We start from the raw sequence: 54,341 nt of genomic DNA on the forward strand, positions 1-54,341 counted from the left end.
CCTCGACCTCCCCTGGCGCCGTCTGCGGCGCGACGCCCGCCTTGGTGCGGCGCCGGACGTCCGGCAGCGTCAGAAAGGCGCCCAAGGTGAAGGTCGAGCCGTCCTCGGAACACAGGACGCTTCCAGCCGCACACCGCTCCTCCAGAAAGGTCACCCACGCCCCCGGCGAGGACAGCGGGGCACCCCGTTCCGTAACGGCGCTGCAGCGGAACTCGAACTGACCGACGAATCGTCGCCCGACCTCCAGCACCAAGCACACCTTGGGGTAGGGAAATGGGCGGCCCGCCGCCGCCAGACAGTTCATGGTGCTCTGCTGGATGCGCTCGGGGGAGTCGTCTTCGCGTGGCCGGACAGGCGTGCTCAGATAAACAGTGCGCATGATGGTCTCCTTCAGGACGGGTGATCGTCCCTTCCCGAGAAGGCAGGAGGGGACTTGGCGAGAAGCCAGTCGCCGTGGCCGACCAATTCCATCAGCCGGTCGACCAGGTCGAACGGCGGGGTGCCGTCACCACGCGCCAGGTCGAGCGGGTCGCCCAGCTTGTTGCGGACCAGGAGGCTCAGGCCGGTGCGGTGCCCGTGGTGCGTCGCGACGAGTTGGACGGCGTACGCGCCGGGGAAGCGCGCCCGGATCTCGTCGCTGAGTTGCTCGTAGGCTGCCTCGCATTGGTCCTTATCCATGTGGGGCGGTGGAAGCAGGCGAACGGGGTACTCCCGGGCCAGGGACTTTTTCTTCGCCCCCTCCGGCGGAGCCCGGGGGGCGCGGGGCAGTGGTGCTTCTTGGAAGGCCGCTGGGGCCGCTTGCGAGGCCGTCTCCAGAGTTGGGGGAGGTCCCGGCGCGGGAGTTGGGGGCAACTCCGGCGTGGGAGCTGGAGAGTTCGCAGGGGTTTCCGAGCGGCGCCAGAGGTCCGGGTTGAAACGCTGGGGTCCGGATGACATGGCGGACCAGCGCTCCCCATCAGGGGAGCGACGCCTGCCCCTCGCCCTGCCGTTCGATCAGTTCCCGGCCCCGATCCGCCTCGCGGGCCAGGGCGAGCCATTGGCCCTGGACCAGCCGCGCTTCATCCCACACCGGCCCTTTAAGGGTCACGACCGGCAGAACCACGACGCACTTCACCTCTGGACCGAAGGTGCACCACACCGCGTCGACCAGGCGGAGATCGTCCTCGGTCGTCAGGCGGGACAGGGGTGCTCCGCTGGCGTCCCGCTCCAGGCCGGTGACCGGGAGGAGGTGACAGGAGTTGGGGCCGGAGTGGCTTTGCAGCACCCGCCGGGCCTGCTCGGCCAGTTCCGGTGTGGCGCAGTGGGCGAGGAGATGGAGCCGGTGATGCTGGCGATGACGCTGTACTTCATACCTCCTCCTGGACCTGCGCCCCCAGCGCCCGCAGGCGCGACCCCTGGACGTGAGTCGCCGGGGTCGGCCTGCCCAGCAGGTGGGCGGGGCGAAATTGCAGGAGATCGTCCACCAGGCCGCAACAGGTGCAGCCCAACAGCTCCGGGTCCTGGCGGTGGGTCAGGTCCACGTGCGGTCTGCCGCAGTTCGGGCAGCAGATCGGGGAGTACACGGGGACTCCCGCCGGTGCGCTGGGGCTGATCATGACCTTCCTCCTTGACGAGCAGGGCGGGGGGGCAGGGGAGAGCCTGCCCCCACCGCTCCTTACCCCAGGGGCGGCTTTACGATTCGCAGGGTGCGGGTCTGGACCCCGGTGCTGTGCCCGGTGGTGCTGACCTTGAAGGCGTCCGGGTCGTTGGTGTTCACCTCTGCGTCCACGCCCTCCAGCCAGGCCCGAAAGTCCTGGGCCACCTGTTCCTGCCGGAAGAACGGTCCGTTCCCCATCACGGTCACCAGAACCCCGCCGGGGGCGAGCAGGCGGTAGGCATGCTGCACGTGGCTGATGTCGGCCAGCCCCTCGAAGGGCGGATTCATGACGACGCGGTCCCACTCGCCCCGCAGGGCCATGCTGTTGTCGCCGATCAGCCGGTACCCCTTGGCCTCGAGCATCTCGCGCAGCCGTCCATTCTGTTCGCAGACCTCCACATGCAGTTCCGGCTCCAGGGCCAGCAGCGCGTCCACCAGGTCGCCCTTCCCTGCCTGGGGCTCCAGGACGCGCAGGCCCGGACGAAGGTCGGCCAGCGTCGCCAGATGCGTGGCGAGCGGGGCGGGCGTGGGCCAGAACCCAGGCACGCGGTATCCGACCAGGTCCCGTTCCAGGGCCGCCACCCGGTCGCGCCGGGCACGGGCTGGATCGACCCGCGACTCCGCCAGGGCACGCAGGGCGGCCGCGGCCTCCACGACGAGAGCTGGGGTGGTCAAGCCACACGCGTGCGAGGCCTCCCAGGTCTTCGCATCAGACACGAACCGCTGGCAGTTCACCGTGATGTGCTCGAAGGGCTTCAGGGGTGCCAATTCCCGGAAGATGGTCAGGACCCCGTTCACCTGCTCGGGCAGGAGTTCGCGCAGCCAGCCGTAGCTCACCGGCAGCGCCTTGACGCTTTCCAGAACGAGGGAGTGGGGCCGGTGGCTCCGCAGCGCCCCCAACTCCTCGTCGGCGAGACAGACAGTGGCGAGCGAGTGGGCGTGATCAGGACCAAGGTGGACCAGCAGTTCGATCAACCTGGGGTCGGTGACCCGGGCAAGCACGGCCGGGAGCGTGCCGTCCTCCAGACCACTGGCCACCGCCCGGTAGGCACGTTGAAGGCGGCGCAGGCGGAAGGCGTCATCGGCCCGGCTGCCCGCGTCGAGGCTGCGCTTGCGGGTCATGTTCATACCCACGTAAGAGGGCGTTTCCTTCTGCTGCGCCCGGCGTTCCAGGCCGCCTGCGCGTTTGAGCAGCAGGGCAACGGCCTTGGGATTGGCGGCGCCGGGCGTGGTGGGGGAGAGCGGGGCGGTCTCGGGCAGGGTCTGGGTCATGGAAACCTCCACCCCTCCGGAGCGGCCCCGCCGGGCCGCGACCCCTGGGCTACCTGGAGGCCAGGACCTGCTTCAAGGCGCGGTAGACCTGACTGGGGCTGAGGCCGAAGCGCTCGGCCACATGCTCCACCTCGCCGCCTGCCCGGCGTCTGGCCGGGGGCAGGGCCGCCTGTACCTGGCGCACCAGGTCCTCGGTGATGCGCCCACGGTGGGGAGCGGCAGGTTGAGGAGCGGCCACCGCGTCCGTCCTGTCCGGGAGGCCTTGCTGGATGACGGCGGGGTCGACGGAGTACACGAAGGTCGCCCCCACGGCAACGCCGCGCAGTTCCCCTTCCAGGTGCATCGCCTTGCAGGTCTCCGCCACGTTTTCCGGCGGCTCGCCGAGGTCGCGGGCCACGCCGGAGGCCAGGGCCGGACGGCCTTGCAAGGAGGTCTGGATAATCGGCCGCAGACGGTCGAGCACCAGCCTCGGCTGCACCGGAGTCTGGGCACGCTCGTAGAGGCGGCGGCCACCTCCCGCGGGCCGGGCCAGTCCACGGCTGCACAGCTCGTCGATCAGCGGACGGGCGGCGGCACAGGTCATGCCCAGCGCGTCCGCGAGTTGCGTGGGTGTGGCCCGGGTGTGCTCGTCCAGGCAGGCCAGCAACCGCTCGACGCGCTCGCCCGAGAGGGTCAGCGGCACGAAGCCCTGCACGTGCGGTCGCAGGGCCTGGGGCGGGTGGGCTAGGGTGCGGGCAGGAAGAGTGTGTGGCATGGTGACCTCCACCCAGCCAGAGCGGCCTGGGCCGCGACTCCTGGAAGGAGAAATCGCTTCCCTACCAGGAAGGCCTGGGCGCTTTCAGCGTTCGAGGCGGGTGAGGGCGTCCTGTTCCGCGAGGGAGAGGTGCAGGCCCTCCCGGACCAGCAGGCGGACGGCTTCCTCGGCTGGGACCACGCGCCGCAGCACCTCCTCCGGCTGAGGCGCGGTTAGCCACGGCCGCCGGGCGTGCTGGCGCACGAAGTCGCTGCTGCCCGGGTGGGGCGTGCGCTCGACGACCACCAGCAGGCCGCTGCGGCAGGGGGTGATGGTGGCCTGGACCCGGCCCTGTTCGATCTGCATTCCCCGCCGCCGCGCCTGGCACGATACCTGAGGGGTCCAGCAGGCGAAGAGGGGCAGCACCAGGCCGCCCCCCGATCCTGATGCCGGTGCCTTTACCCGATGGCCGGAGCGCCGCGGTCGGTGAGCAGCGCGTTCAGGTCCGCCTGGTCGAGGGTGGGCACGCCCAGTTCGCGCGCCTTGTCCAGCTTGCCGCCGCCGTCCTCGCCCGCGATCAGGAAGCTGGTCTTCTTCGTGACGCTGCCGCTCACCCGGCCCCCGTGCAGTTGCAGGTGCGCCTTGATGGCGTCGCGCGGCACGCTGAGCGTCCCGGTGATCACGAAGGTCAACCCGGCCAATTGCTCACCCGCCTGCACGTCCTCGCCCGGGGTGGGCCGGACACCGGCCGCCTCCAGCCGCGCGATGAAGGCACGCATGTCCGGGTCGGCCAGCCCGGAGACGATGCTCCCGGCCGTCTGGCGCCCCACGTCGGGAATCCGCGCCAGATCCTCGACCGAGGCCGACTGGAGGGCGCTGAGGCTCCCGTATACCCGGGCCACGCGGGTGCTGGTCCCCTCGCCCACAAAGGGCAGGCCCAGCGCCCGGATGAAGCGCCAGAGTTCCCGGGTCTTGCTCGCCTCGATCTCGTCCACCAGCTTCTCGGCGTTCTTGCGGCCCACCCGGCGCACGCCACCCGTGGTGGTCTCGCCCATCTCCAAGGATTCGATCTGCTCGGCGGTCAGCGCGTACAGGTCCGCAGGGTCTTTCACCAGGCCCGCGTCCACGAGCTGCTCGACCAGCCGCTCGCCGAAGCCCTTGATGTCCAGCACGTCGCGGGAGGCGAAGTACCGCACCCGCAGCGTCGCCTTCGCCGGGCAGGCCGGGTTGGTGCAGAACGTCCCCGCCGCCCCCTCGTGCCGGACGGCCTCGTGGGCACAGACCGGGCAGTGGGTGGGGAAGACGAAGGGCAGGAGGCCCTGCGGGCGCTGGTCCAGCACCACGCTCAGCACCTCGGGGATGATGCCGCCCGACTTGTGGACCCGCACCGTGTCGCCCACCCGCAGGTCCAGTCCACGGATGAAGTCCTCGTTGTGCAGGGTCGCCCGGCTGACCGTGCTGCCCTCGAGCTGGACGGGCCGCAGCTCGGCCACGGGGGTGAGCTTCCCGGTGCGGCCCGTCTGGACGGTGATGGCCTCCACCACCGTCTCCGCCACGTCCGCCGGGAACTTGTAGGCGACGGCCCACTTCGGTGCGCGGCTGGTGTATCCCGCTTCGTCCTGAAGGTGCAGGTCGTCGAGCTTGATCACGCTGCCGTCCGCGTCGAAGGGGAGCGCTGCGCGCCCCGCGGTCATCTCGGCGTGGTAGGCCGCCGCCGCCTCGCTGCCCACGACCCGGCGCGAATACGGGCTGGTGGTGAAGCCCTGGACCTTCAGCCATTCCAGGATGTCCCACTGGGCCCGAACCGGGACGTGGTCGCGCTTCCCTAGGGCGTAGAAGATCACGCTGAGGTTCCGGCGGCGGGTCTCTTCGGGGTCCTTTTGCCGCAGGGCACCCGCCGCACCGTTGCGGGGGTTCTTGAGCAGCGGGCGACCCTCTTCCTCTGCCCGGGTGTTGTAGGCGAGGAAGGCCTCCTTGCTCATGTACACCTCGCCGCGCACCTCCAGTTCCCCCTTCAGCCCGGGCAGTTCGGTGGGGATGCCAGGGATGCCCAGGACGTTCGCGGTGACCTTTTCTCCTACCTCACCGTCGCCGCGGGTGGCGGCCCACTGAAGCACGCCGTCCACGTAGTAGAGGTTCACGCTCAGGCCGTCGATCTTGAGTTCGCAGGTGTACGCGAAGTGCTGCCCCCGGGGGGTAAGGTTCAGCGCGCGGGCCACCCGTTCGTCGAATCCGGCGAGCTCGGCGTCGGAAAAAGCGTTGTCGAGGCTGGTCATGGGCGTGGGATGGCGGACCTTCTCGAACAGCGTGCTGGGACGGCCCCCCACCGTCTGGGCCGGGGAGTCCGGGACCGCGAGGTCCGGGTGCTGCGCTTCGAGGTCACGCAACTCGCGCACCAGGGCGTCGTACTCGAAGTCGGGGATGGAGGGCGCGTCCTCTTCGTAGTAGGCGCGGTTGTGCCGGGCGACCTCGGCGGTGAGCTGGGCATGGCGCTGGGCGGGGGTCTGCGTCTGGGTCATGGCTCTCCTGAGGGCGCGGCCCTCATCCTATTCCGTCATGGACGAATTTTCGGCTGGTATTTGGGTATGTGGAGTGGCACCGAGAGGTGTGGACCTCGCTGAGTGGAGAGGGGAGAGCCCTCTCCACCGCTCTGGGGTCAGTCGGCCTGACCTTGCTGGAAGCGCAGCCTCGGGTTCTTGGAACGATGAGGCCGCGCGAGCAGGGTGGGGATGGCTTTCAGTCTGGCTGCCCTCGATGGTTAAGGCGGTGTGACCCCCCGGCCTGCGTCTTCACTCGACCGCTGATGAGTCCGTGCGATCCATCGCTCTGTCAGGCTTGGCCGCGAGAGGGAATCGTCGTGAGATGGCAACCTTCACCCCACCCCAGCGGCCCGCAGAGGGGCGCGACACCTGTACCCCTGGGGGTAGGGGAGAGGTCTTGGGTCCGACCGATGCCAGGAGCAGGGGAGGCAGCTCCGCCCCGCCGTGTCGGTCAACCTGGACGTCTCTGGCTTTCCTGACTCAGTTGGAGCAGCAGGGTGAGGTTCCTGGTGTGGTGGTACCGGTTCAGGGCAGCCAGGTAGCGTGCCCGGTTGGTGTAGATCGGCACCGGCTGGTCGAAGCGCCAGCAGAGCCAGGCCTGCACCAGCCGGGCGAGCCGCCCGTTCCCGTCCCAGTAGGGGTGAATTCGAATCAGTTCGGCGTGCAGCCACGTCGCGTGGTGGAGCACGGCCTGAGCGAGGTCTTCTCCCGCCTGCTGCCGCTCCTCCAGACTTGGGAGCCTCTCGCGGTGCTGCTCCAGAAGGGCGGCCATCTCGCGGGGGATCAGGCGCGGGGCCGTGCCGAGGAACGAGCCGAAGGTGATCTCCGCCTGGCGGTAGTGACCGGGCTGCATCCCTTCGATTCCGGCACACAGGGTGACATGCCAGGCGTGCAACGCCGCCTCACTCAACACAGATGGCGGTGAGGCAGCCACCTGCCGGGTCACGGAAAGGAGCGCCTGCTGGAGGCGCTCCTGTTCCTGCGGGGTGAAGGGCCGTCCGTCACTCCCGGTGTGACCCACGGCCTTCGTCCTCCCGCTCGGTAAGCCGGGCGAGTTGTTCGGGGGTGGTGTCCAGCCCCTCCAGTCGCAAGCTGCTGGCGACGTGGCGGTAGACCTCGGCCTGCCGCTCCTCCGTGAGGTGGAGGCGTGAAGTGGCGGGCAAGGGTTCGGGCAGCCGGGTCATGGTCTCTCCAGTGTACCTGCCAGCCGCTTTGTGGGGCAGCCGACTGGCCACTCACAGCGCGAGCCAGCAACTGGCAGCTCAGTGTGAACTCGCGCGCCCACTCCGGCGGCCTTCCGTAATGGTGTGAGTTCTTCCTGACGCGGGCCTTCCAAGCATGCGCCCAGGTTATGAGGTTCAAAAACTGTCCTCCTCGACATCAAGCAGGAACACGGTGGGATACCCCTCGGCCTGAGCGGCATCCTGAAGAGCATCAATCCAGTGGAGGATGCCGCTGAGCGCTTCCAACCGGATGGACAACATCTCTTTCTCCTCGGTTCTTCCGTACGTCACGGCTGCGTCGCATCGCCTCTCCAGGTCGTCGATCACGAGGACGAGTTGGAGCTTTTGCTGGCCCAGCAACGCCCAATCGGTACGGGTGAGCACTTCACCAACGTCAGTTCGTGTCATCGGTCTCCCTCTCCAGAAGCTGAATGCTCACACGGCGGACTGAGAAGGGGTGCCGGGCGACAGCACCGCACCCCCGGGTCCTCCAGAAAGCCGGGGGAACGGTGTTAGTCCGCTGCCTCCCGCTGCCCAAGCAGCTCGGCATACACGGGATTGACGATGTGCGAGCTGGCGTCCAGGAACACGCCCGTCACGTCCAGCCTGCACTCCAGGATCACCCGCCACAGGATGTTCAGCGCGTGCTGGGCGAGCAGGGCATTCAGGAAGAGGTCCTGGCGCTTCAGGCTCTCCAGGGCGCTGCACGAGGGCTGCTCGTCCTCTGCGAGGCGGGTGTTGGTCAACTCCGGGTACAGCTCGCTGGCGATGGGCAGCCGTCCGGTCCTCCGGGAGCGCCAGTTGCGCAGGTTGCTGGGCTCGCCCAGGACCACCTGCCCACCGAAACGTCCGTCCGGGAAGCGGGCGTTGCCGATGTCCAGCCAGAAGCGCGTGCGGGCGCAGGGACCGCTGGTGATCATGCGGCGGATTTCCGCGCGGCCCCGGCGCGAGTCCACGCACCCAATCACCAGGTCGAAATTGGGAATGCCCGGCCCCTCGGCGAAGGTTTTGGGCACCGCCCGCCAGTGCAGGCCGTGGGCGCGGTTGATGCGGCTGATCAGCACCTCGCACTTGTGCTGTCCCACGTCGCCCGGGTAGAAGCGCTGGCGCACGACGTTGTGCGCCTCCACGGTGTCGGGGTCGTAAGCGACGACCGTGAGCCCCTGCCCGCCCAGCGCCTGGACAGCGTGGTGCAGGTGGGTCAGGCCACTGAGGACGTGGCTGCCGGTGCCGCCGCAGCCGACTACGGCGACGGTCATGGGGCGTTTCAGCGGGCGCAGGTAGCGGCGGGTCATTGCAGGGCCTCCCCCAGGGTGCGGCCTGCGGGCACCAGCCAGGCCGGGTCGAAGGCGCCCGCGCGCTCGGCGGCGAGCCACAGTTCCGCGTGGCTGCCGCCGAAAGTGGTGATCTTGCGGGTGCCTGCGGCGTTGTGCGTGAAGTTGGACCCGAAAAAGGCGCGCTCCCACTCGCCTACGCGGCCAGCGTCCACCTGCTCGGGGTAGGGGGTGGTGCCCCGGCACACCCCGTGCCCCTGGAAGATGTTGAAGTAGGGCGCGCACATCAGCGGGGTGTCGGGACCCGGGCGGGCGTTCTCGGCGAGCGCGTACACGGTCAGGCTGCCTCGCCGGGCGATGAACAGCAGCGGAGGTTGCGGGAAGACCTGACCGCTGAGTTCGTTCACGGCCTTGTCGGTGTGGCTGAGGAAGAACATCGCCCGGTTCTGCGCCGGGGTCCACCAAGCGACCGCGAGGGCACTGACCGCCACGGCGTGCTGAGGGACGAACTGGAGCGCGGTGGCGCCCAGGCTGTCGAGCAGCTCCTTCACGTCGCCGGAGGTTAAGGGGTGCGCCTCCGCGACGTGGAACTCCTGTCCCTGACGGTAGGCGGGGTGAAACTCGGCGATGGTCTGGCCGGACTGCCCGTCGCGGTAGACCAGGATGGCGGCGTGGGGCTGGTAGTCGCGTCCGGCGTCGATCTGGATGTCCACGTGCATGGAAAACCTCCTTGACGATTGATCCCGGCGCCCCGGCAGGGGTGCGACGACTGCGGGTAGGAGGTGGCGTTCCCTCTCTGGCATCCGCACCGCCCGCTTCCTCGCGCACACGACTGCGCCCCCGTCTGCGTCTGTCACCGTGAGACCCTGCGTGGTCGACATGCGACGCACGCCAACGGGGGCCGGGTTGGTTGAGCGGGCGGGCACGCGGCCTGCCCAGACGTGGGGGAGAGGACGTCATACCTCAGGTCGTCGGGCGTTTCGAGCTGCCGAGTTCCAGCAGCTCGGCGCCGGTGAGGGGGGGAAACTGTTTGTCGCCGCGCGGGTTGTGCAGCTCGGGGTGGGCGAGGTAGTAGGCGTAGCAGGCATCCCAGCCCTGGGAAATCGGGGAGGCATACCGCTCGCGGTGGTCGCCGTTCAGGATGTAGAAGCCCTGCATCTCGCCCCACACGAGAGCCGTAGAGTCGCTGCCGTAAATGGAAGTGTCCACGGCGTTGTAGCTGATGTAGAAGTCGTCGCCCTCGGTGATTCGGTTGGGGATGGGCAGGATCATGTCGTTCTCCCTGGGGGTGAGAGCCCAATGGGGGCGAGGTGGGAGCGAGGGGTACCTCCGGCGCCGCGCGGCTTCCCACCGGAGGTGGTCTCGATTCCGCCCAGGCCCTCACCCGGTCACCGCCTCCTTGTGAATGTGAGCCCCTCCGCCACTGCCTGACCCCGTTAGGTGCTGGGCAGTTCCTCCCAGCCGCAGCCCAGGACGCGCCAGGCCTGGCCGTCCGGTGTGACCACCACGTCCCCCACGCACATGGAGTGCGCGCTCTGCGCCCGGGCACGCACCCGTGGGTCGCGCAACCAGCCGTCCTCAGTGAAGTGCTGGCAGATCACGAAGACCGCCTCGGGCTCCGGCACGTCGAGGGTGGCGACCAACCGGTACGCCTCGGGGAAGGGCGGGAACCCGGCCCTCCAGTGGGTGAGGGCCTGGAGCTGGAATTCCTTTGTACGCGGCTGCCAGACCTGCACCGGAAGCATCTCCGCGCGCACCTGGTCATTGAGCCGCTCAATCGGGGAGTCCCCGTCGGCGGGCGCCTCGATGGAGCCGGAGGCGAGGACCGCTCCTTCCTCCTCGGTGATGCGCCAGGCGACACGGCCGTCCGCCGACGGCTGGTGGTCCATCTGGAGGATGCGGCGTTCGAAGCCGTCCTGGTAGGTGGTAAGGTGCCGCCGGGCCGCGTCTTCTTCCCGAAGAATGGTCAGCATGCCCTCCTCCTGCCGCGTCAGCGGCGACGCCCGGCGGGAGTGGGGCCCGGCATCAGAGTTCCTGAAGCAGGTCGAGCAGCGCCTCGGTGTGGCGGAAGAGGGTCTGGGCGTGTCTGGCGTAGGTGTTGAAGACCCCCAGCCCTCCCTGGTCCACGTTCACCCGTAAGGCCGGGCCAAGGTCAACGGTTTCCAGAAACTCGTTGGCGAACTCCAGGCACAAGCCGTCGTCTCCGTCGTAAAAGGCGATCACGTGGGGGCAGGGCCGCTGCTGCTGTGTGTACCCGGCCGGGATGCGCCGGTCGAGGCGCACCAGTGCCACGAGCTGCTCGGCGATGCGGCGGTGCAGCGGCGTGGCGGCCTGGCGCTCCAGGGCAGGGAGGGAGAGCAACTTGCTTCCCAGGTCGAGGCGAAGCTGCCGCGCCACCGTCCAGGGATCGAGCATGTCGTGCATCTCGGCCCAGGCCTGCACGTCCCGGTCGGTCAGGTCCTGCTCCGGCACCTGCTGGTCTACCCCGCACTGGCGCCGGAAGCTCTCGAAGTCGCCCCACCCCCGGGTGTAGTGGTGCCAGGCGTCGTAGGGGGTCCAGACCGACAGGCCCTGCGAGCTGGCGGTGCTGAGGTAGGCCATGACCGTTTGCAGCCACAGCGGGTCGGTGACGTTCAGGAACTCGGCCGAGAGGCCACGGTACTCGATCACCGGCTGGTAGCTCACCTCCAGCGTGGCCGGGTGGTGTCCGAGGGGGTGACCCGCGACCTCCAGGCGGATCGTGGGAACGGCCGTTTCCGGAAACCGGGCGCGCAGGCCGCTTTTCAGGGCACGTCCGGCAAACACTGGCAGCGTCTCGCCCGGCTCGGGCCGCCCCGGCAGCAGCCGGTGGCGCGCGAGGTGCTCGAACACGCCCACGTGCTGGGGGACGGTGCCGCTGCGGAGGTGGGACCTCGCGCCGTGGATGTTCACGGCAGCAGTTCCGCGTCGTCCGGATGCGGAACGTGCAGCGCCGGGCCCACGTGCTTCAGCCCGGCGACTGCCTGGGCGAGCGTGCGGTGCTCGGGCGAGCGTTCGCCCTCCAGGATCTTGGCCCCCGCGTCCTTGGGGTCCTGGGGGGCGGTGCGCAGCCATTTGATCAGCTCCTGCTTGTTCATGGGGGCCTCCGTGTCAGTTGGGTGAGGACCGACTGCGCGGCGCGTTGGACGCGCGGCGCGACGGCCGCGTAGTCCAGCAGCCGCCGGGCGGCGGCCACGTCTTGCAGATGGACCACCCAGTGCGGCGCGAATTCGGTGTTCATGCCCCGGTCGCCCAGGTCGTCCAGGGCGTGTTCGACCTGGCAGGGCACGTGGCGCTGCCCGGGCCGCCCCGGCGCGGAGACGAACAGCGCGGCGGCGAACCCACTCACCGTGGCGCTCTCGAAGGGGCCGTCCTCCCCAGCTTTCCAGTCGTCCCACTCGGGCGTCGGCACCTGCCGCGAGACCTCGTGCAGGGCCGTCAGGGCGCGAACCACCCGTCGCAGGTGGGGATGCCCGGCGGCCAGCCGCGTGAGGCTTTCCAGACCCAGTGGGTCGTCGGTCAGGTAGGGTGCCAGGGCCTCGGCCATGACGGTCGGGGTCGTGACGCCCTCTTCGGCCAGGGCCGCCTCCAGGGTGGGCAGGTCTTCGGCCAGGGTGCCGTACTCCTCGGCCAGTTGCCACAGCCCCTTCTCGCGTCCCGAGGTGGTGGTCGCGTCGATCTCGGGGAAGGTGTACTCCAGCGCGAACTGCGGGGTGAAGACCGGGTAGACCCCCGCCGCCCCCTCGCACAGGTGGGACAGCACGCTGCCGAGCGTTCCCTCCGGCAGTCCCTCGTACAGCGCGGGCAGGTGGTCGATGTGAGGGATGTTCATGCCCTGGGTGTGGCGCACGAACCCCACGGTTAGGGCGCAGGTGCGCCGAGTCACCTCGTACACCCGGCACGCGCAGTCCAGCTCGCCCAGTGGCGCGAGCAGCGGGGTCAGGACCTCGCGGACCGCCCACACGCTGGGGTGGTCGCCGGACAGGGGAGGGGAGGCCAGGGGTACGCCTGCCCGGATCAGGTGATCGTATCCGGCGGGCGGCGGCGAGCCTGGCGGCTGGTACAGGTGGTACCGGGCTCCATGAAGCTGCATGGTCTTCCTCCAGCTCGCCGCCAGGCGGGCGACTCCCGGTCATGCGCCGCGCAGGTCGGCCAGGATCGCCCGCAGGTGCCGCGCCAGTTCCGGGCCGTGGCGCAGGTAGGTGGCAGCGGCGAGGCGGTGTTCGGGGCGGTGCAGGTCCCAGGCGTGCAGGGGCCGGGCGCCCGCCTCGTTCATCTGTGCCTGAAGGCTGTCGAAGGCGTGCTCGACCCAGCCCACGTCATCGCTGCCCGCTGGGGTCGTCGTGAGCAGGACTACCACGGGATCCTCGCCGTCCAGGCTGTAGGGCGCGCTCATGGAGTCCGGCCAGTCGTCCTGGCGCACGACCTGAATCCCTGCCGCGACAGCCCCCGCCTGCTGAAGCCGCCGCACCACGGCCAGCGCGCGCCCGGGCAACTCCGAGGCCTGCGCCGCGAGCTGCTTCAGGGTCGCGGGGACCGAGAGAAACGGGCCGAATTCGCGCAGGAGGGTGCGGGGAGTCGGGCGACCCTGGGCCTCCAGCGCCGTCTGGAGGGCGTCCGCGTCATCACCCTCAATGCCGTACCACTCCGCCAGGCCCTTGACGATCTCCTGCTGCTCACCCGGCACGGTGAAGTTGCCGTACATGCCCAGCAGGTGGTCCCCAGCGTCGAAGGGGGAGATCATCGGCATGACAGGCCTCGCCACCGTGTGCAGATGCGGCAGCAGACCGGCCACGAAGGTCTGGCCCCAGAGGTGCGCCGCCCCCGCCAGGGAAAGGGTCTCATGCTTCTCGTCGTCCAGGTTCACGTACGCGATCAGGTCTTGTTGATCGGCGTAGACCCCGAAATGACAAGGCAGCTTGAGGTGGCGCAGGGGAGCCAGCAAGGCCTCCTCGACGTAGGCCCGGGGCGTCTCGTCCGGCTCGGGGTCGCGCCCGGGCGTGAAGTCCGCTTCCAAGCAGAGCTGGGCGAACTCCACCAGCGGAGGGCCGTGGACCCCGCTACGCAGTCGGGCCGGGGCGGCGTGAATTCGCATCACTTCCCTCCGAGGGCATGAAGGGCTTTCAGCCAGGTTCGGACGCCCTCTTGCAGGGCTGGGACCCACGTGAGGTAAGCGTCAAGACGTTCCAAGTCGGGCTCGCCCTGAAGCACGAAGGTGCGCAGTGGGTACTCTTCGCCGCCGTGGTACTGGAGCTCCCCGTGCATCTCGCGGGTGAAGCTCAGCCGCTGCTGGTCGCGGGTCGGGAAGGGGTCCACCAGCAGGCTCTCGCGGTAGTACGGCCACAGCCCCTCGGGGGAGACACAGCACTCCGCGTTGGAATACTCGGGCAGGGCCTCTGCCTGCCGTTCGAGCACCTCCAAGTCCGCCACGAGCGCCCGCACCCTGGGGGGCAGGGTCAGCCCGGGCAGCACCGATTCCGGGCGCCACAGCTTGAAGCCGGGCACGCGGCGTTCCACCTGGCTGGGCAGGCGGACGCCCGCCCGCCGCGCGAGGTCCAGCGCCGCTTCCACGGGAAGGTGCGGCTCGGCGTCCCACATGCCGAGGTCGGTGATTAGGTCTGCGTAGTCCTCGTCACTCTCTGCCCCGTGGAGATGGTGTTCGGAGTAAAAGCCCAGTGCCTCGACGGGCGTGAACAGCGGCAGGACCTGACGGCTGGCGTGGGCCGCGCGGCTCAGCAGTTCGGGCAGCAGCAGGCGGTGAAGTTTCCCCAGCGCGCGTCGTGCGCCCCCCAGGTGCATCGCGGTGAAGGTCTGTACGGGGACGTAGTGGAACTGTACCCGCATCACCTCCTCGCCTAAGTCGTGGGAGGTATCGACCACCGCCTCCAGGTGGTGGGGCAGGGAGCGCAGCTCGCCGGGCAGGGCACTGAGCACATAGTCCAGCACGGTGCCCGGCGTGCCGGTGAAGTCACGTTCGGCCATCGCCAAGGCGAGCGGGCGCAGGTTCAGGCGGGTGACGGCGGGGGAGAGGGAGGCGAGCAGGGTCGCGGGCGCGGCGTGGAGCAACATGGTCACCTCGCGGTGCGTGAAGGGTGCCGCCCCCGGGGAGGAGGCGGTACCGGGTGGCAGGCCGGGTTCAGCCCTTCGTGCCGACCGCGCGGCGGAAGGTGTACTTGTGGACGTTCCCTTCCACCTCCGGGCCCTCGATGCTGGCGTTCGTCAGGGACGGGGTATTGACGGCCAGCAGCTTGCGCACGTCGTCCGGCGTGCCCGAGGGGTTGGGGTCGTTCATCGGCTGCCCCCCGTTGAGATCGGCGTAAACGAACTTGCGGACCACGACGTTTGCTTCCATAGGTGTTCCTCCTGGGACGTGAAGTCCCGTACTGACGGTGGAGGGGGCATTTCCAGCCCCCTCCGACCCCTGTTACGACCCGAAGAGTGTCGGGGGCGCGTCGTCCAGCGTGGCCGTGACCTGGGTGGGCGGACCCGCCTTCACCGTGCCGTGCCAGGTGAAGGGCTTCTTGTGCTCGGCCTCGACCAGGACCTTGTACATGGCCTCCGGGAGCGGCCCGGCCGGATTCACCGGGTTTCCCGCAGCGTCGAGCACCGTGACAGCCGCCCCGCCCGGGGCATGCACCGCCAGTGCGCCGCCCAGGCTGAAGGCGAGGTCGGCGGTTTTGCCACGTTCGACCTTCACCGTCTGCTTGGTCGCCCTGTAGCCCTCGGCGCTGGCCTCGACGGTGTACCGGCCCGGGGTCAGGTCGTTCTCTCCCACCTGTACCGTGATGCCGTGGCCGCCCAGGGTCGCCTTCAAGCCAGCGCCGGGAACATCCACCGCGATCCTCAACTTGCCCTTGTTGCGGTCGCTGGCCGCCGCCGGTGCGGGACTCGGCGAGGCAGGCTTGGTCGGGGCGGCGGCCTTTGTCTGCACGGCCCTGGCCTGGCTGCGCGCCTGGTCCCGCAGGCCGCCCTGCACGGCCGGGCGGTACTCGCGCAGCGCGTACAGCAGCTCGGCGCTGTCGAACTCCTCCACCGTGCCGGTGAGGGTCAGTTCCGGCAGCGCGGGCAGGTTCAGCGGCTTCACCTGGGCGGTGAGGCGGCCGTCCTCACCGAGGCTCAGTGTGAAGGCCAGGGCGCTGCCCGGGCTCATCAGGCTCGCCAGGTGGCCGAAGACCTCTCCGGTCGGGGTAGGCAACTCGGGGGCGTCCCCGGCCTCCGGCACGCTGGCCGCTTCCCCCACTTCGGTGGGAGTAGTCTCACCGGACTCCTCCTCAACTCCTTCCTCTTCTTCCTCGTCGGGGGCCTCCGGGTCGTCTGCTTCGTCCGCAGGCGCGCTCTGCTCCGGCGCGGGGGACTGAGGTTCGGGGGCAGGGGGCACGGGTTCCGCCACGGCCTCTGGTGCGGCCGGGGGAGGCGCGGCGGGTGCCAGCAGCGCGGGTGCGTCCGGCACTGGTGCGGTGGGGGCCACCGGCGGTTCCTGTACCGGCGACGGCACGATCTCCGCCACCGGGTCGGGCTGGACCGCCGCTGTCGGTGCCGCCTGGGGACCAGGGGTCGGCGCCGGGTCGGACCCCCAGTTCTTGAAGAAGCTTCCGAAACTGCTCTTGCCGACGTTCATCCCGTTGCTCATTTCGACCTCCACCTGCCCCGAGCGCCCCCGGGCGCGACACCTGCAAGGAGGCGTCCCCGCACTCCGAGTGTTTGAGGAGACCGCCCCGCCCCCGTTGCGCGTAGGCGTGACGCCGGGTGACCCGCCGGGGCTGGGGAACACGCTGCCCTCCCCGGGGAGCCAGGCCGCGCTCGGGATGCAGGGCGGTGTGCAGGAGCTGCCGGACCGGCGAGTAGACCAGCAGCAGCGCCTGGCCCTTCCAGGCCACCTGCACCACCTGGCGGTTCTGTCCGTCCTGACGCAGCACCCGGAAGGGAATGGGCGGCGGTTCTCGATCAGGCGGCACAGCCGGAGATACTCCCCGCCGCGCAGGCGCAGGCCGTCATGCTGCAAGGGGGCGGTGGTTGACGTGGGCCAGACGGCACAGCACGTCTTCGTCGAGGGAGGGTTGGGCGAGAACCGAAGGGAACATGGCGAGCCTCCAAGGAGAGTGGGCGCCCACCCCGGCATGGAGGTGGGCAGGGCCCCGCTTAGTGGCGAAAGGCGCGCATCCGCGCGCGGATGACGCCCGCGAGCTGGGTGTGGTCGTGGGCCAGCAGGAGTGTGCCGAAGGTCACCTGCCAGGCCTGCGCGACGCTGCCGTTCGCGGCCTCGCCGATCAGCACGGGCAGAACCCGCACGTCGCGGTGATCTCCGATCAGCCGTCCGCAGGCCGCCATGTCCTCCGCGTCCAGACCGCCGTCGCAGATCACGATGTGCAGGTGCTGCTCGCCCGCCCGGCGTGGACTTTCAAAAGCCCGGCGCATCGCGGGCGCGAGTTCGGTGTATCCGCGCGGGAAGATCGTGCACAGGGCTGAGGTCGCGGCCGCGGGGGACAGCCCGAACGGCACGGGCTCCTCCACCACGTCGTCAAAGGCGATCACCCGCACCGGCACGTCCGCGATCTGCGCGGCGCGGATGCCCATGTGCAGCGCCCGGACCGCGCAGCCCATGCGGCCCTCCTCGTTCATGCTGCCGCTGCGGTCGACGATCCAGGTGACGTGCAACTCGCTGGGCCGCGTGGGCTCCTGACGTTGCCGGAACAACCTGGAGCGGCCCTCGATGTAGCGTGTGAGGTCCAGGTTCCCGCGGGTCTCGTGCGGGCGGGTCCGTCCCGGCCGGGCTCGCTCGCGCAGCACCGACGCCACCAGCCGCGCGGGACCCTCCACATCGCCCACGGTGAGGATGTCGGTCGGGTCGGGGGCCGGATCGGGGGGTGGCCGGTCCCCGGGGTCTCTGCTGCCCTGGCCTCCCGGAGACCGGCCGCCCTCCGGGGTGCCGTCCCCATCGTCGCCCGGCTGCTGCCGGTCCGGGTCGCCCGCGCCGTCTGAGCCGACCAGGCCGCCAAACGGGTCGCGCTCGTCTGCCTGGTCCAGCCCCAGGAGGCCCAGGATGCAGCCCGCGATCCAGGTCACCCGGTCGCTGTCCGGGGCGGTCCAGGCGGCCTGCACGAGCGGCCAGATGTCGGCCCACTCGTCCAGGCGGGCGGGAGCCCACTTGGGGGCGGCGCGGTCGTGCTCGAAGCGCATCGCCAGGCAGCCCTCCAGCGAGTCGAACCTCCACTTCAGGCTGACCTTCTCGGCGAGGGTGTCGCCCAGAAAGTCGAAGGCGGGTGCCAGCTCGGGGTAGCGGGCGGCCATCAGGCGCTCCATGCGCTCGTCCTCCAGCGCGTTCCAGAGCTGCCCCAGCAGCGCGGGCGGCTTGTCGCCGCTGAACTGGACGTGCCCGGCCTCGTGGGCCAGGATGGCCCGGAGCAGCAGCGCGCGGATGCCGTGCTCGTCCCCCGGTGCGTGCCGGATCACGCCGGGGTCGGTGACGGGCAGCAGGTCCGGGTCGAGGTACACCACCTTCGACACCGGGTCGACGGCCGCCGTGCCGCCGCGCCGCGTGATCAGCACCGTGAAGTTGCTCTTGCGGCTGTAGAAGCGAAACAGTTGCCCCGCGAACGTCCGCCAGGACGGTTGTTGCGGCCAGGGGAGGGTGGAGGGTCCGCTCGGTACGATCATCAAAGCTCCTTTCTGACCCTCCCCGGCGCCGCCGCGCGGCGCGACTCCCGCCGGACGGAACCAGCGCGCTCCTACCGTCTGGACATGCAGAAGTTCGCAGGCGAGACGTGGGGGGACGTGGGCTACCGCGCGCTGGGCATCGTGGGACTGGCCGGGGTCGTCTCCCTGTCGGTGGGGGACCTGGTGGTCCTGCTGTCCAACGTCAGGGCCACGGCGGGCGTGCCGCTGTTCATGGTGGTGGTGACCCTGGTGCTGGAGGTGCTGGCCCTGGTGTTCGTGTGGCGCAGCGGGGGACGCGATCTCCGCCCCTCGCCGCACGGTTCTTCGGCAATGCTGGCCGCCCTGCTGGGGGGCGGGGCGGTGGCGCTGGACGTGCTGGGCTTCGGCGTGCCGCTGTACCTGGCGCTGGCTACACGCCTGGTGGGGCTGGTCGGGCTGCTGACGCTGCTCGCGCTGCTGGAACCCAGGGCGATCTGGGAGGGGCCGGAACTGGAAAGCACCTGAAGGGGGACCGCTGGCCGCCGGAACACCCTTCAGTGCTCCGGCGGCCCTCTTCTGCTACACCAGCTTCAGCGCCTGCTCGTTCAGCACGCGCCGCAGGTCCTCCAGCGCGGCGGGCTCCAGCCGACCGAAGTCGTTCCGGGGCACGCAAAAGGGGATCAGGGTCGTCTCGGCCGCCCGCCGGAACGCCTCGTGCCGCTCCCACCCGTCCTCCACCAGGGCCAGGATCGCCTCCAACCAACTGATCACGACCCGGGGATTGGCCTCGCGCTCCAGCAGCCCCGAGCGGCTGACGTGGTTGGCACGGGTGTCCACCTCGGTGCTGTACAGGTGGGCCGCGAGCTGGGGATCACCGGAGAGCCGTTCGTACAGCGCCACCGTGACGCCCGGATCGCCGTACTCCATGTCCAGGTGGAGGTTGAAGCGCCCCAGCAGCGCGGTATCGATGCTCTGCCCAGCCTGGATGTAGCCGTCGCCGAGGTTGGTCGTGGCGATGAGGAGGACGTTCTTCACCGGCGCCCAGACCAGCTCGCCGTTTTTCAGGCGCAGCAGGTAGTAGCGCCCTTCTTCCAGGTGCGGCACGCCCATCAGCCCCGCCTCGTCGGCGCTGACGTGGTCGAGGATGCCCACGGCGCTGGAGAGGTTGATCGGGTCCGCGCGCAGCAACTCGTCGAACAGCAACACCACCGGTCCTTCCTGGGCGCGCAGAAAGGCCTGGGTGAAGGGGCCGTCCACCCACTCGGGTTTGCCCCCGATCATCTGGTAGCCGCCGAGGAAGTCCTGGTCGTCCATGTTCGGGCTGCCCTTGACCACGAAGAGTGGCCGCCCGAGCCGCACGGCGGCGGTTTTGGCCGTCTCGGTCTTCATCACCCCGGTGGGACCGGTGATCAGCACCCGCCCGCCCCGGCGCGCGACCCGCAGCAGCTCGTCCAGCGGCGTGGTCCCGGTGCTCGCCTGGGGCGCGGGGGCGGCTGGGGAGCGTTTGAGGATGGTGAACTCCTCGGGGGGCAGGAACAGGCTGGCCTGCGTGGGCTCGACGTCCAGGTGGTTCATCTCGCCCACGAAGAACAGCGCCTTCATGCTGTAGTAGAGGCTGTCGATCAGGGCCATCATGGCCAGCGTGGCGTCAGAGTCATTGCTCGCCTGGCGCAGGTCGGCCTTGGTGAAGGTCGGCTGGGCGGGCGTGCGCGGGCCGCGCAGGCGGGAGAGTTCGCCTACCAGGAGCCACCAGCGCGTCTCAACTTCCACCAGGGCGGGGTGGCATTTCAGGACCGCCAGCACGACCGTCAGGGCGAACGGGCCGGTGCGGCCAATGCCCCCCTCGAAGGTGATGTGGGTGCCGTGCACCGTCGCGCCCAGCCAGCGGTTCCCACTCTGGCCGTTCCCAGTGGTGGGGTAGCAGATCAGCACGTCCTGCCCGTTGCCCGGCGTGGCCTGGACGTCGCCGGTCAGGACCCCGCAGATGGCGGTGAGCACGCCGAAGCCGACGATGCTCTTCGCCGTGGTGTCCTTGTGCCGCGAGTGCGCGCTGGGGGGAATCTCCTGGTTGTAGGACAGGCTGGGCCACACCGACTGGCTCTTGGTGTGGGTGAACGCGATGGCATTGACGGCTGACCAAAAGTTCTGGGACACGGGGCACCTCCGCCTCCCCGCTGCCCCCCGCGAGGGGGCGACTTCTGCCCGGTACGTCAGTCCTGGTCAGTGCACCAAGGTGATGCGGATGCCTCCAAGGCGCGGCCCGCACGTCGCCCGGGCAACTCAGATCGGTGCCAGGCCGACCCTCACAGCGTAAGGAGGGTCAACGCCGGAAATGCCAGGCGGTAATGCTGTGGGTCCAGCGTGGCCAACCGGTCCGCTTTCTCCTGAGCATGCGCGCCAATCAGAAAGTCCGCCAGGATGCGCCGTGGGACGCCTCCGCCACTCGCCTTCCTCCGCACCGCATACGCCTGGAAGGCCACGCCTGCCGCCTCCCACACCGCCAGGGGGAACGCCTCCTCGAGCGTGATCCCCGTGTCATGCAGGAACTCCTCGATGAACACCGGGGTGTGGGGGGGTGTGCCGAGAAGCTCGCTGTACACCACCGGACTGATCAGGAGCGGACCGCTTCCGCGTGCCCGCTCCAGCAGGTCGATCAATGGAAGGGAATTCGGTTCGGCTTTCAGGATGGCGCTCAGGACGTTCGTGTCAATGGCCGTGCGGGTCACTCCTCCGCCCCGTCGCGCTGCTGGCGATAAAACGTCACGCTGTCCTGCCCGGCCTCGAAGGGCGGGGATCTCCCGACCCAGGCCAGGAACGGACTGACGGGCACAGCCGGACGGAGCAGTTCGCCCTGGACCTCGACCGTATCGCCCTCCTTGAGACCGAGTTGCGCGGTGACTTCCTCGGGGAACACGAGCTGGCCGCCTTTGACGACGCCTTTGATGGTGGTCATACGAGGCCTCCTGAACGAAGTGTAGGGCTGGGAAACCGTCACAGGCGTGCCGCCGGACAGGATCGCCTGGCAGGACAGAGGGAGGGGTGTTGCGGCCGCTGGAGACGACGTATATCAGAGACTCAAGGAGACGGAGCATCCCCGCTCGGTCTCGCCGCCACCCCCTCAGAGGAGGTGGGGAGCCAGCAGAGCCAGCGCCTCAGCAAAGGTAAGAGTGCAGGTCACCTGCTGGCCGCGCACCTGACGCGCCCCCTGCCACACCAGGCCCCGGAGGGTCATCACCTGCCGGGTGATCACGCCGCCGAATGGATCGAGGGTGGCCTGCACCGCCAGCACCAGCTCGGTGTCCTCGTCCCTGGTCAGCAGTTCGAGGGTGCAGCCCTGAGCATCGCGTTCCTCGCCGGTGGCAGGCTGCACGAAGCAGCAGTCGGCACCGTAGTGGGTGGCCAGAACCTGGGAGGCCTGCTCGGCGAGGGCGCGGGTGGCGCAGTGCGCCAGGTGGGTGCCGTGCGGCGTGGAGAGGACGTAGGCGGGAACGGTTGCGGGTTGGGTCATCGAATCCTCCTCTCTCCCGCCGCGCCCCAGGGCGCGACGCCTCACCCACGGCCGGGTACCGGAAGCGGCAGGGGGGTCCGCCGCTCCCAGGGCCACGCGCTCAGGCCGGAGTGTCCTGGCCGCGCTTGAACGTGTCGATGCTGCCGAGTGCGGCCTTGAGGTGCTTATACACCTCGCGCTGGAGGTCCAGGTCCTCGGGCAACTCGTGCCGGAGCTGCTCCATCGCCTGGGCGAGGTGCGCCCCACCGGCGGTGCGCTCGTAGTCCGGCCGCGCCCACTCGGGCAGTTCGGGGGTCGTCACCGGCTCACGCCGCGCCTCGTTCCAGTCCACCCAGGTTTTGGGCAGGTCGTACAGGTAGCGCCCGATGCCAAACTGCACCGCGCAGCGCTTCAGGGCGTCCGAGGCAGCGGCCTTGAGGGTGCCCGCTTCCCCCTCGCCCCCTTCCCCGATGTCCTCGCGGGTCACGCCGAGGACCGTCAGGCGACCCTTGACGGTGGGGGTGGTGTTCGCCACGACCACGATCTCGAAGGACCAGTCGTCCGGGCACACGGCGTCCAGTCGGTCCTGCACGGCGCGGGCGTCCACGTAGGCCACCAGCAGCGCGCGGCCGCGGTCCTTGGTGAAGGCCTGCGGTTTCCAGCCCACCAGGTGGCTGGGAAAGGGAGCCTGGAGCCGCCGCTGGACCTGGGACAGGTGGATGGCGGCAGGGGAGAGGGGCAGGTTGCTGGGCTGGTCGGGCATGGGCGTCCTTTCTGACCTCGCGGGGTCTCCCCTCCTGGGCGGGCGCCCGGCGCCCGCGACGCCCGGCCCGGCCAGAGGGGGACCGCGTCCCTTCCGGCCGGGCAAGGGGGGCTACGCTGCCTGAAGCTGCACGGCGAGGATCTCCTCGCGGACCTGCATCAGCAGCACCCCCAGCCGGTTCAGGCCGTGCCCCCGGTAGACGCCCCAGAAGCGGTCACGCCAGGCATTTTCCTCCACCAGCGCGGCGTCGCCGGTGGCCAGCAGGCGCTCGCGCAGGTCGGGCTGGCGGAACTTCACGCGCAGCATCGCCAGCATCACCTCCTCTTTCAGGTCTTCCCAGCCCGGGCGCAGGGTGAGCCGCTGTCCGGCCCGCCGCGCCTCCGCCGGGGTCGGCAGGGCGGCGATGACGGCCCGCTCGGCGGGGTCCTCCGTCTTGCAGGCCTGAAAGGCGTGTTCGACGGTCGGGTAACGCATGCCCCGCACCCGGATGACGGCGGGCTCGAAGTTGCTCAGAAAGGCGTGCCGACCACGGAACCCTCGTATTTCGGTCATGCCGGACCGTTCCCCTGGCCCCGCCGGGGGGACCCCTGACCCCTGGGCGGGGCCGGGGAGGCGGCTACGGGTGACGCTCACCTCACCTGTTGCTGGAAACTTTAGGGATCCTCCACCGGCATGACCCAGAGGATCCTCAGGCGTCCCGTTCTCTGGCAGGTCGTGCACCAGGTGTGTCCACGGCCGCCTTTCAACCTGCGTCCCGCCATGAGGAGGGGACAGGAGTCTTCACCGACGTTCGTCCAGCGCTTCGAACGCGTGGTAGGGACGGCGGATATGGCGCGCGGCGCGGGCCAGTTGGGCCAGCTCGCGCAGGCGGGCACGGGTGGTCCGCTCGGGGTAGGGACTCTGGATGCTCGGGTCGTCGATGTCCCGGCGGTGCAGGCCGTGCAGCCAGGAGTGCTGCCGCTGGCACCTCACCAGGTACAGCAGATACCGGGCGTGCAGGTACTCCCCACCGCTGAGGTTTCCCCGGCAGGCCGCGACGAAGAGACGGTCTGCGAGGGCCAGGGCCTGGTCGAAATCCATAGGACGAACCTCCTTTGTGGAAGGGGTTAACCCAGTGTTGGGGTATCCAGCTTCGGTGTTCGGCTGCGGGTGGTTCAGCAGCGGGCCACATGCCTCAGCGACAGGAGTACGTTCCCCACCCGCTTGCGGGGGATCTCGCGCAACCGGCCCAGCTCGTCGGGAGCGTACTGATCGGTACGGGTCCGCCTGGGCAGCTACGGCCGCAGGTTGGCGAGGGCGGCCAGACAAGCGAGCGGTTCAAGTTCCTCCGGGAACGCGGCGCTCGTCAACTCCTCCAGCGGGGCCTCTTGCAGAAAGCTGCTGATCTCCCTTACCAGGCCGTACAGGTCTTGGGCGCTGCCCCGGGGCTCCTCACCCCCCAGCAGCGCCTCCGCAATGTTCTGGGGACTTACACCCGCACCGCGTAGACGGGCAGGCCGCTCTGCTGCGCGGACGCGAACTGCGCCTGGTTGGCCCCCTGCAGGCCGCCCTGACCCACGATGTGGCTGATCCCAGTGATGGGCACCGACGCGAAGATCGCCCGGGCGTAGCGCACGGCGGGTGCTCCCGCCCCCAGGCGCCCCCGCAGCTGGTATTCCCCCTCCCCGAGGTACCGGGTGAGCGTCCCTGGCGTGGCGCTCGGCGTGACCCACCAGTGCAGGCCGGTGCAACCCGAGTGCGCGGGGTGTCGCTTGCCCGTCGGGCAGACGTGCGTCCCTTCCAGATGGGGCATCAAGGTCTCGGCGCTCACGACCAGGCCCTTGTTGTGGATGAACAGGAAGCGGCTTTGCGCGCTGAGCTTGCCCACCGGCAGGGTGGGGGAGACCTTGCGCGAGAAGCCCATGCGCCGCGCCTCCTCCCAGAAGTCCGGCACGAAGGGGTAGTGCGACTCGCCAATCAGGTCCACGACGTGCGTGACCCCCCTGGGATCGGTCCAAAGCGTGACGCCCAGCGCGCTGACGCTCAGGTTGGTGGGGACCAGGGTGGGAAAGTCCACCAGGAAGTGGTCGAGCGGGTGGGTGCCGCTGGCGCTGACCGCGCCTTCCAGGTACCACCCGCCGAGAATCCGCCCGTCGCCGCAAAGCCGCCGTCCACCCTGTGCCAGTCCGTGCATACCGCACCTCCGTTGTTCCCCACCTGCGCGCGCTGCTCGCGCGCGACCCCTCCTCAGGGCAGCAGGACCTGCTCGACGTGGACCGAGGTGGCGCCCGTGACCGTGCGGCAGGTCACGTCCCAGGTACCCCGCAGGGCAGGGGGGCGGCCGCTGGGCACGTACCCGCAGGCCCCGTCCACCGTGAGGTACGTCGCGAGCACCCAGGGAAAGGGGTCAGACGCCACAGCCACTCTCAGGCCCAGGAAGGGGGCAGCAGGCGTTGGAAGCCTATCCTCAACCCAGTCCCACGCCGCCCCCGTCCTTGCCGAGCCTCAGGCGGCCCCAGAGCGGGTTGCCCGGACCCGGCTCGGGGGCCGGTTCACAGCGGGCAGGGGAGTCGGCGACAGCGGGGCAGGCTCCAGCGCCCCCTCCACGGCGGTGCGGTCCAGGGCCGACGACGCCTCCGGAACGGTCCCTGTCCCGGCCAGGTCCAGCAGTGCCTGGGCCAGCGCGGCGAGGTCCACGCTCTCGTTGCGGGCCATCGCCTCCACCCGGCTCGCCAGGTCGGCCACCACGTCCACCTCGATCAAGGGTGCCGGGGCGTCCATCAGCGCGGCACCCAGCACGTCGCCCAGGTCCTCTTGCTGGGCCACCCGCGCGCCCTTGAGGTCGTCGGCCGTGAACTTCGCGCCCGGGTCCCCCGCGACCTTGGCCTGCAAGGCCCCGACCACCTGGGTGCGGTACGGCTCGTTCAGCGCGGCGATCTGCTCAACCACGCCGACGGCGACCTGCTCGCCGACCAGGTGGAGCACCCACTCGGGCAGCTCGAGCAGCCTCGCGCGCTTTTTCAAAGTGCCGAGCGGCGCACCCCACAGGTCCGCCACACCCTTGAGGTTGTACCCCTGATTCAGCTTGTCGCGCAGCGCCAGCGCCTCGGCAACCGGGTTGTTCGAGCGGCCCAGGTTCTCGATGCCGGTGATGTCGGCCGCCGACCCGCTGTGGCTGCTGACGAACGCGGGTACCTCGGTCAGCCCCACGTCCCGGGCAGTGTGGAAACGCCGGGTCCCGGCGGACACGCGGTAGCGGTAGGGACTGCCCTCCGGCGCCGGGTACAGTTCCAGCGGCGTGAGGATGCCGAACTGCTTCACGGCCGGGCCGATGGGATTGCGCGCGCCCCGCAGCTCGGGCGGCTCGATCTCCACCATGGGCACCACCTGGTACTGCCGCTCGCCCTGGTTCTGAAACAAAGGTGTTGCATTCATGCCGACCTCCACCACGCCCGGCCGCGCCGGTGCAGTTCCGGCGCGACCCCTATCCGGGACGCCCCCTGCTCCGCGCCCAGTCGCGCACCATCGCCCCAACCCAGAGACCGGCCACGCCACCAAGCCCACGGCCCAGCATCTGCTCCATGTCCGCAGGCCCGGCGTGCCATTGCCAGACACCCAGGCCGAGCAGGACCAAGCCGAGCAAAGAGGCGGCGACGCACAGGCCGAACACGGCGCCACGAACAAGTGGGTGCATAGACACCTCCACGAAAAAAGGGGTTCGCGGCGCCGCGCAGCACCGCGAACCCCCACGAGAGGCTCAGATCACATCACCTGCGACTCGCTGCCCAGGCAGAGGGTTTCAAACCGCCACCTGGTCAGGAACGCCAGCGTCCAGAACGCCGGAAAGTTCCACATGTTTCACCTCCTTTCGCCCCCGCCCCGGCGGCGGCCCCGTCCGCCGCGACCCCACGCAAAAAGGGGGAGACGCGCCAGGCGCCCGCGCGTCTCCCCCGCTTGTGCCGAACTCAGTCGGCTGCGTTTTCCACGGTGGGCCCCGGCCCGGCCACCTGCCAGAACGCCCTGACGTACGCGCGGGCACCTTCGAGCCACCCCGCGCGCTGCTCCGCTTTCACCCCGGCCTCGCGGCACAGCGCCAGCAGGTCCAGGCGCCGCATGCCCACCCACCTGCCCCGGAAGTGCGCGTGCACGCTGGCGTACCCGCCCAGCACCGCGCCGCTGTACACCCGCTGCTCGGTGGCGAACGTCAGCACGTCCGGCATGGCCAGGTGCCCCAGACACTCCCACACCAGGTCGCGCCCCTCACCCAGGCTGCTGAAGCGCAGGCTCACGCCCTCGACCGGCGTGCCTGCCCGGCCCACCACGTGGAAAGGCTCCTGGTGGAACTTCGGGTTGGGGTGCGTCAGGCGGAAGTCCGAGTCCCGGAAGGCGAGGGTCACGTCGGCGCGTTCGTCCTGTGTCATGCCCCCTTGCGGCGCGCGGCAGCGCGCGACTCCCCGCTGCCGCGTCTCCGGGCGTTACCCCAGCCGCCGCCACCCCATGCCCGGCAGGCACTCCAGCACCTCGCTGTTCAGTTCCACAACGTCACCCGGCGCAGTGCTGCGCGCCGTCGCCTCCGGCACCAGGCAGCGGACGCCCAGGCCACGTGCCCAGTGCGAGTCGCCGAAGTGCTGCACCACCCGGAAGGCCATGTCCGGGTCGGTACACCGTTCCACCTCCGCCACCAGTACGAAGTCTTCCGGCCAGCGCGCCCCGGGACCCCTGGCATGAAACACTTTCGCCATCATCCTGCACCTCCGCGTGCTTCCCAGCGCCGCAGGCGCGAAGGCTGAGCGTCCCGACAATAGCGGCGTCCACCGAGCCGAGAGGGCGAAGATGCCGACATGCGTGCTCAGTGGCCGTAAGAAAAAGGACCTCCAGTCTCCCTGCGTTGTGGGGGAGACCAGAGGTCCGCATCCCTTCCTGACTGGCAAGGGGATTTAGGCAACGTTTGCTGGGGCGTCCTGACTGCTGCGCGCGAGGACCTGCACGCTCCGCGCTTCCACCTTCGTGGACAGGCGCTTGTTGCCGTCACGGTCCGTCCACGCCTCGTTGAACAGCCGCCCGCCCACCACCACGCCCGTCCCCTTGCGCGCGTCCTGGTGGGCCGTGGCCAGGTGCCGCCACAACACCACGTCCATCCAGTGCGTCTTCTCCTGCGACTGGCCCTGGCGGTTCCTGAAGCGGTCCGTCACGCCGACCCGCAGCTCCAGCACCGGCTCCTTCGCCGCTGTGTGCCGGAGCTGCACGTCGCGTGCCAGGTGGCCGGAGACCGTCACCTGGTTCAGACCGGGCACCGCGTCCGCCGGGGCGTCCAGCACCGCGAGCTGCAAGGCCTTGACCTTCAGTGCGCTGCGCTTGCCGCCCTCCGGCGCTTCCCACTCGCTGTACTCCAGTGAGCCGTCCAGCACCATCGGCGTGCCCTTCACGCACGCGCGCTCGGCCGAGTACTCGGCGGCCTTCCCGACCTGCTCGAAGCGGTGGTACCACTCCACCATCCGCAGACTGTCCCCGACGAACAGTTCCTCCTGCCCATGCAAGGTGCCTTCCAGCACCGCCATACCGGTCGGCGTGTACCGCAGCGCCGCGTCCTCCACCAGCCGTCCCACCAAGGTCACCCGGTTCAGTCCCAGAGCCATGTGCGTTCCTCCCTGTGCGTGATCTCGAAGTCGCCGAACTGCTCCCGACACCTCACCCCTGGACGCGCCAGCGTCCGACTCCTGGCGCGTCCGGGAGCCGTGGGCTAACGCCCCCTACCGCGCCGCGTTCGCTCGGGACGGGAGTAGTGCCCGGCGCCCAGCGTGTTGTTCCGGATCTGAGGGCGCGAGAACGGGCTCGCCAACTTGTGCGTCCACGAGCCCTGCGGAGTCTGTGCCGCCAGCAGCAGCCGCACCGCCTCGGCGTTGCCCTCCACCAGCTGGCGCAAGCGCCGCTCCAACGCCCGCCCCGACGCCGCGTTGAGGAACACCGTGTCCTGCGCCCCGTTCAGGGACAGGGACACGACCTCTGCGGAGGCGCACACCTTCAGCTCCCCGTTCGCCAGGCTCTGCCAGCCCGGGTTCGCCCGGGCCGCGACCACCAGCAGGAGCGTCACGGTCTCCGCCCAGGTCAGGTTCACGTGCGCCGCTGCGGTCGTCAGCAGCAGTCCTCCTAGCAGGCACTCCTCTACCTCCACCAGCGGCGTGGCCGCAGCGCTCCAGATCGGGCGCAGTCGGCCGTCCAGTTCCTCCAGCACCTCTCCCGTCTCCCGGTCCCAGACCGTCACGCGCTGCGGCCTCTCCCTGAAGACCACACCAGCCAGCGCCAGCGCGTCCTGCACCACGACCGAGCGTCCGCCTCCGAAGTGCACCTCGTACCGTTCCTGCGACATGACCTGCCCGCGCGCACGCCAGTGCGCGACACCCGGGCCACCAGGCGGCATGGAAAGAGGGAAGGGGTCACCACTCTCCCTTCCCTTCTCGACCGCCTCTGAATCACGTCATGCTGCTTTGGCGTCCAGTCCCTTGGCCGCGCCCACTCTGGGCTTCGACTTTCTTCCCGAACGGCGTAAACCTCGTGCTGCCTTGCCCTGGGTCGCCGTGGCTTCGCGGCGGGCCTTGGCCAGCTCGGCGAAACTCGCGTCTCCCTTTTGCAACTCGTCCAGCGATGTGGAGACCTCCGCGTGGGGACTCGGGTCGAGTACACACGCCCGGGTCCGGCGTTCCCACCGCTCGTACGCCGAGGTCACCTCGATCAGCTCGTCTCGCCGGACGGCGCCGCCGACTTTGGCGAGCAGCGATTCGCGCAGGAACACCGCCTCGAACACCGCCTTGGCGTACGCCTCGTCATAGGCTGCGAGGAACCGTTTTGCCGCCTCGTCCGACAGCTCCGCTACCACCTCGCTCAGACGCCGCACCGACTTGCCTTCCAACTCCAGATCCCGCTTGCTGTCCGTCTCCATACACTGACCCTAAAACGGCGCAGGTTCCCCCGACCGTTTCCGCTGGCTGTGCGAGAACTCTCAACCACACCTGCGGGTGCGGCGGCGGTCCGGGAACAGCCCTAGAGTATGAGGAGCGTGAGAGATTGCGGTTTATAATTTAAATCAGTTGGCGAAGTGATTTGGAAAGGAGCGGAAAAGCGGGTTGGGCTTGCGCTGGAACGGCGAGAAGCGGCCAGGATCTGAGGTTTAGGATTGGCGCTCAAATGTAAAACTCGCATGGGATGAGGGCTGGTCACCGGGTACTCCGGTTGGCTTCAGAAATGAGAAGGGCATGAGCAATTGACCGCAGCCACTCTCTGCCGCCAAAGCGGGGCATTTTCCTTGGTACAGGTCCAGGAGAGGGCTGCACATCGGCTGGTCTCAAATGCGGCGTCTCGATGAAAACAGGTGCCTCCAAGAGTTGCCTTTTTTGCTGTCCCAGGGGACGTGGGTTGAACATACCGGGGCGCAGAATGGTGACAGAGAAACGCCGCCTGATCGGGGAGATCGGCGGCGGTTGTGGGAGGGGCGGGCTCAGGCGGCTTGCATCATTCGTCCCTGGATCTCATCGCCTCGCAACCAGGCGTCCACTGCACCCGGCACGTCGTCGATCACGCGGTACACACCCTTCGAAAGCACCTCGATAATCAGGCTGAAGATGGGTGTGCTGACCACCTGCTTGTTGGCGTCGAGTCCCCACAGTGGCCGGTAGGTCAGGTTCGTGAAGGCCTGAGCGGTGTTGCGGGCGTGCAGGGTGGCGTCGAACAACACACCTTTGTTGGCGTACTCCACCACCAGTGGCACGTCGTCGCGCGGACCGATTTCGTCGGTCAGCAGCTCGCGCGGGCTGTTGTTCTGCAAGGCGTAGGCGATCATCGCCCGCTGTCTGGAGGGGTCCCCAACGGAGACCCGTTTTGCCACGCCCACACAGGCATGCGGGATCACACCAGGCCCCAGAAGTTCGTCGCTGGTGTCGGCTACGGACAACCGCTTGCCCTGAACCTCCGTGCGGATGCGCATGCAGTCCCGGAGCGTGGCCGTCTTCCCCGAGAAGGGTTCGCCCACAATCGCGATGCCCTGCGCCGCCTCGATCTCTTTTCGCAATGGTTCCAACATGCCCATCAGGTAGCGGCCAACCCGGATGGAAATGGACGTGTACTGCCCGGCGGCGTTCGTCGCCGCGCTGTACCGGTGCAGGGTGCCCGGGATGCCCTGGCGACCGTCCGCACGAGGTCGGCCCACCCGGTTCAACACGCGCATCAAGTCGGACTCCGTGACCACCCGTGGGAAGGTCACGCTGAGGTCGTCCATCAGCGCGGCGAAGTGCTGCCCAACGTCGAGGGCGATGTCGTCGACCTGGTGCATCCGGCCTGCCAGATACACCTGAAGTTCCTCCGGCAACGAGTCGAGCACCATCTGGTATTCCTCGGGCCTCGTCAGGTCCACCACCGTCATCCGTTCACCCCCTGGAACCGGACCGGAGCCCGCTTCAAAGCCCGGTACGTTGCGAGCACTTTTGCCACGTAGTTCCGGGTCTCCGAGATGTTGGGTACCCCCCCCGCCGCCATGACGTTGCCTGGGCCAGCGTTGTAGGCTGCCAGCGCGAGAGGCCAGTCCTTGAAGGTGTCCCACTGTTGGCGCAAATACTTCGCCGCCCCGTACAGGTTCTGCCGGGGGTCGAGCGGGTCGGTCACGCCCAGATCGCGCGCCGTTCCGGGCATCAGTTGGCCCAGGCCGAGCGCCCCTTTGGGGCTGACGGCGCGCGGGCAGAACCGGCTTTCCACCCAGATCAGACTCACCAGCAGATCGGGGTCCAGACCAAAACGTCCGGCGTGATACACCGCCCAGCCGTGGAGGTTCTGGGGAATCACGCCGCACGCCTGGGCTGAACCGGAAAGGGCGCTGATCACGCCTCCGATCAGCGCCCACTTGCGGGTGAAGTCGGCGAGAAATTTGACTGTCATGTTGTGCCGCTCCACGCATCGCGGCCGCAGCGCCCGCCTGCCCCGCGCCTGGGCGGATCGTCGCCTCTGCGCTGCCCGCCACGGCCTCAAGGTGCGTCTCGGCCCTGGACGTGCCGCCCGCCGTCTGCCCCCGCCCTACGCGGACAGGGGCAGGCGGGCGCACCGCCACCAGGATGCGCTGGAGGATGCTGACGATCAGGCCCACACCCACCGTGACCAGGCCGATCAGGTAGCCCAGGGCCCCGCCCGCGTAGGCGGCCATGAGCGCCAGGACCACGCAGGCGAGTAAGAACAGATCTGCCGGGTAAAACCACCGTTGTTTCACTGCAATCACCTCGCCCTGCACCGTATGTGGGGAGTGGTTCTGCCCGGGAACCGGTCCAGCAAAAAGCGGCCCGGAGGCCGCCCCGCTTCCTGCTGCTCATGGCCGTTTCAGGCGATTGGAAAACCACTTCAGGAGGTCGACCTGTGGATTGGCCTGCGCGTTCGCCCCCACCCACTTCACCAGGGACGCCACGATCTTCGGGTCGCGCACCAGGTCCACCTGCACGCTGTCTCCCGGAAGTGGAATCTGGGTGAGGTTGCGGCCCACCAGGGCAAAGGTTTCGTCGATCACCACGAACGGCACGCTGTTCGCCGCATTGGTGACTTTGGGAGCGTAGAGCTGGGTGGTCTTGGTGTCCCACCCGGCAAAGGCCACCTGCACCACGCGTTCGTTCCTGCTGCCCTGCTGGACGGCCTCTGGGGTGGTGATGATCACCGTCGTCACGTCGCGTGTGGCGACCTGACGGTAGGCCGTGGTGACTTCAGGATTCTGCATGGTCGGCGCGTAGATCAGCAGCGAGTTTTGCGCCCTCGCGATAAGGCTGATAGCCACGTTCAGCGTGACCTGCGGCGAGGCCTGTGCGCCTGCCGTCGTCCCCACCGCAAGCGCCAAAACACAATACAGCTTCTTCATTCCTCTCCCCTCATACGGTTGGCCGTGAAGATCGCCATGACGTCTGGCACGGCCTCCGCGTTTGAACTGGACTCAGGCGTGGGCTCGGCTGCGCCTGCCTGCCCTGAGGGTAGTTCGGTTGAGGTTCGCTCCAGTTCCGGCAAGGGCAGGAAGATCGGGGGCTGGTTGCCCGCTGTGGACGGTGATGTTCCCGACTTCTTGCGGGGTGCGCTGACCGGTTTCGGGGCGGGGGCAGGTGCCGCCTCCATCTCGGCGACCTCCGCGATTTCGGCAGTCTCCTGGGCCTTCAGCACGGCGTGCTCCTCGAGCAGGGTCGGTGCCCTTTTAGACTCCTTCCTGGGGGTCTTTGCCCGCCCTGTCTTCGCGGGCTTCGGGCGCGGTTCAGGGTCGGCGGGAGGCTGGTTCGCGGCAGCCTCCTGCCTGGCCTTGCCCCAGCCCTTGGCCTCGCCGTTGGGGTGCATCTCGGCGGCCTCGCGGGCGGCGTCTACGGCCGCTCTGAGCCTCGCGGGATCGTTCAGCGGGACGACCACCAGGTTCTTGGTCCCGAGGCGCTTGGTGGGCAGTTCTGGGACCACGCCGAGCAGCTCGCGCAGCACCGTGGAGGGCATCGCCAGCATCTCGTACTCGTAGTACGCGGTGACCTCCTGGCGCTGGTCTTCCGGCAGCGAGTCGCGGACCGGGTGGTGCTCGATGCTGGGCGCCCGCTGACGCATCCAGCGCATGATCGGCCCCAGCACCTCGGCGTCCGCGAAGCGCTTCATCTTGGTCTCGCCGAGGAGCGCCTGTCCCGCGTCCGTGACGCGCAACTCCGTGCCCGCCGCACCGCGGGCCAGCCACTTGCTCTGGTCCACCAGGAACGTGATCTGTTCGGCGGAGACTGGGGACTCAAAGGAGTCGCTGGAAACGTAGATTTTCGGGGGAGTGGTCGCCCTGACCAGACGCACCCGGGCACCCTGTTCCAGCGCGGTGTCCGCCCAGGCATGCAGCAGCGCCTCAGGCGTCTCCGGGGCATTCTCCTGCACGGGTGCCCGCCCCTGCTGACGGAAGCTGGGATCGGCCAGAAGCTGGTCGGTCAGCACGCCGGGCGCGGCCTTCCCCATGACGTTCCGGTAGACCTTTGCTATGCGGTTCTCGACCGGGCGAGACCAGAACTGCCACCAGGGTGCGGATACCACAAACTGAGCGTCGTAACGCGGCAGTTTGATGCGGACCGGCGGGCAGCCCATCATCAACAGAACGCCCTCGTTCTTGGTGTACGTGGCGAATTCCTCTGGAGGCAAGAAGGCCTGCCGCTCGACGCGCTCCGAGGTGGTGCGCCGCCCCTTGAACGGCGTGGGGAGAACCTGGTCGTTGGCGGCACTTTCGCCCGTCACCACCTTGCTCGTGTTTCCCAGCAACTTCGACCAGTTGATGGCGTCCTGGCCGGTGATGCCGTAGGGGAGAAGGATGGTGTGGCCGATAACGTTCTCGGTCATCGCCGAGTAGTACAGGTCGCCATACACCAGGCGCCCCTGGCTGCTGTTCTGAACCCCGATGGTCATGCCGATGTTGCGCTCCCGGTTGGTGGCCGTCGAGCGCATCATGTTGCCCTGCCGACCGAAGCTGTTGAACTCATCGAAAACTTTTTCGACGTGAATGGCCAGGGTCCCGCCCTGCCGCGCGGACTCCTGTAACGCGACCCGGTCCACCTGGCGATTGATCAACTTGATCAGCGTCTCCCCGGAGCCGTCCATCAGGTGTTCCTGCTCGATACCGACGTACAGGAGTGTCGGCCTTTTGAACACGTCCACCAGGTTCAGGTTGCGTCCCGGGCTGCTGGTTGTGGCCCGTTCCAAGACCGGGTTGAAGAAGATCTTCAGTTCCGAGATCAGTCCCCGCAACATGTCCGCGTTGGCGGCTGGCGAGCGGTCGAAGATCCCCTTCATGGCCTCCTTGATCTCGGGATTGTTCGCGCTTTCGCGCTGATACCACTGCTCGAGTTCGGTCTTGGTGGACTGGGCGATGCGCAGCACCTCGCGGAAGGTGCGTTTGGACTGCACGGGATGGTTGGCGACGGCCAGCATGATCGAGGCCAGTGTGTGCCGCTCCACGCTCTTGTAGTGCTCGCCAACCTCCTTCTGATACTCGGGGGGGGTGATGATGCTCTCGGCCACCTCCAGGGCCGTCTTCATGTCCGTCACGCTGGCGAGCAGCGGCATGTGCAGCGTGTCCTCGGAAAACGGGGTGAAGAGCTGCACCTGTCGCCCGAGCCGGTGCCAGAACGCGATCATGTTGTAGAAGCCCTTGCGGTTGGGGTACTTCAGGTCGAACAGGATCACGCTGTTGCCCTGGATGGCGTCCATCATGAGCTGCGGAATGAAGAGGCCGGAAGTTTTCCCGCCGCCGACGCCGGAGATGATGATGGTGTTGGTGCAGCGGTCCTCGACCGGGGGCATCATCATTTCGAGCTTTTTCAGGTCAAACCGGTCCGCGCCCGCTGGCCGCATAAAGTAGCCGAGGTACCCGCTCTGCTTGTTCTCCGGTCGCTCCTTGTCTCCCCTGACGTAGAGCTTGATCTTGTCGTCCGTCTCCAGCGCCCAACGTTGCTGGCCGGGCATCTTCACGTGCTTGTTGCCACCTCCTGCGCGGTGGATCAGGGCAGCTCCCGCCAGCGGCACGAAGCTCAGGGCGAACGGCAGGTAGGGAAAGGCGGCTGACAGCGCCTTGTTGGCCCCAGGTGCACAGCGCCCGTCTCCCAGGCAGTAGGTGAACACCATCAGCGGGCTTTCCTGAGAGTACACGCGCCCCCAGCCCAGGCCGATCAGCTCTTTTCCCAGACCGACCATGAGCTTGATCAGCTCGCCCACACCATACGCAAGGCCGCCCAGGAACGCGGCGAGGCACAGGGTCATGCCCAGGACCGCCCACGGCGACCTCGACTTCACGAGGAGGTTCTCGATGTTGTTGCGTTTCTGTAGCATCGTCCGTTCCTTGAGTGAGTGCAGGCGGGCGGTCAGATGACGGCCCGCCTGGAAGGGGTTGCTGCTGGTTGTGAGGTCAGTTCTTCTGGCTGGTCCGGCCGCTCTTGGCGCCCACGTCGGCGGCCGTACCACGCGCGTTGCCAGGGTTGCCGCTGTTCCCGGTGTACGGCTGCTGGGGCCCGGTCTGGGTGCCGTTGTTCGGGTTCATCCGCGAGGCAGCGTTCGAGTACGTCTCACGGCTGGACTGCCCAGGGGCGTCCCGGACCGTCCGGTTCATCTCGTTTCCGAGCCGAGCGGTGCGGTACGAGTCCGTGGCGTTCTTGCCCATGTGGCTCATGCCTCCCGCCGTGGCGTTCGCGCCCCCCCCCAGTGCCCGGCCGCTGGTGGTCGCCAGGTTCCCGGCGGGTCCGGACATGCTCCGCATGGCGCCCCCCCCCATCCGGGCCAACATTCCGGCACCTGCTGCCTGAATGCCGTTCACGGTCGTGTCAATACCCGTGCTGAGTGCGCTCGCCAGGAAGCCTGGGACGCGCCGGAGCTGGGCGGCCGCGATGCCCTGAGCCACCACCATGGCGACGACGAACAGGATGAATCCCCGGACCATGCTCCAGAACGACTGCAACCCGGCGTTGATCTGGAGGAAAAAGGCCTTGATTCCAGAGCAGGCGTAGTCACCGCCGAGCCACTTGGGAACGCCCAACTCGTTTCCCTGCCCGGTGGTGCCTGACATGCACTTCACCATCTCCTCCCGGTACTGGTAGGCCAGGGCATTGAGGTCGGTGGTCCTGCTCTTGATCTGGTTGGTGAGCACCTGCTGGGGGTACTGCACCGCGATCTTGGCGGACAGGACCATGACGAAGGGCGTCACGGCGGCGGTCAGCCACGCCCCGATCACCAGCATGAGGATGTACTTGAGCATCCGGCCGTCGCCGATGCCCCACGCCACCACGCCAAACGGCAGCAGCAGACTGCCGAGGATCAGGCTGAAGCCGCTTCCTAGAATGATCGAGGTGAAGAGGGCGAAAAATCCGAGGATCAGCACGTAGCCCAGTTGCACGATCCAACTCGCGCGGTCCAGCGGTGAGATCTGCCGGGCCTGCTGCTCGGCCGTGACCAGGGCCTGCACGGTCGTGTCGTCGAGCGGATTGTTCGGGTTCTTCCACTGCGCCGTCGTGATGACCTCCGCGATCCCTGACGCTGCGCCAGCCGCCATCAGGTACTCGTGGGCCGCGTTCGCCATGTCCGCTGTGCCTACCTCGACGGCATCCTTGATCAATGGACTGGCGAGCCTGGAGGCCGTGGTGTAGAGCGCCGACCACCCGGCGGTGGAACTGTCGATGACGGCCCAGACCGGCCCGTTGCCATCTCGGGTGGCGTCCATGACAGCCAGCACGGCGAGAATCTTGAACATGGTCAGGGTGGCCACTCCCCAGTTGTTGCGGAAGATGCCCTTGAAAAAAATGACGTACAGGCCCATGCCGCCAGCGATGTACATGCCGTACAGGGCGAGCGACTGGATCAGCCGCTGATCACCGATGTCCTTGGCCAGGGTGTCCATCCAGACCCGGGGATTTTGCACGTAGTCGGACAGGTTGACCTCGAAGAGCCCCGGCGCCGTGGTGGCCCCGGCGTTGCCCAACAGGGTCAGCGCAAGAATGCCCAGCATGAACGCGAAGCGGAATGATCCCTGCATCAGTTCCCCCGGAGCAACTGGGCGGTGTTCTCGGTGTTGGTCTCCGGTGCCGCCGTGATCTCCACAATGGTGCTGCCCGTCGCACGGACCGATCTGGCCGTCTCGTCGGCGCGCGCCTGTGAGCGGGCCACCTGCTCTTCCACAATCTGTTGACGCGCGAGCGCCTCACTCTTCTTCCGGGCAATCAGGTCGCTCACCACGGCCCCCATCGTCTGGTTGGTGATGTCCAGGCTGCGGGAGAGCTGCGCGAACTGCGCGGCCAGCGCCGCGTCGCTCATGGCCCGGTTGTTCATGTCTTCGAGGACGATCTGCCCCAGCACCTGCACGCCGTCCCGGGTCGAGTCGGTGCCGTTCAGGGCGTTCCCCAGTTCCAGGGCCTGGGTGGCGACATCCTTGGCCCGGTCCTGGAGCGTGTTCGCCGTGGTGACGGCCTCTTCGACGGTCTTGGCGCTGTCGGCCGTGTTCTGCAACTGCGACTTGGTCAGCTCGTCCGCCTGCACGTTCTGCACGGCGCTGTCGCGTTTCATCTGCTGGAGGGTGGGGTTGAAGGCGATGGCGGTGTCCACCTCGTTCGTGCCGGGCTTCAGGAACGCGGCCGAGGCGATATAGGCCTGTCCTTTGCTGATCTCCTCCTTGATCGCGTCGATCTGCTTTTGCAGGTCGTTGAGGAAGCCCTCCGGGTCGATGCCCGCTGTGTTGAAGCCCTGGTCGGCCAGCCGCTGGAGCATGACTGAGCCGATGTTCTTCAGGTTGTCCTCGCTGAAAATCCGGTCACTGATGTTTTTCAGGTCGGTCAGGGACTGGAGCCAGGCCTTGTTGCGCTGGTAGAAGTCGTAGGCACTCTGCGCCTGGCTGGGCAGCGGCACGCCGCCCACACTCCCTGCGGCCTGCGCGGGACCGCTGGACAGCAAGGCGGTGGCCGTGACGGTCAACAACGTTCTTTTCATAGGTTCCTCCCGAAAGGCACTCTGGGTACGTCAGTTGACGAAATGACCGGCCAGGGCCATCACCGCAGACATCCGGTTGCCGCCCAGGCGACGGGTGTACTCCTCGCGGCGTTCCTTATCCGCCGGGTGGCTGCTGGTCAACCAGCGCTTTAGCGGGGTCAGGTGGTTTTGGATGACGTCACCGACCGTCTCTCCGTTCGACAGCTCCATGATCGCCACGTACTCACGGAAGTTGGCGCCGCCGCCCAGGCTGTTGATGTTGGCGTGGGTGGCCTCGTTCAGCTTCAGGGTGGTCACGATCTTCTCGGCCTCGTCAGGCGTGACGCTGCCGATCAGGCGCAGGGCACTGTTGTTGATGATACCCCTCATGTTCTCGATGTCCCCGATCTCCTGGCTGAGCCCGACCGGGTAGAAACCGAAGGTGCGCCCGACCTTGAACATCTCGGCCACGAACTTCGCGGCCTCCTCGATCTCGGCCATCGCTCCCAGTTCCTCGAACACGGGGTACTTGATTACGCCCGGGTTGTCCAGGCCGCTGCGCCAGATCAGGTCGACGAGCAGGATCATTCCGATGCGCCGCAGTTCTCGGGCCGACTCGTCGCGCATGGCGGAAATGTTGAAACTCGTCACGTCGCTTCCGATGCGGACCGTCGTGGGGCCGTTCAGGAAAGACGCGAGTTCCCCCTTGCCTATAAAGGCCCCGAGCCGGGCGCTTAGGATGTCGATGGCGTCCTGCATGGTCTTGTTCGGCGCGACGCCCGCCACGGTTGGCAGGTTCCTGAGAATCCGCACGAAGTCCGCGAGGTAGAACTCCTTGAACTCTTCGCGGTACCTTCCGTCCCCGGTGGGAATCCGCGTGACCGCCAGGTCGTAGGCGGCTTCGAGCGCGCTGGTGAGGATGGTGTAGTCGAGCGTCCCCAGTCCGCCGCTGGGCATCAGCAGCGCCTTGAACATGCCCATCAGCAGTCCGCGCTTTTCCGCCGTCGCGGTAATCTGACCCGGGGGGAGGTCGAACATGTTGATGCACACCGGCTTGCCGTTCGGCAGCACGGCACCCGGGCGAATTTCGATGATTTCGCCCTCGACCGCCTCCACCACGGCGTCGTAATCCTTTTTGAGGTCCAGGATATAGACCTTGCCACCGATGGCGCGCACGTTGAGCAGGAACGTCATGTTCAGGTTGCTCTTGCCGCTGCCTGCCGTGCCGATGATGAACGTCCCGGAGTTGTTGGTTCCCACCGCCTGGTTGATCGGCGTGAGCCCGCCGTGCCGGTTCCGGAAGACGACCAGGGGGTCTGGCGTGCCCTCCCAGGCGCCCACCTGCGGGATCAGACCGGCCACATTGATCGTGCGGCCGTCGAACAGGTACTGGTTGGTGAGACCGCCAAACGGTTCCAGCAGTTCGTACTGCCGGATGTTGTCCACGTTCCCGACCCGGGCCAGCGCCCCTCCCAGTTGCCCCATCTCCGCGCGCGCCCGGTTGGTGGCGTAGTTCAGCTCGTCTTGCGTCCGCGCGTAGATCACCATGGCCAGTCCGAAGTTCACCATCTTGGCCTTGCCGCGCGTGATGGCGTACAGCGCCTCCTCCATCTCGTCGGAGATCGCCCTGTTCGCGGAACCGCCTCCCTCGGCCAGGGTATTGGCGGCCCCTTCGGCCTTGTACGCCAGGGCGGCTTTCTTGGTGGTGGGATCGACGATGACGAAATCGATGATCAGGTAATGCTCGACGTCCCGCAGGGCGGCCAGGAGCTGCTCCAGCATCCCGCTCTGCGTGCCCTCGCCCACCTCGGAGTAACTCACGACGTTGACCAGGCGAGTGCCCACGACCAGAAACCCGGGATTGGACTTGTCCACCGAGCTTTCCGTGAGCTGGCGGCGCGGGGAGGGAAGCTGAATGCGGTCGTCGGCTTGCAGCGAGCGGACCGAGGCGTCGCCGGTGGGGACCACGCTGCGGTACTCGCCCGGCATGTCGCCGAACTGCTTGTTGCGGTAGCTGTAGATCAGGTTGGCAATGTCCTGCGTCTGCATCCGGCGGGGCGACAGACCGGCCGCGTGCATGGCGTCGCCCAACCGGCCCGCGTAGGCGTTGCAGTAGTCGGTCAGGGCACCAAGTTCCCGTTCGGACAGGCTGCGGTTCTTCGGGGTCTTGCGGTTGACCTTGACGGTGAGGTAATAACGCGTGCGCTTCAATTTCCCGGCGCGGCGGTCACGTTCCAGAAGGTCGTTGTCCGCCTGCACCACGGCGCCCAGGATGTCCTGCTGACCCTGGGCCTGGAGCATAGAGCCCCACACCTCCTGCTCGGACATGTCGCGGTTCTCGATGATGATGCGTCCGCGTGAGCCGACCGGCAGGGCCTGGCTCAGCAGGATGTTGTTGGTGTGCTTGATGCTGTCACGTACGGCATTGGACACTTGCAGCGCGTTCGGAAGATGGAACTCGAAGCCGATCTCGGCAGCGCCGTTCCGCGCGACGTGGACCCCCTGGCGGATTCCCAGCAACGGGGACTTCTCGGTCCAACTGGTCTGGCGCACAGGCGTCAGGGCATCCCGAAGACTTGTCAGAAAGGACATAGGCCCACCGTAAATTCTTTCTGGTTGGCACCAATGGGAATCGACCCACCCTGGTGGGGGCGGGTCGGGCAGAGAGAGTTCAGGCCTTGGCGTCCTGGATGGGTGCGGGTGCCGTGCGGGCAGACCTGCGCCGGTTGTCCTTGGGAGGGGCCACCTCGGCATACCTGGGCACCGAGAGCGGCAGGGGTTTGCTGTCGTTGGTAACTTCCAGGACCATTGGGGTCGAAACGTAATAGAAGAGGTTCTTGATGTAGTTGTGGGGGACCAGGCGCTGGTAGGCGGCGAGGGCGAGGTACGTCCCGACCAGCACGCCCAGCAGCACGGCGAGAAGGGGAATCCCTTCGAGGGAGCCTGAGAGCAGCAGGAACGCGAGAAAGGCCACCCCACCCGCCTTGCCAAGCTTCGGCCAGGTGATGCCGAAGCGCCATTCCGGTTCCTGATTGAAACGGTAGATCGGATCGTACTCCACGTCCTCACCTGTTTCCGTTCACAAGACTCGACGTTTGACGGGGGCTTACAGGCCGCACTGGGGCGGAACGATGCCGAGGTTCTTGCCGAGCGGGATGGCCTGAAGGGAGAGGATGCCGCCGACGATGCCCACGGCGCAGGTCGCCCAACCCCCGCGCAGCCGCGCCAGGCCCATCACGAAACCGATGATCGCCATGCCGAAAAAAACGATGCGCACCAGGATGCTGCTGACAAACGAGGCGATCCAGCCGCACCCGGTTTTTCCCTGCTGCGCGAAGGTCGTGTCGAACGGGTTGGCGGCGAACGCGACGCTGAAGAGGAGGGCTGCCGCGAGAATCCCCATCCAGGTGATGAGGGTCAGGGGGCTGATGCCCAGGCGGGCACAGAAGGCGGCGGAACGCTGGTTGATGGTAAGCTCCTGATTCATACATACCTCCAGAGTTCGCGCCGTTCACGGATACTGCGAACACACCAGATTTCTAACTGGATTCAGGTTCCCGCCAGTGCGCTCCGGCCCTCTGCTGTCCCTGGGCGAAACCAGCTCGCACTTAGGGTGGGGGCATGACGCATCCCGAGCCCCAGACGTACATCTACGATCCCGAAGTGGTGGACACGCTGAGCAGTGAGGTCGAGGCGCTGGGCCTGGAGATCCCGCGCGATCCCAACAGCCCGGACTACGCCGCCTTTATGGAGCAACTGAGGGCGAAGAACCCCAGCCTGGCGACCCGGGTGAGCCTCGCCCGCATCCCCGAATCCGAGGTCCGCGCTTCTGCCCTCCTCCAGGAGCAGGCCCGGGCCATCGACGGCCGGGAGTCGTTCGTGGAGCGCATCACGGCCAGAGTCACGCGCCGGACCCCCAACGGGGCACCGGTGCCTGACGCGCGGCGGCTGGGCATCATCGGTGCAGGCCTGCTGATCGGCACGCTGGGCACCTTCATGTTCTGGCCGCGGCAGCCCAAGACGGTGACGGCCAGGACCACGACCACCTCTCCGGGCGCGGCCCAGTCGGAGAACGTGCAGGCAGGCAGCGACACCGAGAGTGCCGGTGGCCCCCCGCGCCTTCCGACGGAGCCCGTGGAGACCAGCCCGCTGGCCCCCGCGCCAGGTTCGTCCACAGGGTCCACGCCGGGGATCGGCACGGGGCAGACTGTGGCCCCCACGGAGTCACAGGTCACCGCGCCGTCCTACACCGCGCCGTCTTACGCCAACGACACGTCCTCCAGCTACTCGCCGCCCAGCAGTTCGAGCGTCTACACGCCCCCCCCGGCAGCGGACACCTCCACGGCCTACACGCCGCCCGCCGTGAGCAACACTCCTCCTGACACCATCGTCATCCCCGACGCTCCCGCCGCGCCCGTGGTCTTCGCTCCTCCACCTGCCGACAGCACGCCAGCGGCCATTCCTGAGCCTGACTGGAGTACCGCGTACATCCCCCCTGTGACGGTGACGCCCGCAACACCCCCACCCACGCAGGTGTCTGAGAACTTCGCAGGAAGTCAGCCGAGTTCGGCGCCGAACTCGAACGCCCCCGCCACCGTGGCCGCACCCACCTCCTCTCCTGGAACGGCAGGACGCGCGGCCGCGCCACGGATCAATGTTGCCTATACAGCGGCCGACGGGCAGCAGGCAGATGCACCGCGTACCGGCCGCATGGCGGTGCTCTCGGTGGGCGGCACGGCTGGTGAGGGCGAAGCGTCCACGGCCAACTCCGGGGGCAGTCAGGGGGCGGAGGGGACAGGCAACCCAGGAGGAGCGGGAGCGACCCGCGGCACACGTTCACGGAATCTGGGGGTCATCTACGACGCCAAGGCCACGAACCGAATCACGTCCTACGGCACCAGTCAGAACCAGAATCCGGGACAGGCCGAGCCCCAGGCGCAGGCCGCTCAGAACGGCCAGACGACGGCCACGGCCGGTACCCCACCTGCCCCGACCCAAGACGGCCGCTCGAAGGTGCTTTACACCGCTGGCGCGCAGACGGATGCGGCGCCAGCCACCCAGGGGAACGGGCAGAACGGGCAGAACGGGCAGAACGGGCAGGCCACTCCCCCCGCCCCCGCTGCCGTCTCTCCCTCTCCCTTCCAGATGGGTCAGCTTATCCCCGCCAACATGGTCGTCGCCCTCGACCTGATCGAGGGGGCCAGCGTGGAGTTCTTCGTGAACACCCCCGCCGCTCAGGGCAACTACGTGTGGAGGGGTACGGCCACCCTCGACGGTTCCGCGCGGGTCCAGATGAACTTCACGGAACTGGCCCTGCCCGACGGACGGGTGATCCCGGTGCGCGCGAGCGGTGTCTCCACGGACGGCACGCTCGGCGTGAAGCCTGGCTTCCGCCCCTCGGCACCCGCAGCGGCCATCGACGCGGTGCGCGGCACGCTCTCCGGCGTGCAGGAGGCGGCCAACGCCCAGTTGCAGGCAGGGACCACGGTGATCGGCAACGGGGCAACGGTCGTCACCAAGGCGCCGCCCAACTTCTGGCTGTCCCTGCTCGGCGGGGCCGTGAACAGCTTCAAGCTGCCCGCCACCACCACCTCGGTTGTTACCCTGGGCCACATCGACCGCGGAACTCCCATCAACATCCTGTTCGGCGGCGGAAGCGTGGCGGGTGATGGCGCCCCGCGGTAATCCTCTTCTGGGCAAACTCGCCCGGCTGCGAGCAGCGCTCAGGACCGACCGGGTCCTGAGCGCCTCTCAGTTGAAACGCTACTTCGATCTGGAGCTGGGGCAGTTGCAGGGCCGCGAGTTCATCTGCTTCAGTGCAGTGGTGCAGCCGATCTTCCGGACCCAGACCTCCCGGCAGCTGATCTGGTTCGTCACGTCCGCACCGCGTCTGCCCCGGCGCCTCAGCCCGGAGCAGATCGGGCACCTGTGCGGAACCGCCGAGATTCGGTTGCGGCTGGGGTATCCGCCCGAGCAGTGGCGCTCCGACGCCGCCGCTCTGGGGAAGGTGGGCAAGCCGGACGCCGTCCTCACGCTCGGGCCGCACCTGGTGGCCATCGAGTTCGACACGGGCTCCTACCGTGGCCGCGTCGTCCGGCAGAAACGCGAGGCCTTCAGCGGGAAGTACGCCGGGCTGGTGTGGGGCGTGACCAGCCGGGTCAGATCACGGAATCTGGTTGAGACCCTCGCTTCCCACGGCGTGCAGGTCCTACACGTGAACTGGTGGGACAGCGCGGGGACCGATCTGAACTTCTGACAGCGGCAGGCGGTAGAGCCCGACCAGGTGAGGATGGGCACCCGCCAGCCGGGAAAGCCGGGCCAGGGTCGGCGTGACGATCAGGAGGCCCGCGTTCTGGGAGAGCAGGTGTGAGCGCCGTTGTTGGAGCAGGCTGCGGACAGCCCGCGGGCTGTAGCCCTCGCCGATGCACCGGCCCATCACCAGGCACCGCCTGCCGCCGGGCGCGTATATCCAGTGCCGTCCGTACTCGTCCGGCTGGTCGTACGTGTACCCCTCGGCCAGCAACCGCTTGATGCCCTCGCGGACGTAGGCCTGGTTGGTCGCCTCCGTCGAGCTGCCGATCCAGGGCCGCTGCTCCGGGGCGATCACCCGCAGGGCGGCCGGTCCCAACATCATCACGCCGCCGATCAGACTGGGCCAGTGCAGGAGGTACCCGTCCTGCACCAGGTGCCTGGTCTCCTCGACCCCCAGCACCTGGGTCACGTCATGGGCGCCGACGGCCGACCAGCGGTCCACCTCGCGGAAGAAAGCCAGATGAGTTTCGACCACCCGGCGCTGGGGTGGGCGTCTGAGGTCACCGAGACCCTGCGTGAAGGGGATTACGGCTGCGTCAGGGTGCCGATAAGTTGCGGAGTACGCCGAACGATCCACCTTGTTCCTTCGCGGTTGAATGTGACGGGCACGAACAGGTCCACGTACGGCGCGGCACCGGCCCGCACTTGGTTCGCGGCGTGGCGATTTTTCTCGGCCGTGACCTGCGGTGTCCCCACCGTGTCCGAACCGATCCGGGTGGCCGCCGCCTGGATGGCCTGGTAACTCAGGAACGGCTGGGCGTTGGCCCGGTGGACCCGCACTCCCCACTCACTGGTCTGGCCGCCCTCACTGCGCAGTTCCGGCTGGAGCCGGTAGTTGGGGTCCTGCACGGTCGCGAGCATCAACTCGTGCCGTCCCGGATCCTGCGAGCGGTAATCCGCCTGGAGGCCCTCCAGTGTGTACGCCCTCACGTCGGCGATCAGTTCGTTGATGGCCTGCTCCGCCTCGCGCGCCGACGGCTTCGTTGCCGACTGCTCCTGCGCGCTGACGGTCACCGCCTGACGTTCCCCGCTCTGCACCTGCGCCTTGCAGCTCCAGATCAGGACGGGGACGATGAGCAGGAAAAGTTTCATGGTCATAGTCGTGTACTGAGTTTCACCAGGGTCGGCCAGGTGGCCCGAATGGAGTTGGCAGTGGTCACGGACCTGAAGGCGCTGCTGTCCTGCTCGGCCTTGTTCACCAGGCGTCCGGTCAGAACCACCGAATCGTACACCAAGATGCCCTGGTTCACGGGGATGCTGGACCGGTAGAGCGCGATCCCCACGCTTTTCAGGGCCATCATGCTGCGTGCGGTGCGGGCATCGGTCAGCACCGTGACGCGTGCGCCTCCCCGAGCGGCCTTGACCAGGGCGTCGGCGAGCTCCTGCGGCATCTGGTAGGTCACGACCAGGACCTCGCCGCGGGCCGCGCCCAGGTCGCCGTACAGGGCCCCCCGGTTCAGGGGCAGGGTCTGGGGCCGTGCCGTCATCTCCCGCATCATCTGCGTGGCCTGCGCACGGTCTTTGGACGAGAGCTTGGGCGGGGTCTGGGCCGAGCCGGTCACGGCGCTGGCAGCGGACAGGCCCGCCAGCGCCGTGACTGTCAGGAGCCAGGTGTGCCAGCGCCTCACTGGAGCCTCAGTTCGGGGTGACCGTTCAGGCCCGGGATCGGGAAGCCCTCGGGCACCGAAACCCAGGCAAACCGCGCGACCGGAAGGGTGAAGGTCATGGTCCCCAGGCCACCCGCCGTGGAGGCGACGGTGCATCCTGTGGGATTGACGACCGTGTCCGGCATCAACATCGGCACCGGCACGATGGTGCAGCCCCAGAAGGTGCAGGAGCGGGCGTGCGCGTAGAAGGTGAGCGGACGCTTGTCGACCACCTTGAGGAGTTGCTGCCAGGTCTGGAACAGGTTGACGCTGCCCTGGGTGGCCGTGTCCCTGAGGGTCCCTACTTCCAGCCAGCGCTTCAGGTCCTCGAGCTGTACCAGCTTGCCGCTCGCGCGGGCCTGGTTGCTGACGAGCTGGGAGGCTGGCGTGCGCACCGTGAGGTAGTCGGCAAACTGCGGCGTCTGGGCCTTCGAGGCCAGACCGACCACCTTGGCAGCGTTGGGCACGTTCCCCGCCACCGGCGCGAAGATCACGCCGCTGCGGTTGCCCTGCCAGCTGGTGTAGCCGTTCCAGTGCATGCTGCCTTGCATCTTGGTGGCCACGGCCTTCAGCACGTTGTCCACGTATTCCTTGTAGTACTGCTTGACGGCCTGGTTACAGGCGTTCCTGATGCGGCTGCGGACCTCACCCCAGTTGAAGGCCAGGGGCAGCGGGTATTTCAGTCCGCCCACCCCGTACACCGAGGTGTTGGGCATGTACACGCTGCCGGGGAGGGGATAGGCCGAATCGGGCAGGACCTTTGGCATCTCGCGCCCAGGGCAATACTGGGTGCGCGAGACGCGCGGGTACGGGTAGTTCGGCAGCGCGACTCCGTCGTCCTTCATGCCGTAACTCAGGCTGCTGGGGAGCCTGAAGTTGGGGTTCGTGCTCCCGGCGGGCACACTCAGGGCGTATGGGGCCGGGGTGCTGGTGATGTCACCTGGGTTTCCGGCCAGCAGCTTGGCCGCCGTGATCGCCACCTCACCCGCGACGTTCAACCCGGGCGTGCACCCCAGCGGCCGGGTGGCGTAGGGCAGCGCGGGCAGCGCGGTCGCGGCGCTGATGCTCTTGTTCAGGTCCATGCTGACGGCCCAGCGCGTCCGGTCCTGAAACCGCTGCCACTCGTACTGCATGACGCCGCCCAGGTCGCGGCTCACGTCGAGGCTGCTCTTCTGGAGGCCGGTGGGATCCAGCAGGAACGGCACGCTGAACTCGAAGGTCGGACAGGTGCTGCTGGGCTGCGCGCCGATCTTGCAGCCCTGGTCCCGCCACCTCCTCAGCAACTGGAGGTCGATCACCTCGATCAGTGCGCGGTTGCGGTAGAAACGGGTGTTGGGGGCGATGTTCGTGTCGATCAGGGACACGATGCCGGTCTGGGCCGCCGCGCCGCCCCCGTTCAGACCGGCCAGCAGCAGCAGCCCGGCCGTGCCGAGCCTACCGCCCCGCATGGCCCGCTCCGGCCAGCACCAGGGTCAGCGGGCCACCGACATCGTACTGACGTGCGCCATTGACCGTCGAGCCGATCCAGCTCCAGGTGACGGGCGCGTTCGCCACACTGCCCGCCGTGTCGACGACCAGGCTGCCGTAGACCGTCTGTCCGGCGTTCACGCGCACGGTGCCGTTCTGGTCGCCGAGGACGGCGACCTTCAGGGCCTGGGCGCCGGACTGCATCCGCACGGCCTGGGGGTTGAACACGATGGTCTCGGTCCCGATGTTCGTGATGCGGTAGCCCAGGGTCAGGCTGTTGCCGTTGCGGGTGCCGCCGGTGAAGCCGAACCGCAGCCAGTCGGGCGCGACCTGCGGACCCGTCGCCACGGGGACCGCCGGGGTTGGTACCGGCGCGGCCGAGGTCCTGGTGGTTGTGACGGCGGGCACCGTCGTGGTCGGGGTGCTGTAGACAGGGCGTGCAGCCTGCACGGGCGCCTCGGTGAGTTCGGGGTCCGCCGGGTACTCGACGACCACCCGGCGGATGTAACGGCCGCTGGCACTTGCCAGGCTGTAGACCACCTGGATAGAGTCGCCGTTTTTGAGGCGGATCGTCAGGTTGCCCCAGCCGGTGTTCTGGATGGCCTTCAGGAAGACCACGTTCGAGTCCACCTGCACGTCGAGCTGGTCGTCGCGGCCGGAGATGATCTTGGCCACGCCGTCGGGCAGGTCCAGTTGCCACGTCTCTCCCTGGTGCATCTTCAGGACCATCGGCCGGTCCTGGAGGTCCAGGGCGTTGAACGTGGTCGTGATGTTGCCTCCCAGTGCCGGGGCGGGCGGGGCGGCGAGCGACAGGGACGTGGTGGCGAAAAGCGACAACGCGAGCAGCATCTTTTTCATGTCTTCACCGTAGGTGGAGACTGGTTCACGCCAAAAAAAGAACCTCAAAAGTCAACACGTCGTGTTGGGGCTTTTGAGGTGACCTTGGAGGTCAGGCAACGGCGTTGCCTCTCGGAGATCAGTCGGTCCAGAGGGTCAGGTGACCGATCAGACTGACCATCTCCAATGCGTCGTCCCGCTTCAAGTTGTACTCCTGGCAGAAGGCGTCCAGTGGCTGAGTCCCACTGTTCGCAGCTTCCAGCAGGTCCTTGAGAGGCAGGGACATCGCAAGGGGCCAGAGTCCAGCACGTGCCAAAGCACGGGTGGCAATCCTGGCTTCGCGGTGCATCGTGGTCGTCTCGAGATGGCTCTCGATGTCCACGTCGCTCGTGAGGGTGTCACCGTACATCCGGTCATCGTCCTCACCGCTGTAGTTCAGGGACCACATCGGCGCGTACTGCTGGGATTCCAGCAGCTCGGTGACCGTCTTCAGGTTCCAGTGCCGGGGCATCGGTTCCTTTTTCACGGTGTACTGGCTTGCAATCTCGCGCAGCACCAGGTCGGGCGTGATCATGGCCTGATCGATGCCGTAGGCCAGGAGTGTCGCGCGAGCCGCCCAGACCGTGCGCAGGCGCTGGTCAAGCTGCTGACCGCGGCCGCGCAGGAACGCCACCCCCTTCGGAAGTTCAGCGCGGCTGGACTCCTCGAAGTACTTCAGGAACGTGATTCCTGCCCTGGGTCTCCAGCGGTGAATCACCTCCAGGCCGTTGCTCGCAACGAAACTGAAGGCCTCCTGCCAACTGGAGAACTGGGGTGCGGCTTCCACGCTCACTTTGAGAGCGATGGGAGCTGCAAATCGCCAGAGATTCTCCACCGCGGCGTGAGCCTCGGTGTTCCACCGCCGGACATGCCTGAACCAGTCGAGGCACGCCAGGGTGAGGAGGTAGGGCGGCGTGCTTCCCCAGACACCTTGCCAGAGCGTATGCACGTCCCTGTACGTGTTGATCACGTTGGCGTGCCACACCAGGTCGGTGTTGGAGAGACGAACGTATTGCCGCCGAATCTCTTCCCGCATCAGCTGGAGCTGATCCCGGAGGACCGCGTCTGAGGTGGGCGAAACGTTCCCGGGAGTGGTGAACGTGTGGGCCTCAACTGCAAGAGCAGAGGCGAAACCAAAGGGCCGACGCACTAGGTCCAACATACTTTCCTCCTGAGTTTTTGGTAAACGCAAGAGCAGTCTAACTAGAAACAAGTTTCCCCTCCTGCTAAGCAGGAGGGGTGCGTTTACCAAAGCGCTCCGGTTGGGAAACCCTCTGGTAAGGGCCAGTTTGGTCTGAACCAGGCTCCGCCGTCAACCCGCGGCGCGGCGTTCCCAGCCGGGGAGGTGCCGGGTGGCGAGCGACGTCAGGCCAGGCAGGAGGATCCCCCGCGCCTGTTGTTGAGTCAGGTGGCCCAGTTCCGCCGCGATCACCTCCTCGGGCACTGCCAGGGCCGTGAAAAAGGACAGGACGCGGTCCACTTCCCCCTGGGCTGTCCAGCTCGCGGCGACACACCGCAGGGCCTGGCGCCGCTCCTCGCCGTTCAGGTGCGGCCAGACCCGGACCAGCCGGTCGGGGGTGGTGACCGGCTCCGGCTTCTTGGACGCCTTGACGCGGGGGGCACGGGTGAACGCCGAGTCCACCGACGCCTCCCAGTGGTCCTGCGTGTAGGGCTCGGTCTCGCCCTTGACGTTGTATTCGGGCACCCGCGTGTGGAACTTCAGGTCCTTCACGTCCTCGCGGCCGTGCCCCCGGTCGCGCAGGGTGCGCGCCAGCCAGAACCCGGCGTTGTCACGCCCGTAGAAGGCGGCCACCAGCCGCAACGCCTCGTCCAGGGCGTCCTGCGTGGCGTTCGGTGGAGGGCGGCTCACCGCTGCGGCGGGTGAGGAAGGAGGTTGGGCAACTGCTGGTGAAGCCGTAGGTTGCCGAGGTGGACCGACCAGACCCAGCAGCACCTGGGCGGGCACCGGCAGGAACTCCGTCCCTTCCAGGTCGGCAAGGGGGCGCAGCCAGGTGTACGACCCGGCGCAGCTGACCGTGGGCGGAAGGATGGCGTAACCACCGTCTGCCCGGCTGTCCAGCCCGGGAAAGGCCGCCCCCAGCGCCGCCTTGCTTTTGCTGTTCAGGGTGGGGACGCGCCAGGGCGGGGCGGGGAGGTGGATGTGCCAGCCCCCGCTCCCGGTGCGGACATGGGGCCGCACCCCCCAGCGCTGGCGGAATTCATCCCCGGTTGCGCCGTCGAGGTCGATCACGACCCGTCCGGACCGCTGCCCGGTGAGACAGGCCAGCCCCTTACCCGCCGGGCGGCGGAACCACGTCACCACCATGTCCTCGGTGGGTGCCTCCTCCATCAGCGGGCGCCAGGACGGCACCCACCGGCCCGGGGACTTGCGACTCGGCGCTCGGTGCCCGGTATCCATCAACACGAGGTGCGGCTGCTTATCGTACTCTCCGCCCGCGTTCACGGGCATGACCACCAGGCCTGCGGCGTGGGCTGCCAGCGCCTCAATGAGCAGGTTATTCGCTGGCAACGGACGGCTCCGCTTGGGTCGGCAGCGGCCCCAGCGCGCTGATCATGTCCGCGAGGGCCGTGATGGTCGACCCTGTTTCCGCGTTGGCGCTCAGCAGCAGGTCCAGGGAAGCCTGGGCCGTCATGACCGGCACGATCCGGCGCTGCGCGCTGAACTCGAGCGTGCGGAGCGTCATGTCGTTGGGTTCGCTCATCAGGACCTGAAGGTGGTTACCCACCAGCCGGTAGGGGTAAACGCGCAGCATCACCAGGGTGTCCCAGTCCAGCAGGCTGAGGGTGCTGGGATCGGGCGGGCTGATCTCGGGATCGACGTACTCGAAGCCGTTCAGGATGGCCTGCGCCTCGGCGGCCTGGGTTTCCGTGATGAGGCGGCGGCCGCGCCAATCCGCGATGCTGCCGCCCACGAACAGCCTCGCCCCGCGCCCGGTGGCGATGGCCAGGGCCTCGGACTCGTCGAACCGCTCGTACGGCAGGCGGGGGTAGATCAGCGCAGACACCCGGCGGTACACATCCGGCGTGACGAGTTCCAGGGTGATGAAGCTGCCCAGTTCGTGCAGGTCCTCCACCCGCAGCTCGGGGTCGTGGGTGAGCACGTGCAGGGACAGGTGTTGCCGACGATGGGGGAGAACGCCCAGGCGCAAGGCGGTCCTGTGGCCGATCAGGTGCCCTTCGAGGCTTTTCAGCGCCTTGTGGTCCGGATAGAACGGCCAGTTCAGGTCCTGCGCAAGCTGCTTCCAGACCTGCCCGGCCTGCTCTCCCAGAAGCTCTGCCACGGCGCTCAGGAGTGTTCCGCCGCGCCGCTCCTGAACGCTCAGGGCGGCCGCCACCTGCGCCCCCGTCAGGAGGCCACGGGCCTGGAGCGTCTGGAGGTCGAAGCTCACGGGCGCTCCCTCGCGGCGTCCGCGAACTGGGTGCCTGCCAGCAAGCGCGTGTGCTGACGAAACAGTCCCGGGTGTGCCGTCCCCTGGGGAGGTTGAAAGCGGATCTGCCTACTGGAGATGGTCTGGGCGAGCCTGAGCATGTAGGGCCTCAGGTCGGCCTCGTGCTCTCCCATCACCTCTTCGGGCTCGGTCCACAGCCGCCGGGCGTCCCGCGACTGGTTGTGAATCTCCACCGTGCTCCCGGAAGGCATGGTGCTGAAGGCCCAGCGCACCGCGTGCAGTTCCGAGAGGGTCAGGTTGGGACCCTTGACCGTGTTGCGCCAGGTGTGCAGCCGGCCCTGCCCCACCAGGACGGCACCGACATAGGCCTCCTGACCATCGGTGATGCAGCCGGTGTAGAGCTGGAAGTCGATCATGGGGGGAAGTTCCGGAATTCGGTGTTCGTGCAGAGCCTCGGCGTACTCTGCGAACAGGCCCACCCCGTTGGTGCGCCGCGCCAGCGTGAGGGTCAGGTTGTGCCGCTTCAGGGCGCCCGCCAGTTCCGGCGGACGCTTGCCCTGGCGGTCGGCGATCCGCACGTACTCGGTGTGTGGACTGTGCAGGGCGATCACCCCATTGTTCGTGCACCGTTTGACTGCCTGAAGCAGCACGCTGCCCAGCAGCGCCTGACGGTCTGCCTGAGCCGCGACCTCGTACTGGAAGGACCGCCCTGCCCCGTTCTGCGCGATCACCTCCGTTACCTCGACGTTCTGAGTGTCCGGCAGATTGCGGACCAGCAGCCACAGGTGCTGCGTCGGGCGAGAGGTGGTCGAGGCCGAGACGGTCGAGGTGGGCACGGGTGTGGCTGCTGGGTTCGTCATGGTCGGGGGTCTCCTGGGTGTGGAGAGGGGTCGTGGCGGTGGACACGACGGTCTGGGAAGTGGTGGGGGCCGCAGGCGCGGCGGGCTGGCCGAGTTCCTGGGCCATGATCTTGAGGACCTCGGCGACCACCCCGGCCCCGTGGACCACCTGGATGTACACGCTGTACTTCGTCGCGTTGCCGCCCCCCGTTTCCTGAAGCAGCCCGTACTCGGCGAGGCAGGTTAGGTAACGCTTGATGGTGGCCTTGCTGCCGAGCCGCTGGAGATCGGCGTGACTGGCGAGGGCGCGGCCCCGGCGCCTGAACACTTTCAGCACCTGATCGGCGAGCTCCACATCGAAGTCTTCCTGCTCGCCCGCTGGGGTCTCGGCCAGTTGATAGAGCTTCTTGCCCAGACCGAGGCTTTCCACCACGAGCAGCGTGCCCTCCCGGGCCATCAGGGTCAGGATGGTCGTCAGGGTGGTCTTGTCCAGCAGCAGGTCCGCGTAGAGCTGGTTGTACGCCACGGGCTCCGGACATCCGGCCAGGTATGTCCGCACGCGGCATTCCAGGGCGCGCAGCGCCTCCGCTTCACGTTCGGGCAGCATGAAGCGCCCGCCGTTGCCGCCGTGGCGTTTGACCAGGCCTTCCTCGCACAGGTCCTTGGTGACGGCGGCCAGCGTGTCGTACCCAGCGCGGAGGGTGATATTGACCTGCTCCCGCAGCTCCGTGAGGGAAAGGGAGGGGTGGTCAGGGTCGTTCAACACCGTGAGGATCAGTTGACGGTGTGTGGTGCGGCGGTGCTCTTGGGCGGCTCCCATGCCGCGCACCGTAGAGGGGACCCTGTGGAATCTTGACTAAAGCTTGTGGAAGTCTTGTGGAAAGGTTGTGGGGCTGCGTGACAAGGGTGTGATTTTAGACGTTTATGCTGCACCCGTGGCTGCCGAGTCCTCCCATCTGAACCAGCGACTGGCGACCGTGGTAGCGGGTTACCTGTGTGTCGGTGAGGGTGGGGAGCGGCTGTGGCGTCGTCCGGACGGCACCTATATCGCGCACTGTCCCAACTTCGAGAGTGGGGAGCGCTGGGAGGACTTGGAGCGCGGCCTGCGTCGGGCTGGCATGCTGAAGAGCGTGCAAGACCGACTGGGCCAGGAGCTGGAAGTCCTGCATTCCACTGTTCATTGGCGGCAAGCCCTGCTCACCATCCTTGACGTGCTGTCGGCAGACAGCCGAGTGGTGCAGGCAGAACGCGCAACGCTTTCGGTGCTGGGGTTTGAGTTCGAGTCCGTGACGGACACAACGGACCGGCGCGTGGTCTTGGGGGCGCTTCGTCGTGTCCGGGCCACACTGAGCATCCCGCAGCAACTGGTGTTCTTCGACCGCCCAACGTCCTGCCGGGATGTTGCCGGGCAGTTCTGGCTGGCCTATCAGACGTATGCCTCGCGCAGCGATGTGACGCCGCTGCTTGAGATCCTCCCCGTTCACGGCCTCGAAGGTCTGGTGCTGGAGGTGCCGCCGTTCACGCCAGCCGTGCGCCTGTTGCTGATCCGCGCGGTGCCTGTCCCAGCGACCCTGGCGTAATCCCGAGCCTGTCGTCAGTGAGGGAAGAGGAGTTGGAGTTCGCGTTCGGTGTGCTGCACCTTGACGGTGTCGCCCAGGGCGCGGTGGATTTCAAGGACTGTCCGCAGGACCTGAGCCCCGGGACTCAGGTGCTGTACGGCCTCGTAGTACCGCAGCGCCTCCGTGAAGGCACGGCGCTCGAGCGCCTCCGCGCC

At 68.0% G+C, this 54,341-nt stretch carries 63 protein-coding genes (2 of these 63 cut by a window edge); 6 read left to right on the forward strand and 57 right to left on the reverse strand.

The window, feature by feature from the left end; translation table 11 throughout:
• From V3W47_RS08250 to V3W47_RS08360, 23 genes are all read right to left on the reverse strand, one after another.
• Positions 1-379, reverse strand: the 5' portion of a protein-coding gene (locus V3W47_RS08250; RefSeq protein ID WP_331824722.1) for a hypothetical protein. 14 nt of this gene lie to the left of the window's left edge; 379 of the gene's 393 nt are visible here — the first part of the coding sequence; its start codon is at positions 377-379; the stop codon falls past the left edge of the window.
• An 11-nt stretch (positions 380-390) separates the two neighbouring features.
• The gene (locus tag V3W47_RS08255) at positions 391-678 is read right to left on the reverse strand and encodes a hypothetical protein (RefSeq protein ID WP_331824723.1); all 288 of its coding nucleotides are present in this window, start codon (positions 676-678) and stop codon (positions 391-393) included.
• Positions 679-955: 277 nt separating this feature from the next.
• Positions 956-1,264 (reverse strand): hypothetical protein, encoded by a 309-nt coding sequence (locus V3W47_RS08260; RefSeq protein WP_331824724.1) that lies wholly within the window; start codon positions 1,262-1,264, stop codon positions 956-958.
• Between the two features lie 82 nt (positions 1,265-1,346).
• Positions 1,347-1,595, reverse strand: coding sequence for a hypothetical protein (locus V3W47_RS08265; protein WP_331824725.1), 249 nt, complete (start codon positions 1,593-1,595; stop codon positions 1,347-1,349).
• 59 nt (positions 1,596-1,654) lie between these two features.
• Positions 1,655-2,908, reverse strand: coding sequence for a hypothetical protein (locus tag V3W47_RS08270; RefSeq protein WP_331824726.1), 1,254 nt, complete (start codon positions 2,906-2,908; stop codon positions 1,655-1,657).
• Positions 2,909-2,957: 49 nt separating this feature from the next.
• Positions 2,958-3,662: a hypothetical protein gene (locus V3W47_RS08275; RefSeq protein ID WP_331824727.1), complete on the reverse strand. Its 705-nt coding sequence runs from the start codon at positions 3,660-3,662 to the stop codon at positions 2,958-2,960.
• Positions 3,663-3,746: 84 nt separating this feature from the next.
• A complete protein-coding gene (locus V3W47_RS08280; protein WP_331824728.1) occupies positions 3,747-4,007 on the reverse strand; it encodes a hypothetical protein in 261 nt (86 codons plus the stop codon).
• 92 nt (positions 4,008-4,099) lie between these two features.
• Entirely contained in the window at positions 4,100-6,160 is a 2,061-nt protein-coding gene (gene ligA, locus V3W47_RS08285; protein ID WP_331824729.1) for an NAD-dependent DNA ligase LigA, read from the reverse strand.
• Positions 6,161-6,632: 472 nt separating this feature from the next.
• On the reverse strand, positions 6,633-7,202 hold the full coding sequence (locus tag V3W47_RS08290; protein ID WP_331824730.1) for a Fic family protein: 570 nt from the start codon (positions 7,200-7,202) through the stop codon (positions 6,633-6,635).
• On the reverse strand, positions 7,183-7,365 hold the full coding sequence (locus V3W47_RS08295; protein ID WP_331824731.1) for a hypothetical protein: 183 nt from the start codon (positions 7,363-7,365) through the stop codon (positions 7,183-7,185). The genes V3W47_RS08290 and V3W47_RS08295 overlap by 20 nt, the downstream gene beginning before the upstream one ends.
• A 174-nt stretch (positions 7,366-7,539) precedes the next feature.
• Complete coding sequence (locus V3W47_RS08300) at positions 7,540-7,812, reverse strand: hypothetical protein (protein ID WP_331824732.1); 273 nt, start codon at positions 7,810-7,812, stop codon at positions 7,540-7,542.
• A 104-nt stretch (positions 7,813-7,916) separates the two neighbouring features.
• Positions 7,917-8,699: a PRTRC system ThiF family protein gene (locus tag V3W47_RS08305; RefSeq protein WP_331824733.1), complete on the reverse strand. Its 783-nt coding sequence runs from the start codon at positions 8,697-8,699 to the stop codon at positions 7,917-7,919.
• The gene (locus tag V3W47_RS08310; RefSeq protein WP_331824734.1) at positions 8,696-9,397 is read right to left on the reverse strand and encodes a PRTRC system protein B; all 702 of its coding nucleotides are present in this window, start codon (positions 9,395-9,397) and stop codon (positions 8,696-8,698) included. The genes V3W47_RS08305 and V3W47_RS08310 overlap by 4 nt, the downstream gene beginning before the upstream one ends.
• 244 nt (positions 9,398-9,641) lie before the next feature.
• A complete protein-coding gene (locus tag V3W47_RS08315; protein ID WP_331824735.1) occupies positions 9,642-9,950 on the reverse strand; it encodes a hypothetical protein in 309 nt (102 codons plus the stop codon).
• 164 nt (positions 9,951-10,114) lie between these two features.
• Positions 10,115-10,651, reverse strand: coding sequence for a hypothetical protein (locus tag V3W47_RS08320; RefSeq protein WP_331824736.1), 537 nt, complete (start codon positions 10,649-10,651; stop codon positions 10,115-10,117).
• 52 nt (positions 10,652-10,703) lie between these two features.
• Positions 10,704-11,609 (reverse strand): hypothetical protein, encoded by a 906-nt coding sequence (locus V3W47_RS08325; protein WP_331824737.1) that lies wholly within the window; start codon positions 11,607-11,609, stop codon positions 10,704-10,706.
• The gene (locus V3W47_RS08330) at positions 11,606-11,794 is read right to left on the reverse strand and encodes a hypothetical protein (RefSeq protein WP_331824738.1); all 189 of its coding nucleotides are present in this window, start codon (positions 11,792-11,794) and stop codon (positions 11,606-11,608) included. Before V3W47_RS08330 ends, V3W47_RS08325 begins: the two co-directional genes overlap by 4 nt.
• The gene (locus V3W47_RS08335) at positions 11,791-12,789 is read right to left on the reverse strand and encodes a hypothetical protein (RefSeq protein ID WP_331824739.1); all 999 of its coding nucleotides are present in this window, start codon (positions 12,787-12,789) and stop codon (positions 11,791-11,793) included. The genes V3W47_RS08330 and V3W47_RS08335 overlap by 4 nt, the downstream gene beginning before the upstream one ends.
• Before the next feature lie 39 nt (positions 12,790-12,828).
• Entirely contained in the window at positions 12,829-13,791 is a 963-nt protein-coding gene (locus V3W47_RS08340; protein ID WP_331824740.1) for a hypothetical protein, read from the reverse strand.
• Positions 13,791-14,771, reverse strand: a complete 981-nt coding sequence (locus V3W47_RS08345) for a hypothetical protein (RefSeq protein ID WP_331824741.1) — start codon at positions 14,769-14,771, stop codon at positions 13,791-13,793. The genes V3W47_RS08340 and V3W47_RS08345 overlap by 1 nt, the downstream gene beginning before the upstream one ends.
• 61 nt (positions 14,772-14,832) lie before the next feature.
• Complete coding sequence (locus tag V3W47_RS08350; protein ID WP_034360937.1) at positions 14,833-15,048, reverse strand: PRTRC system protein C; 216 nt, start codon at positions 15,046-15,048, stop codon at positions 14,833-14,835.
• 72 nt (positions 15,049-15,120) lie between these two features.
• On the reverse strand, positions 15,121-16,326 hold the full coding sequence (locus V3W47_RS08355; protein WP_331824742.1) for a hypothetical protein: 1,206 nt from the start codon (positions 16,324-16,326) through the stop codon (positions 15,121-15,123).
• A gap of 509 nt (positions 16,327-16,835) precedes the next feature.
• On the reverse strand, positions 16,836-18,350 hold the full coding sequence (locus tag V3W47_RS08360) for a vWA domain-containing protein (protein WP_331824743.1): 1,515 nt from the start codon (positions 18,348-18,350) through the stop codon (positions 16,836-16,838).
• An 84-nt stretch (positions 18,351-18,434) separates the two neighbouring features.
• Between V3W47_RS08360 and V3W47_RS08365 the strand changes: the two genes are divergently transcribed.
• Positions 18,435-18,854, forward strand: coding sequence for a hypothetical protein (locus V3W47_RS08365; protein ID WP_331824744.1), 420 nt, complete (start codon positions 18,435-18,437; stop codon positions 18,852-18,854).
• Positions 18,855-18,908: 54 nt separating this feature from the next.
• On the opposite strand, the gene V3W47_RS08370 is transcribed toward V3W47_RS08365, so the two are convergent.
• From V3W47_RS08370 to V3W47_RS08485, 24 genes are all read right to left on the reverse strand, one after another.
• Positions 18,909-20,483 carry an AAA family ATPase gene (locus tag V3W47_RS08370; RefSeq protein ID WP_331824745.1) on the reverse strand — a complete coding sequence of 525 codons (1,575 nt, stop codon included), beginning with the start codon at positions 20,481-20,483 and terminating at the stop codon, positions 18,909-18,911.
• Positions 20,484-20,632: 149 nt separating this feature from the next.
• The gene (locus tag V3W47_RS08375) at positions 20,633-21,055 is read right to left on the reverse strand and encodes a type II toxin-antitoxin system VapC family toxin (RefSeq protein WP_331824746.1); all 423 of its coding nucleotides are present in this window, start codon (positions 21,053-21,055) and stop codon (positions 20,633-20,635) included.
• Complete coding sequence (mazE, locus tag V3W47_RS08380) at positions 21,052-21,282, reverse strand: type II toxin-antitoxin system MazE family antitoxin (RefSeq protein ID WP_331824747.1); 231 nt, start codon at positions 21,280-21,282, stop codon at positions 21,052-21,054. The genes V3W47_RS08375 and mazE overlap by 4 nt, the downstream gene beginning before the upstream one ends.
• A 165-nt stretch (positions 21,283-21,447) precedes the next feature.
• The gene (locus V3W47_RS08385) at positions 21,448-21,837 is read right to left on the reverse strand and encodes a hypothetical protein (protein WP_331824748.1); all 390 of its coding nucleotides are present in this window, start codon (positions 21,835-21,837) and stop codon (positions 21,448-21,450) included.
• Positions 21,838-21,937: 100 nt separating this feature from the next.
• Positions 21,938-22,537, reverse strand: a complete 600-nt coding sequence (locus V3W47_RS08390; protein WP_331824857.1) for a Rad52/Rad22 family DNA repair protein — start codon at positions 22,535-22,537, stop codon at positions 21,938-21,940.
• A gap of 153 nt (positions 22,538-22,690) precedes the next feature.
• Positions 22,691-23,131, reverse strand: coding sequence for a riboflavin biosynthesis intermediates N-glycosidase (ybiA, locus tag V3W47_RS08395; protein WP_331824749.1), 441 nt, complete (start codon positions 23,129-23,131; stop codon positions 22,691-22,693).
• A 228-nt stretch (positions 23,132-23,359) separates the two neighbouring features.
• A complete protein-coding gene (locus V3W47_RS08400) occupies positions 23,360-23,659 on the reverse strand; it encodes a hypothetical protein (RefSeq protein WP_331824750.1) in 300 nt (99 codons plus the stop codon).
• A 388-nt stretch (positions 23,660-24,047) separates the two neighbouring features.
• Positions 24,048-24,752 (reverse strand): hypothetical protein, encoded by a 705-nt coding sequence (locus V3W47_RS08405; RefSeq protein ID WP_331824751.1) that lies wholly within the window; start codon positions 24,750-24,752, stop codon positions 24,048-24,050.
• Between the two features lie 53 nt (positions 24,753-24,805).
• The gene (locus V3W47_RS08410) at positions 24,806-24,976 is read right to left on the reverse strand and encodes a hypothetical protein (protein ID WP_331824752.1); all 171 of its coding nucleotides are present in this window, start codon (positions 24,974-24,976) and stop codon (positions 24,806-24,808) included.
• A gap of 87 nt (positions 24,977-25,063) precedes the next feature.
• Entirely contained in the window at positions 25,064-25,993 is a 930-nt protein-coding gene (locus V3W47_RS08415) for a ParB/RepB/Spo0J family partition protein (protein WP_331824753.1), read from the reverse strand.
• A gap of 530 nt (positions 25,994-26,523) precedes the next feature.
• Positions 26,524-26,979 (reverse strand): hypothetical protein, encoded by a 456-nt coding sequence (locus V3W47_RS08420; RefSeq protein WP_331824754.1) that lies wholly within the window; start codon positions 26,977-26,979, stop codon positions 26,524-26,526.
• Positions 26,980-27,033: 54 nt separating this feature from the next.
• Positions 27,034-27,300 carry a hypothetical protein gene (locus V3W47_RS08425; protein ID WP_331824755.1) on the reverse strand — a complete coding sequence of 89 codons (267 nt, stop codon included), beginning with the start codon at positions 27,298-27,300 and terminating at the stop codon, positions 27,034-27,036.
• A gap of 195 nt (positions 27,301-27,495) precedes the next feature.
• Positions 27,496-28,194: a single-stranded DNA-binding protein gene (locus tag V3W47_RS08430; protein ID WP_331824756.1), complete on the reverse strand. Its 699-nt coding sequence runs from the start codon at positions 28,192-28,194 to the stop codon at positions 27,496-27,498.
• 104 nt (positions 28,195-28,298) lie between these two features.
• Positions 28,299-28,976, reverse strand: a complete 678-nt coding sequence (locus V3W47_RS08435) for a hypothetical protein (protein ID WP_331824757.1) — start codon at positions 28,974-28,976, stop codon at positions 28,299-28,301.
• Between the two features lie 57 nt (positions 28,977-29,033).
• Positions 29,034-29,495 carry a hypothetical protein gene (locus tag V3W47_RS08440; protein ID WP_331824758.1) on the reverse strand — a complete coding sequence of 154 codons (462 nt, stop codon included), beginning with the start codon at positions 29,493-29,495 and terminating at the stop codon, positions 29,034-29,036.
• Between the two features lie 555 nt (positions 29,496-30,050).
• Positions 30,051-30,971: a hypothetical protein gene (locus V3W47_RS08445; RefSeq protein WP_331824759.1), complete on the reverse strand. Its 921-nt coding sequence runs from the start codon at positions 30,969-30,971 to the stop codon at positions 30,051-30,053.
• A complete protein-coding gene (locus tag V3W47_RS08450; protein WP_331824760.1) occupies positions 30,968-31,480 on the reverse strand; it encodes a lytic transglycosylase domain-containing protein in 513 nt (170 codons plus the stop codon). Before V3W47_RS08450 ends, V3W47_RS08445 begins: the two co-directional genes overlap by 4 nt.
• 421 nt (positions 31,481-31,901) lie before the next feature.
• Entirely contained in the window at positions 31,902-32,438 is a 537-nt protein-coding gene (locus tag V3W47_RS08455) for a hypothetical protein (protein WP_331824761.1), read from the reverse strand.
• Positions 32,435-35,398 (reverse strand): type IV secretory system conjugative DNA transfer family protein, encoded by a 2,964-nt coding sequence (locus V3W47_RS08460; RefSeq protein ID WP_331824762.1) that lies wholly within the window; start codon positions 35,396-35,398, stop codon positions 32,435-32,437. The genes V3W47_RS08455 and V3W47_RS08460 overlap by 4 nt, the downstream gene beginning before the upstream one ends.
• Before the next feature lie 76 nt (positions 35,399-35,474).
• On the reverse strand, positions 35,475-37,091 hold the full coding sequence (locus tag V3W47_RS08465) for a hypothetical protein (protein WP_331824763.1): 1,617 nt from the start codon (positions 37,089-37,091) through the stop codon (positions 35,475-35,477).
• On the reverse strand, positions 37,091-38,038 hold the full coding sequence (locus tag V3W47_RS08470; protein WP_331824764.1) for a hypothetical protein: 948 nt from the start codon (positions 38,036-38,038) through the stop codon (positions 37,091-37,093). The genes V3W47_RS08465 and V3W47_RS08470 overlap by 1 nt, the downstream gene beginning before the upstream one ends.
• 30 nt (positions 38,039-38,068) lie before the next feature.
• Positions 38,069-40,570, reverse strand: coding sequence for a VirB4 family type IV secretion system protein (locus V3W47_RS08475; RefSeq protein ID WP_331824765.1), 2,502 nt, complete (start codon positions 40,568-40,570; stop codon positions 38,069-38,071).
• Positions 40,571-40,688: 118 nt separating this feature from the next.
• A complete protein-coding gene (locus V3W47_RS08480) occupies positions 40,689-41,078 on the reverse strand; it encodes a hypothetical protein (protein ID WP_331824766.1) in 390 nt (129 codons plus the stop codon).
• 45 nt (positions 41,079-41,123) lie between these two features.
• On the reverse strand, positions 41,124-41,504 hold the full coding sequence (locus V3W47_RS08485) for a hypothetical protein (protein ID WP_331824767.1): 381 nt from the start codon (positions 41,502-41,504) through the stop codon (positions 41,124-41,126).
• 134 nt (positions 41,505-41,638) lie between these two features.
• Between V3W47_RS08485 and V3W47_RS08490 the strand changes: the two genes are divergently transcribed.
• The gene (locus V3W47_RS08490) at positions 41,639-43,702 is read left to right on the forward strand and encodes a hypothetical protein (RefSeq protein WP_331824768.1); all 2,064 of its coding nucleotides are present in this window, start codon (positions 41,639-41,641) and stop codon (positions 43,700-43,702) included.
• Complete coding sequence (locus V3W47_RS08495) at positions 43,686-44,273, forward strand: hypothetical protein (RefSeq protein ID WP_331824769.1); 588 nt, start codon at positions 43,686-43,688, stop codon at positions 44,271-44,273. Before V3W47_RS08490 ends, V3W47_RS08495 begins: the two co-directional genes overlap by 17 nt.
• Here the strand turns inward: V3W47_RS08495 and V3W47_RS08500 are convergent.
• The 9 genes from V3W47_RS08500 to V3W47_RS08540 all read right to left on the reverse strand — a co-directional run bounded on the left by V3W47_RS08500 (position 44,226) and on the right by V3W47_RS08540 (position 52,588).
• A complete protein-coding gene (locus V3W47_RS08500) occupies positions 44,226-44,738 on the reverse strand; it encodes a hypothetical protein (protein ID WP_331824770.1) in 513 nt (170 codons plus the stop codon). The genes V3W47_RS08495 and V3W47_RS08500 overlap by 48 nt on opposite strands.
• A gap of 116 nt (positions 44,739-44,854) precedes the next feature.
• Positions 44,855-45,427 carry a hypothetical protein gene (locus V3W47_RS08505; RefSeq protein ID WP_331824771.1) on the reverse strand — a complete coding sequence of 191 codons (573 nt, stop codon included), beginning with the start codon at positions 45,425-45,427 and terminating at the stop codon, positions 44,855-44,857.
• On the reverse strand, positions 45,424-45,957 hold the full coding sequence (locus V3W47_RS08510; RefSeq protein WP_331824772.1) for a phospholipase D-like domain-containing protein: 534 nt from the start codon (positions 45,955-45,957) through the stop codon (positions 45,424-45,426). Before V3W47_RS08510 ends, V3W47_RS08505 begins: the two co-directional genes overlap by 4 nt.
• Positions 45,954-47,423, reverse strand: coding sequence for a hypothetical protein (locus tag V3W47_RS08515; protein ID WP_331824773.1), 1,470 nt, complete (start codon positions 47,421-47,423; stop codon positions 45,954-45,956). The genes V3W47_RS08510 and V3W47_RS08515 overlap by 4 nt, the downstream gene beginning before the upstream one ends.
• On the reverse strand, positions 47,410-48,300 hold the full coding sequence (locus V3W47_RS08520) for a hypothetical protein (RefSeq protein ID WP_331824774.1): 891 nt from the start codon (positions 48,298-48,300) through the stop codon (positions 47,410-47,412). The genes V3W47_RS08515 and V3W47_RS08520 overlap by 14 nt, the downstream gene beginning before the upstream one ends.
• Positions 48,301-48,418: 118 nt before the next feature.
• A complete protein-coding gene (locus V3W47_RS08525) occupies positions 48,419-49,480 on the reverse strand; it encodes a hypothetical protein (protein ID WP_331824775.1) in 1,062 nt (353 codons plus the stop codon).
• 150 nt (positions 49,481-49,630) lie between these two features.
• Positions 49,631-50,848, reverse strand: a complete 1,218-nt coding sequence (locus V3W47_RS08530) for a bifunctional DNA primase/polymerase (protein ID WP_331824776.1) — start codon at positions 50,846-50,848, stop codon at positions 49,631-49,633.
• The gene (locus V3W47_RS08535; RefSeq protein ID WP_331824777.1) at positions 50,835-51,728 is read right to left on the reverse strand and encodes a GspE/PulE/PilB domain-containing protein; all 894 of its coding nucleotides are present in this window, start codon (positions 51,726-51,728) and stop codon (positions 50,835-50,837) included. The genes V3W47_RS08530 and V3W47_RS08535 overlap by 14 nt, the downstream gene beginning before the upstream one ends.
• Positions 51,725-52,588 carry a hypothetical protein gene (locus V3W47_RS08540; RefSeq protein WP_331824778.1) on the reverse strand — a complete coding sequence of 288 codons (864 nt, stop codon included), beginning with the start codon at positions 52,586-52,588 and terminating at the stop codon, positions 51,725-51,727. The genes V3W47_RS08535 and V3W47_RS08540 overlap by 4 nt, the downstream gene beginning before the upstream one ends.
• Before the next feature lie 32 nt (positions 52,589-52,620).
• Between V3W47_RS08540 and V3W47_RS08545 the strand changes: the two genes are divergently transcribed.
• The 3 genes from V3W47_RS08545 (at position 52,621) to V3W47_RS08555 (ending at position 54,147) form a co-directional block, all read left to right on the forward strand.
• On the forward strand, positions 52,621-52,785 hold the full coding sequence (locus tag V3W47_RS08545; RefSeq protein ID WP_331824779.1) for a hypothetical protein: 165 nt from the start codon (positions 52,621-52,623) through the stop codon (positions 52,783-52,785).
• 74 nt (positions 52,786-52,859) lie between these two features.
• Positions 52,860-53,423: a hypothetical protein gene (locus V3W47_RS08550; RefSeq protein ID WP_331824780.1), complete on the forward strand. Its 564-nt coding sequence runs from the start codon at positions 52,860-52,862 to the stop codon at positions 53,421-53,423.
• A gap of 79 nt (positions 53,424-53,502) precedes the next feature.
• Entirely contained in the window at positions 53,503-54,147 is a 645-nt protein-coding gene (locus V3W47_RS08555) for a hypothetical protein (protein ID WP_331824781.1), read from the forward strand.
• Positions 54,148-54,161: 14 nt separating this feature from the next.
• Here the strand turns inward: V3W47_RS08555 and V3W47_RS08560 are convergent, their stop codons facing one another.
• On the reverse strand, positions 54,162-54,341 hold the 3' end of the coding sequence (locus tag V3W47_RS08560) for a hypothetical protein (RefSeq protein ID WP_331824782.1). Its footprint extends 2,709 nt past the window's final position; the window shows 180 of its 2,889 coding nt (coding positions 2,710-2,889); the start codon falls outside the window, past its right edge — the gene reads right to left on this strand; its stop codon occupies positions 54,162-54,164.

Source organism: Deinococcus sp. YIM 134068 (assembly GCF_036543075.1).
GTDB lineage: Bacteria > Deinococcota > Deinococci > Deinococcales > Deinococcaceae > Deinococcus > Deinococcus lichenicola.

What these genes read in the sequence shown, in the direction of transcription:
- V3W47_RS08295 (WP_331824731.1), bottom strand. Translation starts at nt 7,365, where the DNA reads ATGACCCGGCTGCCCGAACCCTTGCCCGCCACTTCACGCCTCCACCTC.
- V3W47_RS08255 (WP_331824723.1), bottom strand. Translation starts at nt 678, where the DNA reads ATGGATAAGGACCAATGCGAGGCAGCCTACGAGCAACTCAGCGACGAG.
- V3W47_RS08270 (WP_331824726.1), bottom strand. Translation starts at nt 2,908, where the DNA reads ATGACCCAGACCCTGCCCGAGACCGCCCCGCTCTCCCCCACCACGCCC.
- V3W47_RS08505 (WP_331824771.1), bottom strand. Translation starts at nt 45,427, where the DNA reads ATGACCATGAAACTTTTCCTGCTCATCGTCCCCGTCCTGATCTGGAGC.
- V3W47_RS08315 (WP_331824735.1), bottom strand. Translation starts at nt 9,950, where the DNA reads ATGATCCTGCCCATCCCCAACCGAATCACCGAGGGCGACGACTTCTAC.
- V3W47_RS08450 (WP_331824760.1), bottom strand. Translation starts at nt 31,480, where the DNA reads ATGACAGTCAAATTTCTCGCCGACTTCACCCGCAAGTGGGCGCTGATC.
- V3W47_RS08305 (WP_331824733.1), bottom strand. Translation starts at nt 8,699, where the DNA reads ATGACCCGCCGCTACCTGCGCCCGCTGAAACGCCCCATGACCGTCGCC.
- V3W47_RS08360 (WP_331824743.1), bottom strand. Translation starts at nt 18,350, where the DNA reads ATGATCGTACCGAGCGGACCCTCCACCCTCCCCTGGCCGCAACAACCG.
- V3W47_RS08355 (WP_331824742.1), bottom strand. Translation starts at nt 16,326, where the DNA reads ATGAGCAACGGGATGAACGTCGGCAAGAGCAGTTTCGGAAGCTTCTTC.
- V3W47_RS08540 (WP_331824778.1), bottom strand. Translation starts at nt 52,588, where the DNA reads ATGACGAACCCAGCAGCCACACCCGTGCCCACCTCGACCGTCTCGGCC.
- V3W47_RS08425 (WP_331824755.1), bottom strand. Translation starts at nt 27,300, where the DNA reads ATGGCGAAAGTGTTTCATGCCAGGGGTCCCGGGGCGCGCTGGCCGGAA.
- mazE (WP_331824747.1), bottom strand. Translation starts at nt 21,282, where the DNA reads ATGACCACCATCAAAGGCGTCGTCAAAGGCGGCCAGCTCGTGTTCCCC.
- V3W47_RS08300 (WP_331824732.1), bottom strand. Translation starts at nt 7,812, where the DNA reads ATGACACGAACTGACGTTGGTGAAGTGCTCACCCGTACCGATTGGGCG.
- V3W47_RS08520 (WP_331824774.1), bottom strand. Translation starts at nt 48,300, where the DNA reads ATGAAAAAGATGCTGCTCGCGTTGTCGCTTTTCGCCACCACGTCCCTG.
- V3W47_RS08350 (WP_034360937.1), bottom strand. Translation starts at nt 15,048, where the DNA reads ATGGAAGCAAACGTCGTGGTCCGCAAGTTCGTTTACGCCGATCTCAAC.
- V3W47_RS08515 (WP_331824773.1), bottom strand. Translation starts at nt 47,423, where the DNA reads ATGCGGGGCGGTAGGCTCGGCACGGCCGGGCTGCTGCTGCTGGCCGGT.
- ligA (WP_331824729.1), bottom strand. Translation starts at nt 6,160, where the DNA reads ATGACCCAGACGCAGACCCCCGCCCAGCGCCATGCCCAGCTCACCGCC.
- V3W47_RS08335 (WP_331824739.1), bottom strand. Translation starts at nt 12,789, where the DNA reads ATGCAGCTTCATGGAGCCCGGTACCACCTGTACCAGCCGCCAGGCTCG.
- V3W47_RS08485 (WP_331824767.1), bottom strand. Translation starts at nt 41,504, where the DNA reads ATGAATCAGGAGCTTACCATCAACCAGCGTTCCGCCGCCTTCTGTGCC.
- V3W47_RS08470 (WP_331824764.1), bottom strand. Translation starts at nt 38,038, where the DNA reads ATGAAAAGAACGTTGTTGACCGTCACGGCCACCGCCTTGCTGTCCAGC.
- V3W47_RS08280 (WP_331824728.1), bottom strand. Translation starts at nt 4,007, where the DNA reads ATGCAGATCGAACAGGGCCGGGTCCAGGCCACCATCACCCCCTGCCGC.
- V3W47_RS08465 (WP_331824763.1), bottom strand. Translation starts at nt 37,091, where the DNA reads ATGCAGGGATCATTCCGCTTCGCGTTCATGCTGGGCATTCTTGCGCTG.
- V3W47_RS08445 (WP_331824759.1), bottom strand. Translation starts at nt 30,971, where the DNA reads ATGACGGTGGTGGACCTGACGAGGCCCGAGGAATACCAGATGGTGCTC.
- V3W47_RS08525 (WP_331824775.1), bottom strand. Translation starts at nt 49,480, where the DNA reads ATGTTGGACCTAGTGCGTCGGCCCTTTGGTTTCGCCTCTGCTCTTGCA.
- V3W47_RS08385 (WP_331824748.1), bottom strand. Translation starts at nt 21,837, where the DNA reads ATGACCCAACCCGCAACCGTTCCCGCCTACGTCCTCTCCACGCCGCAC.
- V3W47_RS08415 (WP_331824753.1), bottom strand. Translation starts at nt 25,993, where the DNA reads ATGAATGCAACACCTTTGTTTCAGAACCAGGGCGAGCGGCAGTACCAG.
- V3W47_RS08340 (WP_331824740.1), bottom strand. Translation starts at nt 13,791, where the DNA reads ATGCGAATTCACGCCGCCCCGGCCCGACTGCGTAGCGGGGTCCACGGC.
- V3W47_RS08455 (WP_331824761.1), bottom strand. Translation starts at nt 32,438, where the DNA reads ATGAAGAAGCTGTATTGTGTTTTGGCGCTTGCGGTGGGGACGACGGCA.
- V3W47_RS08440 (WP_331824758.1), bottom strand. Translation starts at nt 29,495, where the DNA reads ATGGAGACGGACAGCAAGCGGGATCTGGAGTTGGAAGGCAAGTCGGTG.
- ybiA (WP_331824749.1), bottom strand. Translation starts at nt 23,131, where the DNA reads ATGACCGAAATACGAGGGTTCCGTGGTCGGCACGCCTTTCTGAGCAAC.
- V3W47_RS08490 (WP_331824768.1), top strand. Translation starts at nt 41,639, where the DNA reads ATGACGCATCCCGAGCCCCAGACGTACATCTACGATCCCGAAGTGGTG.
- V3W47_RS08275 (WP_331824727.1), bottom strand. Translation starts at nt 3,662, where the DNA reads ATGCCACACACTCTTCCTGCCCGCACCCTAGCCCACCCGCCCCAGGCC.
- V3W47_RS08495 (WP_331824769.1), top strand. Translation starts at nt 43,686, where the DNA reads ATGGCGCCCCGCGGTAATCCTCTTCTGGGCAAACTCGCCCGGCTGCGA.
- V3W47_RS08405 (WP_331824751.1), bottom strand. Translation starts at nt 24,752, where the DNA reads ATGCACGGACTGGCACAGGGTGGACGGCGGCTTTGCGGCGACGGGCGG.
- V3W47_RS08460 (WP_331824762.1), bottom strand. Translation starts at nt 35,398, where the DNA reads ATGCTACAGAAACGCAACAACATCGAGAACCTCCTCGTGAAGTCGAGG.
- V3W47_RS08420 (WP_331824754.1), bottom strand. Translation starts at nt 26,979, where the DNA reads ATGACACAGGACGAACGCGCCGACGTGACCCTCGCCTTCCGGGACTCG.
- V3W47_RS08330 (WP_331824738.1), bottom strand. Translation starts at nt 11,794, where the DNA reads ATGAACAAGCAGGAGCTGATCAAATGGCTGCGCACCGCCCCCCAGGAC.
- V3W47_RS08320 (WP_331824736.1), bottom strand. Translation starts at nt 10,651, where the DNA reads ATGCTGACCATTCTTCGGGAAGAAGACGCGGCCCGGCGGCACCTTACC.
- V3W47_RS08365 (WP_331824744.1), top strand. Translation starts at nt 18,435, where the DNA reads ATGCAGAAGTTCGCAGGCGAGACGTGGGGGGACGTGGGCTACCGCGCG.
- V3W47_RS08310 (WP_331824734.1), bottom strand. Translation starts at nt 9,397, where the DNA reads ATGCACGTGGACATCCAGATCGACGCCGGACGCGACTACCAGCCCCAC.
- V3W47_RS08265 (WP_331824725.1), bottom strand. Translation starts at nt 1,595, where the DNA reads ATGATCAGCCCCAGCGCACCGGCGGGAGTCCCCGTGTACTCCCCGATC.
- V3W47_RS08430 (WP_331824756.1), bottom strand. Translation starts at nt 28,194, where the DNA reads ATGGCTCTGGGACTGAACCGGGTGACCTTGGTGGGACGGCTGGTGGAG.
- V3W47_RS08400 (WP_331824750.1), bottom strand. Translation starts at nt 23,659, where the DNA reads ATGGATTTCGACCAGGCCCTGGCCCTCGCAGACCGTCTCTTCGTCGCG.
- V3W47_RS08435 (WP_331824757.1), bottom strand. Translation starts at nt 28,976, where the DNA reads ATGCCGCCTGGTGGCCCGGGTGTCGCGCACTGGCGTGCGCGCGGGCAG.